Source organism: Hydrogenophaga sp., from assembly GCF_019635465.1.
Lineage (GTDB): Bacteria > Pseudomonadota > Gammaproteobacteria > Burkholderiales > Burkholderiaceae_C > Hydrogenophaga.
The window spans coordinates 164,182-220,036 of record NZ_JAHBZK010000003.1; the positions used below are offsets into that span (position 1 = coordinate 164,182).

The following is a 55,855-nucleotide window of genomic DNA, read 5'->3' on the forward strand; positions in this document are numbered from 1 at the left end:
CCATGCTTGCTGAGGCCGAGCTGGGCCGTAGGGGAGGCGGCATAGGCAAGGTGGAGGCGTGCCCCATCTAGTCGCAGAACTCCAAGAGCCAAAGTGCATGGGCCTTTATGGACCCTTCCGCTCGCGGTATCAAATTCGTCAATGCAGCTCTTGTTTCAGCGTGCAGTTCAGGTATCTCAAGCAATGCGGCAGTGAATCCGTCATTGTCGAGACCCTCGTCGAACCCTCGCTGGTACGCAGCAAGTAGCTCTGCAATGACCTGCGGGCCAAGCAATTCAGCCAGAGGCCAAGCGGCTGCTTCTCGAACAAAAAAGTTCGGATGCTTGAGCAGTTCGAGAAGGCGTGGGGCATCTTCGATCAGGGCTGCAGCGTGTAGTCGCTCGCACGCCATAACTGCGATCGGAACATCTCGACTTTGGAGCTCCGCTTCAATCTCGCACCACGTGTGCTCATCGAGCATCGCTTCTCACCCCCTATGTCCGCTTCTGGCCGAAGGCAGTCATCCTAGCCCAGCCCCCTCCGCCAGCCCATCAACCTCACCGCGGCGAACGCTCGCCCGCTTTGCGCACCCCGCTAAGGTGGGGCGGTCTGGCCCGCGGCAGGTCGGGCAGGTGCTGGTGGGGCAGGGTGGTGGGTGCATGGCCTGTGGCCAGCCACTCGTCGTAGAAGGCGATCTTGCCGTCGATGAGGGCGAGTGCCTGAACCCATTGGGCGATGGTGGCCTGGGCGCGTTCCTTGTGTGCCTGCAGCAGTGCCTTGCGTTGGCGCAGGCTGCCTTTGCCCTGCCGCACCAGCGTCGTGTACTCGCGCATGTCTGCGATGGACATGCCGGTGCAGCGCAGACGGTCCATCAGGTCCAGCCAGTCCAGGTGCATGGGGTGGTAGACGCGCCGGCCCGCTGCGTCGCGCGCCACGCCAGGCATCAGCCCTTGCGACTCGTACCAGCGGATGGTGTGCACGCTGCGCTGGCTGCGCGCTGCCAGTTCGCCGATGCGCAAACCCGCCTCGCTCATGTGCCTGTCCTTTCTGGCGGGGTCAGAACCGCTTCGGCCAGCGCGGTGTCCATGTACTCGGTCAGTTCCTTGAGTTGCCCGCCTTCCAGGCGGCAGACGTAGCAGTACTGGTTGTTGTAGGGCTGGCCGGCCTTGGTGGTCACGCGGCCCTGGCATTCGACCACCACGTGCTCGCCCTCCGCAATGAAGCGCGAGGCGGTGTTGGTGTAGCGCTCGGCGAATTGCGCCAGCAGGGGCGCGAGCAGTTCGTCGCGCACCGCGCGCTTGCCGCGGTACGTGCCCCGCCAGGGGCCGATGCTTTTGAAAGTCCAGCAGAAGTCGTCGGCCATGGCGTCCACGAATGGCCGGCCGTCGCCCTGGGCGAGCGCTGAAAGAATCGATTGCATGAGGGCTTTGTTCGCTTGCATGGTGCATCTCCAGTCGTCACAGGTTCGGGGACACCCATTGGGCAAGCTGGAGTGCACTCTATGTCAATAGGCGGCGCTGCGGTGGCCCTGCCGACCAGGGTCTCACGCCTGCGCGAGCGGGTTGAATGCCGTGGGTGCGGCCGAGGCCCGGCGCCCTTTGCGGCCCGCCAGCGGGCAATCCGCAAAACAGCTTACGGTCTTGCCGCTGTCGGCCTTGCGCGCCAGTTCGTCGGGAATCGCCTGAGCCAGCCATTGCATCAGTAGGCGCACGCGCGCGTTGCCACGCACATCGGGGTGGTGCAGCAGCCACAGGCCCATGGACTGGCCTTCGATTGGCGGGGTGATGCGCACCAGGCCCGGCTCCTGCGCGGCGGCGAACATCGGCAGCACGACCGCGCCGATGCCGGCGGCGCCGGCCTTCAGCATGGCCGGCAGCGAGTCGGCCTTCATGCGGGGACGCACCTCGGGCAGCGCCTTCACGAACCATTGCGCAATGCCGGTGTAGGCGATGCGTTCGTCAAAGCCGATCCACGGCAGGGTCTGCAGCACCGGTTGCACGTCGCTGCGGCGCGGCAGCAGCGAGCGCGCGGCGTAGATGGCGTAGCGCAGCTCCCCGACCGGTCGCCCCACCATCGAATCGGGTGGACGGGCGGTGGCCCGCAAGGCCAGGTCGGCTTCGCGCCGCGTCAGATCGACCGCGCGGTTGGACACGTCGGCTTCGATCTCCACGCCGGGGTGCGCCGCCAGAAAGCGCTGCAGCAGCGCTGGCAACAGGTAGCCCGCCAGCATCTCGCTGGTGGCCAGGCGGATCACGCCTTCCACGCGGGCGTCCGAGCCGCTGATGGCGCGTTCGGCCGACAGGGCCGCGGCTTCCATCTCGGCGGCCGCGGCCGCCACCGCCTCGCCTTGCAGGTTGGGCCGCCACCCGGCGCGCGAGCGCTCGAAGAGCTTGGCGCCGGCGCGCGCCTCGACCTCTTCGATGCGACGGAACACGGTGGAGTGACGCAGCGCGAGGTCGCGGGCTGCGCCGTTGAGGCTGCCTGCGCGGGCCACGGCCAGCACCATGCGCAGGTCGTTCCAATCCAGCGTGCTTGTGCGACTGTGCAAACTCTTTTTGCCCACTTTCGGAATTTCCTTGTTCAGATCGACAACCCATCATAGGCGCACCTCAACACACAGGACGTCGAACATGAACCGCTTCACACACAAAACCCTGCTTGTCACCGGTGGCACCAGTGGCATCGGCCTGGCCACGGCGCAACGCCTCGCGGACGAAGGCGCGCACGTCATCGTCACCGGCTCGCGGCCGTCGTCGCTGGACGCTGCCCGTGGCGTGCTGGGCGAGCGCGCCCACTACCTGCTCAACGACGCGGGCGACCCCGCCGCCGCACAGGCCCTGACCGCGGCCGTCCAGGCGATCACACCGCAGCTGGACGGCGCCTTCTTCAATGCCGGCTTTGGTCGCTTCCAGTCGCTGGAAGACGTGACGGCCGAGGAGTTCGATGCCCAGTACGCGGTCAACGTGCGTGGCCCGTTGCTGCAGGCGCGTGCCTTGTCGCCCTTGCTGGCCGACGGCGCCGCGCTGCTGCTCAACACCTCGGTGGCGCGCGAGAAGGGCTTTGGCTCGATGGCGATCTACGCCTCCACCAAGGGCGCAGTGCGCACCCTGACCCGCGTCCTGGCGCGCGAACTGGCGCCGCGCCACATCCGAGTCAATGCGGTGAGCCCCGGCCCCATCGAAACCGCCTTCTTCGACCGCACGGGCATGCCCGCCACGGCGGTGGCCGAGTTCGGTCAGGCCGTGTTGCAGCAGGTGCCGCTGGGCCGCTTCGGCAGGCCCGACGAGGTGGCGGCGGTGGCGGCCTTCCTGCTCTCGAATGACGCCTCATTCGTTACCGGTGCCGAGTACGTGGTGGACGGTGGTATCGCGCAGCTCTGAGGTGCGCGGCGGCTCAGGCCTGCGGCAACAACTTCCCCGCCATCGCCGCCGCCGCCGTGCGCGTCTCCACGCCGAGCTTTTCGAACACGTGCTCCAGGTGCTTGTTCACGGTGCGGTGGCTCATGCCGAGGATGTCGGCGATGTCGCGGTTGGTCTTGCCCTTGGCCAGCCACGACAGCACCTCGGTCTCGCGCGGGGTGAGGGCGATGTCGCGCAGGTGTTGGGCGTTGATGTTGTCGGCCGGGGCGAGGTTGAGCACCAGCATCGACTCGCCCAGACCGCCCTGGCCGAGGTTGCGCGCATGCAACCGCCCCTGGCCCAGGCCGACGCCGGCCATGCTCTCGCGACGCGCCTTGCTCAGCCACTGGGCGGCGCGTTCGCGTGCGGCGGCGTCGGTGCCGAAGGCCTGCTCCAGCCACACCATGGCCTGGGGCGAACGCCAGGCCACGCGGCCCAGCGAGTCGAGCAGCACCGTGCCCATGCCGGCCACGTCCACCGCCTCCTGGGCCAAGCGTGCCACGCGGGCGTTGCGCACGTGGGTGGCCAGGCGGGCCATCACCTCGGGGATGCGCAGCGGCTTGACCACATAGTCCACGCCGCCACTGGCAAAGCCGCGCAGGATCTGTTCGCTCTCGGACAGGCCGGTCATGAACACCACCGGCACGTGCGACCACGCAGGCGTGGCCTTGATGCGCTCGCACAGGTCGAAGCCGTCCATGCCGGGCATCACCGCGTCCAGCAGCACACCGTCGGGGATGGCCACTTCAAAGCGTTCGATGGCTTCCTGCGCGTCGCGCGCGGCCATCACCACGTAGCCCTCGGCCACCAGCGCGTCGCCCAGCATGCGCAGGGTGTCGAGCGAGTCGTCCACCACCAGGATCACCGGCTGGGCGACGCCGGTGGACGCACTGGCCGATGTTGTGCCGGTGGGGGCGGTCGGGGTCTCAGACGAGGGTGTCATCGTCGGCATGCTCTTCGGTGTCTCTCAGGTAGTCGGTCAGTGTCTGGAAGTCGAAGCGCTCGGCGCAGGCCAGCAGCATGGCCAGTGTGGCGGCGTGCGCGGGTTCGTCACCCTGGGCCTGCCACAGGCGCTGGCGCAGCGCCGCGGCCTGGCCCTGGCGCGCCAGGCGCTGCAGTTCCTCGCGCAGGGCGGCAGGCAGCGGCAGGCCGCTGCGGCGCAGGCGCCCGGTGTCGGTGGCCGGGGCGCTCAGCGCGGCCTCGGTCACCCATTCCAGCTCCAGCGCGTCGCGCACGGCATCCAGCAGCTCCGACTCGCTGATCGGTTTGGCCACGAAGCCCTGGTAGTCGAGGTTGTCGAACTCGGGCGGGCGGTTGTCGAGCAGGTTGGCCGAGACGAAGACGATCGGCAACTGCGACGACGGCAGCAGTCGGCGCACCGCCTCGGCGGTCTGCCAGCCGTCCAGGCCGTCCATGGTCAGGTCCAGCAGCAAGATGTCGGGCGGGTGCTGCTCGATGATCTCCAGGCACTCCTGGCCACTGGCGGCCTCGCGCACCAGAAAGCCCAGCGGCACCAGGATGCTGGCCAGCAGCTGCCGGTGCAGGGCCTGGTCGTCCACCACCAGCACCGTGCGGCGCTCGCCCAGGTAGCCGGTGATGGTGCGCATGGCCGAGGGCATCTCCATCGGGTGCTGGGGGTCGGTGGGGATGGCGGGCAGGTACAGCCGCAGCGAGAAGGTGCTGCCCTTGCCCGGCGCACTCTTGAGCAGCAGCTCGCCGCCCATCATGTCGGTCAGCAAATGGGTGATGGTCAGGCCCAGGCCGGTGCCCGAGTCGGCCGCGCGGCGCCCGGCGCTGCCGCGCTCGTAGGGCAGAAAGATGCGCTTCTGGTCCTGCTCGGCGATGCCGATGCCGGTGTCCACCACGTCGATGCGCGCCACCTGCTGTCGAAAGTCCAGCCGCAGCGTGACCTGACCCTCGTCGGTGAAGCGCACCGCATTGCTCAGCAGGTTGATGAGAATCTGGCGCAGCCGCTTGGCGTCGGCGCGCACCCAGGCCGGCAGCTCGCCCTTGTGCTCGACGGTGAAGCGCAGGCCCTTGGCCTCGGCCTGCGGTCGCACCATGCGCTCCACGTCCTGCAGCAGCGACTGCAGCGGCAGCGGCACCGGGTCCAGCCGCAGGCGGCCGGCCTCGATGCGCGCGAGGTCGAGCGAGCCGTCGATGAGCGCGTGCATGTGCGTGCCGCTGCGCTGCATGGTGGCGATGGTCTCGCGCACCCAGACCGAGATCTCGCTGTTTTTGAGCAGGATCTGCGCGTAACCCAGGATGCTGGTGAGCGGCGTGCGCAGCTCGTGTGTCATACCGGCCACATAGCGCGTCTTGGCCTGGCTGGCGGCCTCGGCGCGATCGCGCGCCGACTGCAGCTCGGCGTCGGTGCGCTGGTGGGCCTCGATCTCGCGCGTGAGCAGCTGCGTCTGCCGCTCGGACTCGTCCTGCGCCATGCGGCGGCTGTCGGTGGTGAGCACCACCCACCACGAGCACACCGCCGCGAACAGCACCAGAAAGGCGTAGATCTTGAGCAGCGGCAACTGCAAGGCGTGCGCGGTGCCGTGCAGGCTCTCCTGCGCGTAGACCATGCCCATGAGCAGCGCCACGATGGCGCAGATGGACAGCCACACCAGCAGGAACTGCCCGGCACGAAAGTTCACCCGCGCGGCCAGGCCCTGCGGCAACACATTGCCCAGCCAGCCGCGCAGCTGGTCGATGGCGCGCGCGTTGGTCTTGCAACGGTCGTGGCAGCGCGATTCAAGCGAGCAGCACAACGAGCAGATCGGCGCACGGTAGGCCGGGCAGCTGGCCATGTCTTCCGACTCGAACTGGTTCTCGCACACGGCGCAGCGCACCACCTGGCCGGGCGCCCAGTCCTGCGCCGGCTGGCGCGCCAGGTAGTAGCGGCCCTTGGTGGCCCAGGCCAGCAAGGGCGACAGCAGCAAGGCCAGACCCAGCGCGATGAAGGGTGAGAAGGCCTCGGCCACCTCGCCCAGCACGCCGCTGTAGGCCACGCTGGCCACGAGCGCCGCGATGATCATCGAGCCCATGCCCACCGGGTTGAAGTCGTACAGGTAGGCGCGGCGGAACTCGATGCCGCGCGGGCTCAGGCCCAGCGGCTTGTTGATGATGAGGTCGGCCACCAGCGCGCCGACCCAGGCGATGGCGACGTTGCTGTACACGCCCAGCACCTTCTCGATGCCGGCGAACACGCCCAGCAGCATCAGCAAGGTGGCGATGGCCACGTTGAACACCAGCCACACCACGCGCCCGGGGTGGCTGTGCGTCACCCGCGCGAAGAAGTTGCTCCAGGCCAGCGAGCCCGCGTAGGCGTTGGTCACGTTGATCTTGATCTGCGCCAGGATCACGAACACCACCGTCATCAGCACCGCCAGCCCGGGGTGGCCCACCGCCTGGGTGAAGCCGGCCAGAAACATCTGCGTGGGCTCGGCCGTGCGCTCGGTGGGCACCTCGAACTGCATGGCGGCAAAGGCCAGGAAGGCGCCGCCCAGCATCTTGAGCATGCCCATGACGATCCAGCCCGGCCCGGGGATCAGCACCGCCAGCCACCAGCGCACGCGGTTCTTCGCGGTGCGCTCGGGCATGAAGCGCAGAAAGTCCACCTGCTCGCCGATCTGCACCACCAGCGAGAAGATCACCGCCGCTGCGGCGCCGAACATCAGCGGCTGGAACCCGCTGCTGCCCGAGCGCAGGCCGGTCAGCGACGTGAAGTCGCGGTACAGCTGCGGCTGCGACAGCGCGATCCACACGAACGGCAGCAGCAGCAGAAACAGGTACAGCGGCTGCGTCCACACCTGCAGGCGCGAGATCAGGGTGATGCCCTTCATGGCCAGCGGGATCGCCACCACCGCCGAAACCAGGTAGCACACCGGCAATGGCCAGTCGGTGGCCAGCTGCAGGGCCAGCGCCATGATCACCGCCTCGATGGCGAAGAAGATGAAGGTGAACACCGCGTAGATCAGCGAGGTGATCGTCGAGCCGAGATAGCCAAAGCCCGCGCCCCGGGTCAGCAGGTCCATGTCCAGGCCGTGGCGCGCGGCGTAGTAGGCGATGGGCAGGCCGGTGAAAAAAATGATCAGGCCCACCACCAGGATGGCCCACATGGCGTTGGTGAAGCCGTAATTGACGGCAATGGCGCCGCCGATCGCCTCCAGCGCCAGGAACGACAGCGAGCCGAACGAGGTGTTGGCCACGCGCCACTCGCTCCATTTCCGGAAGCTGCGCGGCGCGTAACGCAGCGCGTAGTCCTCCATGGTCTCGTCGGCCACCCACGAGTTGTATTCGCGGCGGAAGCGAAAGATCTTCTGCGCGGCAATGGGTTGGGCGGAGTCGGGCAGGGCCATGCCCCTACCCCTATCAAGAACCGTACCCGGGCCGCAGCGAAGCCGGGTGCCATGCGTCGAACGGTCGTTTTGGCGGGGAGCGAATGGTGTGCGTACGCACCACCTACGTTATTTGACTTATGGGCGCTCCCGAGGGTCTTCCCTAGTCTTCGTTCCGGTCGGCACGTTGCCGGTTCTTCAGTCCCAACCGCCCCAGGAGCACCCTCATGAAGCATTCCTCCGATCCGAAAGACCTCATGCTCGAAACGCCGGAGGCCAGCCGCCGCCGCGTGCTGCAGATGCTGGGCGCGGCCTCGCTGGCCGGCCTGCCCGCCTGGAGCTTCGGTCAGCCCACCGCGCAGGTGAACACGACCAAGCTCGCCATCACCGACACCGAAGTCACCGTCGGCCAGCTGCACTCGTCCACCGGCACCATGGCCATCTCCGAGACCGGCTCCATCCAGGCCGAGCAGCTCGCCATCGACGAAATCAACGCCATGGGCGGCATCCTGGGTCGCAAGATCAAGGTCATCAAGGAAGACGGCGCCTCCGACTGGCCGACGTTTGCCGAGAAGTCCAAGAAGCTGCTCATCAACGACCGCTGCGCCGCCGTCTTCGGCTGCTGGACCTCGGCCTCGCGCAAGGCCGTGCTGCCGGTGTTCGAGAAAGAGAACGGCCTGCTGTACTACCCCACCTTCTACGAAGGCCTGGAGCAGTCCAAGAACGTGATCTACACCGGCCAGGAAGCCACCCAGCAGATCCTGTACAGCCTGGACTGGGCCAAGAAGGACAAGGGTGCCAAGACCTTCTTCCTCATCGGCTCCGACTACATCTGGCCGCGCACCTCGATGAAGATCGCGCGCAAGCACATCGAGAACTTCCAGAAGGGCAAGGTCGTCGGCGAGGAGTACTACCCGCTGGGCAGCACGAACTTCGGTTCGCTGATGAACAAGATCAAGCTGCAAAAGCCCGACTGCATCTTTGCCGCCGTGGTGGGTGGCTCCAACGTGGCGTTCTACAAGGCCCTCAAGGCCGCCGGCATCACCGGCGACAAACAGCTGCTGGTCACGCTGTCGGTCACCGAAGACGAGATGACCGGTGTGGGCGGTGAAAACTTCAAGGGCTTCTACTCGTCCATGAAGTACTTCCAGTCGCTCGAGAACGAGAACAACAAGAAGTTCGTTGCCGCCTTCAAGGCCAAGTACGGCAAGGATGCGGTGATCGGCGACGTGACCCAGGCCGGCTACCTCGGCCCCTGGCTGTGGAAGGCCGCGGTCGAGAAGGCCAAGAGCTTCGACGTCGACAAGGTGGTCGCCGCCTCCGAGACCGGCATCGAACTCAAGACCGCGCCCGAGGGCTACGTCAAGCTCGATCCGAACCACCACCTGTGGAGCAAGTCGCGCATCGCCATGGGCATGCCGGACGCCACGTTCAAGGTGGTCTCGGAGTCGCCGGAGCTGATCAAACCCGATCCGTTCCCGAAAGGCTACCAGTAAGCAGACCCCGCCGCGGCGCGTGTGCGCCGCGGCTGCGCATCCCTTTTGCCTGGAGAGATCCCCATGAGTTTCAACGACATGCTCAACATCGGCCTGATGCAAGGCTTCGCGGGCCTGAGCCTGTTCGCGGTGCTGCTGCTCATGGGCCTGGGTCTGGCCATCATCTTCGGGCAGATGGGCGTGATCAACATGGCGCACGGTGAGTTCATGACCATCGGCGCCTACACCATCTTTCTCGGCTCCACGCTGGCCGAGTCGATCAGTCCCGGCGCGGTGGCGGCGTACTTTCCGTTCGCCATCGTCGCCGCGTTCCTGTTCGCATTCATTGCCGGGTGGCTGGTGGAGTGGGCGCTGATCCGCCACCTCTACAAGCGACCCCTGGACACCCTGCTGGCCACCTGGGGCATCAGCCTGGCCATGCAGCAGTGCTTCCGCACCTTCATCGGCCCCAAGGAAGTGAGCCCGGTGCTGCCCGACTGGCTGCTGGGTTCGTGGGCACCCGCCGAGGGCCTGGACATTCCCATCAACGGCATGTTCGTGCTGGCGCTGACGGCGGTTGTCACCGGCGGCGTGCTGATCGCCCTGCACAAGAGCCGCTGGGGCCTGCGGGTGCGCGCCACGGTGAGCAACCGCGTGATGGCCAACGCCATCGGCATCGACACCAAGAAGACCGACCGCCTCACCTTCGCCATCGGTTGCGGCATCGCCGGTGTGGCCGGCGCAGCGTTCACCACCATCGGCTCCACCGGCCCCACCTCCGGCTCGCTCTACATCGTCGACGCCTTCCTGGTCGTCACCTTCGGCGGCGCCGCCAGCCTGCTGGGTACCGTGGTCTCGGCCTTCGGCATCGCCCAGACGCAGTCGATCAGCGAGTTCTTCATGGCCGGCTCCATGGCCAAGATGCTCACGCTCTCGCTCATCGTGGTGATCCTGATGATGCGTCCGCAGGGTCTGTTCGCCTCCAAGGTCCGCCGCTGAATTTCCCGCCTACCGGAGTCCTTTCATGAACGCCCTCAAAGCCTGGATCGCCCGCTACCAACTCGCCAGCCTGGTGCTGCTGACCCTGCTGCTGGCGGTGGTGCTGCCGCTGTCGATGGACATCTTCCGCCTCAACCTGGTCGGCAAGTACCTCACCTACGCCTTCGTGGCCATCGGCCTGGTGATGCTGTGGGGCTACGGCGGCGTGCTCAGCCTGGGGCAGGGCGTGTTCTTCGGTCTCGGCGGCTACGCCATGGCCATGTTCCTCAAGCTCGAGGCGTCCGACCCCGAGAGCACCAAGATCCAGTCGACCCCGGGCATCCCCGACTTCATGGACTGGAACCAGCTCACCGAGCTGCCCACCTTCTGGCTGCCGTTCAAGAGCTTCCCCTTCGCCCTGGCCGCGGTGGTGGTGGTGCCGATGCTGCTGGCCTGGATCATCAGCTTCGCCATGTTCAAGCGGCGCGTGGGTGGCGTGTACTTCGCCATCATCACGCAGGCCGTGGCGCTGATCCTGACGGTGCTCATCATCGGTCAGCAGGGCTACACCGGTGGCGTCAACGGCATGACCGACCTCAAGACGCTGATGGGCTGGGACACCCGCACCGACAGCGCCAAGTACATCCTGTACTACCTGTGCGTGGGCCTGCTGGTGCTGGCCATCGTGGCCTGCCGCTGGGTGCAGACCAGCAAGCTCGGCACCCTGCTGCTGGCCATGCGCGACAAGGAAGACCGGGTGCGCTTCTCGGGCTACGACGTCGCCGACTTCCGCATCTTCGTGTTCTGCCTGGCGGCCGCGCTTTCGGGCATCGGTGGTGCGCTGTTCACGCTGCAGGTGGGCTTCATGTCGCCCAGCTTCGTCGGCATCGTGCCCTCGATCGAGATGGTCATCTTTGCCGCCGTCGGTGGTCGCATGAGCCTGGTCGGCGCGGTCTACGGCACCTTGCTCGTCAACGCCGGCAAGACCTACTTCTCGGAGAGCTTCCCCGACGCCTGGCTGTTCCTGATGGCCGCGCTCTTCATCGGCGTGACCATGGCCTTCCCGATGGGCCTGGCCGGTGTGTGGGAGAGCCGCATCCTGCCCTGGTGGCGTGCGCTTCGCAGCGGCAAGGCCGCGGCACCGGTCACCACCACCGTGGTGCCCCAGGCCGCTGCGCCCAAGGTCGTGCCGCCCAGCACCACCGACGTGAAGTTGCCCGAAGGCACCAGCGGCCAGGGCGTCTGAGTCACCACCGGAGAGCATCCATGAGCAGCACCGACTTCGCCCTTGCGGTGGAAGACCTCACCGTCTCCTTCGACGGCTTCAAGGCCATCGACAACCTCACGCTGTACGTCGACAAGAACGAGCTGCGCGTGATCATCGGCCCCAACGGCGCCGGCAAGACCACCTTGCTCGACCTCATCTGCGGCAAGACCAAGGCCAGCGCCGGCAGCATCAAGTTCAAGGACGAAGAGATCCTGCAGATCCCCGAGCACAAGCGCGTGCGCCTGGGCATCGGCCGCAAGTTCCAGACGCCGTCGATCTACGAGAACCTCTCGGTCTGGCAGAACCTGGAGGTGTCCTACCCATCGGGCCGCTCGGTCTGGGGTGCGCTGGCCTTCTCGGCCACCGAACCCATCAAGGCGCGGGTGAAGGCCGTGGCCGAAGAGATCGGCCTCACCGACAAGCTCGAGACCGAAGCCGGCCTGCTCTCGCACGGGCAGAAGCAATGGCTGGAGATCGGCATGTTGCTGATGCAGGAGCCCGAGCTGCTGATGCTCGACGAGCCCATCGCCGGCATGAGCGCCAAGGAGCGCGACCTCACCGCCGAACTGTTGCACCGCATCTGCCAGAACCGCGCGGTGATCGTGATCGAACACGACATGGACTTCGTCAAGAAGATCGCCCACAAGGTCACCGTCATGCACCAGGGAAAGATCCTGGCGGAGGGCCCGATGGAGCAGGTGCAGGCCGATCCGAAAGTCATCGACGTTTACCTCGGCCACTGAAGGAGAGACCACCATGCTGCAAGTCAAGGACCTGTTCGTCTCCTATGGCCAGAGCGAGGCGCTGCACGGCATCTCGTTCGAGGCCCGCGAAAACGAAGCGGTGGCCATCATGGGCCGCAACGGCATGGGCAAGACCACGCTGTTCAAGTCGCTCATGGGCGTGCTGCCCACCAAGAGCGGCCACATCAGCGTGGCCGGGCAGGACCTCACGCGCGACGAGAGCTTTCGCCGCGTGGCCAAGGGCCTGGCCTACGTGCCGCAGGGCCGCATGATCTTCCCTACGCTGACGGTCGAGGAGAACATCCAGACCGGCCTGGAAAACGCGAAAGACAAGACCATCCCGCAGGAGATCTACGCACTGTTCCCGGTGCTGTGGGACATGCGCCGCCGCAAGGGCGGCAACCTCTCCGGAGGTCAGCAGCAGCAGCTCGCCATCGCGCGCGCCCTGGTCACCAACCCCAAGGTGCTGCTGCTCGACGAGCCCACCGAGGGCATCCAGCCGTCGATCATCAAAGACATCGCCAAGGCGCTCAACGAGATCCGCAAGATGCGCAAGATCACCATCGTGGTCTCCGAGCAGGTGCTCTCGTTCGCCATGGACGTCGCCGATCGCCTGTTCGTCATCGAGGGCGGGCGCCTGGTGCACGAAACCGAGCGCGCCAACACCGACCAGCAGCGCATCAAGGCCTATCTGTCGGTCTGAACCCCCTCCAACACCTTTCCCCGTCCACCCAAGGAGCACAGCCATGCCCGAAACCCTGATCAAAGTCGACCTGTCGCAACCCGCGCCGTCCAACGAGATGGTGCACAACCGCTGGCACCCGGACATTCCGATGGCCTGCTGGGTCAACCCGGGCGACGACTTCGTGCTCGAGACCTACGACTGGACCGGGGGCTTCATCAAGAACAACGACAGCGCCGACGACGTGCGCGACATCGACCTGACCACGGTGCACTACCTGAGCGGCCCGGTGGGCGTGAAGGGCGCCGAGCCCGGTGACCTGCTGGTGGTCGACCTGCTCGACATCGGCGCCAAGGAAGACAGCCTGTGGGGCTTCAACGGCTTCTTCAGCAAGAAGAACGGCGGCGGCTTCCTGACCGAGCACTTCCCGCAGGCGCAGAAGTCCATCTGGGACTTCCACGGCATGTTCACCACCTCGCGCCACGTGCCGGGCGTGAAGTACGCGGGCCTGATCCACCCCGGCCTGATCGGCTGCCTGCCCGACCCCAAGATGCTGGAGATGTGGAACACGCGCGAGCAGGCGCTGATCGATTCCGATCCCGCCACCAGCGGGCTGGCCAACCCGCCCTTCGCCGGCACGGCCCACATGGGCAAGCTCACCGGTGACGCCAAGGCCAAGGCCGCCGCCACCGGCGCGCGCACCGTGCCCCCGCGCGAACACGGCGGCAACTGCGACATCAAGGACCTCTCGCGCGGCTCGAAGATCTTCTTCCCCGTCTACGTCGAAGGCGCCGGCCTGTCGGTGGGCGACCTGCACTTCAGCCAGGGCGACGGCGAGATCACCTTCTGCGGCGCCATCGAGATGGCCGGCTGGGTGCACATGAAGGTCTCGATCATCAAGGGTGGCATGGCCAAGTACGGCATCAAGAACCCGATCTTCAAGCCCAGCCCGATCACGCCCACCTACAACGATTACGTCATCTTCGAAGGCATCAGCGTCGACGAAAGCGGCAAGCAGTACTACCTGGACGTGAACGTGGCCTACCGCCAGGCCTGCCTCAACGCCATCGAGTACCTCAAGAAGTTCGGCTACTCGGGCGCACAGGCCTACTCCATCCTCGGCACGGCGCCGGTGCAGGGCCACATCAGCGGTGTGGTCGACGTGCCCAACGCCTGCGCCACGCTGTGGCTGCCGACGCAGATCTTCGACTTCGACATCAACCCGAGCGCGGCCGGCCCGATCAAGCACCTCGACGGCTCGGTCGTGATGCCGCTGTCACCGGACCTCTGATCGCAGCGCGGAGCCGCCCATGCCGACCTACGACTACGCCTGCCCGGCCTGCGGCGGCTTCGACGCCTTTCGCAGCCTGTCCGAACGCAACGCGCCGGCCTACTGCCCGGACTGCGGCACCGCTTCACCGCGGGTGTTTGCCACCGCACCGCGCCTGGCGCTCATGAACAGCGACACGCGCACCGCCATGGGTGTCAACGAGCGCGCACGGCACGAGCCCAAGCGATCGGGCGACTACGCGCGCCTCAAGCACCCGGCGGGCTGCGGCTGCTGCAGCACCGGGCGCAGCAAGGCCACGGTGACGGCACCCAACGGGGCCAAGGCCTTCCCGTCCAAGCGGCCCTGGATGATCAGTCACTGAGTGCCGGCCGGCCGGCGCTTAGACGTGGGCCGTGGCGGGCGCAGCCGGGCCGACGTCGGGGTCACCGGCTTGCCGATCGACACGGTCTGCGCGTGGGGCGGCGCCCGGTCTTCACCGCCCACCGGCACGACGACCACCACCGTGCTGTGCTCGCGCAGCTCGCGTGGGTCACCGTGCGCTTCGATGCGCAGGCCCAACTCGCCGTGTGGGCCTTGCAGATCGGCCAGCAGGTCCGACACGGGCAAGGCGCATTCCCAGTAGCCCCGCTCGCGCGGACCGCATTGCACCGGGCTCTGCAATGGCGCGCGCTCGCCGGGCGCAGCGCGCACGAAGGGAAACACCTTCACCGCCGACAGCGACTCGGTGGCGATGAAGGCCAGCTTCAGTTGCGTGGCGTCCCGATTCAGGCGGGTGGGTGTGACGCCAAAGACCACGAAGGGTGCGTCGTTGGAGAGGTAGTCGGTCTTCGATGGCCAGCCATCGAGGGTGGACTCGGCACCGGCGGTGCCCAGGCTGAGCGCGAGCGCGGCTGCACCCGCGAGGACCACGGTCGGGTTCCCCATGCTTGTCTCCTGCCGCTGTTGTACGCCCCATTCTCACGACGCCGGCGCATACGTCAATCAACGTATCCCCCATAACAGGGCCGCTGCCCACAATGAAAGCGACACCGTTGCAACGGTCAGATCAACCGCTTTTCTGAGGGCCACCGCCATGATGCATGGGGACATTTCGAGCAGCGCCGACACCGTCGGCGTGGCCGTCGTGAACTACAAGATGCCGCGTCTGCACACCAAGGCCGAGGTGCTGGACAACGCGCGCAAGATCGCCGACATGATCGTCGGCATGAAGTCCGGCCTGCCGGGCATGGACCTGGTGATCTTCCCCGAGTACAGCACCCACGGGATCATGTACGACTCGAAGGAGATGTACGACACCGCGTCCACCGTGCCCGGCGCCGAGACCGAAATCTTTGCCGAGGCCTGCCGCAAGGCCAAGGTGTGGGGCGTGTTCTCGCTCACCGGCGAGCAGCACGAAGAGCACCCCAACAAGGCGCCCTACAACACACTGATCCTGATGAACGACCAGGGCGAGGTGGTGCAGAAGTACCGCAAGATCATGCCCTGGGTGCCCATCGAAGGCTGGTACCCCGGCAACTGCACCTACGTGAGCGAGGGCCCCAAGGGCCTGAAGATCAGCCTCATCATCTGCGACGACGGCAACTACCCCGAGATCTGGCGCGACTGCGCCATGAAGGGGGCCGAGCTCATCGTGCGCTGCCAGGGCTACATGTACCCCGCCAAGGACCAGCAGGTGCTCATGGCCAAGGCCATGGCCTGGGCCAACAACAGCTACGTCGCAGTGGCCAACGCCTCGGGCTTCGACGGCGTGTACAGCTACTTCGGGCACAGCGCGATCATCGGCTTTGACGGCCGCACGCTGGGCGAATGCGGCGAAGAGGACTACGGCGTGCAGTACGCGGCGCTGTCCAAGAGCCTGATCCGCGACTTCCGCAAGAACGCGCAGAGCGAGAACCACTTGTTCAAGCTGCTGCACCGCGGCTACACCGGCGTCATCAACTCGCGCGAAGGCGACAAGGGCGTGGCCGCCTGCCCCTACGAGTTCTACGGCAAGTGGGTCAGCGACCCCGAAGGCACGCAGAAGGCGGTCGAGGCGATCACGCGGCCCATGGTGGGCACCGAGGAATGCCCGATCGAGGGCATCCCCAACCCGGCCACGGCCGGACATCGCTGAGCCGGTGCGCGTGGACCCGCTGGCGGACTGGCGCCTCGCCGAGGAGCCCTTCTACCAGCCGGTCGGCGACGAAATCGCGGCCTTTGACGCCGCGCGCGCCGCGCGGCTGCCGTTGCTGCTCAAGGGTCCCACCGGCTGCGGCAAGACGCGCTTCGTCGAGCACATGGCCTGGCGGCTGCAGCTGCCGCTGGTGACCGTGGCCTGCCACGACGACCTGAGCGCGGGCGATCTGGCCGGGCGCTGGCTGCTCGACGCCGACGGCACGCGCTGGGTCGACGGCCCGCTGGCACTGGCGGCGCGCCACGGCGCGCTGTGCTACCTGGACGAGCTGATGGAGGCGCGCGGCGACACCACGGTGCTGCTGCACCCGCTGGCCGACACCCGCCGCGTGCTGCCGCTGGAGCGCCGTGGCGAACTGCTGCAGGCCCACCCCGACTTCCAGCTCATCGTCAGCTACAACCCGGGCTACCAGGGCCTGCAGCGCGACCTCAAGCCGTCGACGCGGCAGCGCTTCGTGGCGCTCGGCTTCGACTACCCCGCGCCCGAGGTCGAGGCCGCCATCGTGGCGCACGAAGGCGGTGTGGACGCCGCACTGGCCGAGCGGCTGGTGCAACTGGCCATCCGCACCCGCCGCCTGCGCGACGAAGGCCTGCCCGAAGGCGCTTCCACCCGCATGCTGGTGCACGCCGCGCAACTGGTGCGCGCCGGCATGGCCGAGGGCGCGGCGGCGCGGCTGGCGGTGGCCGAACCCCTGAGCGACGACCCCGACCTCGCGCCCAGCCTGCGCGCCCTGGTCAGCGCGAGCTTTGCATGACGGCGCAGGCCGCCGAGGCCTCACGCGCTGAAGGGTCAGGCACCGACACCTCACGCACCGACACCCGCGTGCGCCTGCTGGCGCGCGCCCTGTGGGGCGGCGAGTGGGCCACGCTGCGCCAATCCCCCGTGGCGGGCGACGCCACCCGCACGGCCGCGCAGCGCGCGGTGCTGGTGCGCGGCGAGGCCGACCACTGGGCGCTGCACCTGCCCACACGTACCCCGCCCGACCTGGCCCTGGCGGTGGCTGCTCACGCCGCGGCGCACCGGCAGTTCGGCGCGCCAGCACAAGCGCGCGCCGGCCTCAAGCCGGTGCAGCAGGCCTTGCTCGGCGTGCTCGAAGACGCGCGGATCGAGTGGTTCGCCATGCAGGCGATGCCCGGCCTGCGCGCGGTGTGGTGGCCGCATCACGCCGCCGCCGTGGCGCACGCGGGCAACGGCTTTGAAGACCTGCTCACGCGGCTGGCGGCCAGCCTGTTCAACCCCCACCACGCCGACCCGCACGCCTGGATCGCGCGCGTGCGGCGCAGCGTCTTCGACGCCGATGGTCACACGCTGTCTTTGCGCAGCGCCCAACAGGTGCGCGCGCTGGCCTCGGTGCTGGGCAACGACATCGGTCAGATGCGCCTGCCCTTCAACCCGCGCAGCTATGCGGTGGCCGCGCGCTACCGCGACGACAACACCCACCTCTGGCTGCCCGACGATCAACCCACCGACGACCAGCCGCTGCATGCCGATGCGCCACCCGACGCGCAGACACCGCCCGCGGCCGGGCACCAGGATGACCCGGTGCCACCCGCGGCGGTGTACCCCGAATGGGACCAGCGCATCGCGCGCTACCGCACGCGCTGGTGCCAGGTGTACGAGCACACGCCAACGTTGCAGGCCCGCGCCTCCGCCGCGCCCACGCCCGGCCGCGACCGCCTGGTACGCGCGCTGGCGCGTGCCGGGCGTGTGCCGCGCCCCGGCGCCACGCGCGAGCGCGACGGCGACGAACTGCACGCCGTGGCCCTGGTGGAGGCCGCCATCGAGCGGCGCCGCCACCAGCCACCCGATGCGCGCCTGTACCGCGCGCGCTGGCGACCCGCACCCCCCATGGCCGTGCTCTTGCTGCTCGACGCCTCGGTCTCGACAGCCGACCGCCTGCCCGGCGGCGAACCCGCCCTGGCCGCCTTGCAGCGCGGTGCGTTGACCACGGCGGCCGCCTTGCGCGCGCTGGGCCACCGCTGCGCGGTCTGGGCCTTTGCCAGCCAGGGCCGCCAGCGCATCGACCTGCACGCCGTGCTGCCCTGGCAGGCCGCGCTGGGCGATGCACAGGCGGCGCAGCCTGGCGGTTCCACCCGCATGGGCGCGGCCTTGCGCCATGCGCTGCACCTGAGCGGGCGCGACCGCCGCCAGCACCCGGGCCACCGCCGCTGCGTGGTGCTGCTCACCGATGGCGAGTTGCATGACATTGACGTGCACGAAAAGGGCTACCTGCGCGCCGACCTGCAGCGCGCCGCCCACGAGGCCGCGCAGCAAGGCATCGCGGTGCGGGCCCTGGTGCATGCGCCCGGCGATGCCCGGGCGCTGATGGTCGCGCTCGGCCGTGCCGGCGTGAGGCCCTGTGCCCAGCCGGCCCAGTGGCCGCAGGCCCTGGTGCCTTTGTTGGTCTGACCCGGGGCAGGGTGGGCTGCGCGACAATCCCACCCCCATGCAACTCACCGACCTGCGTCAACAACTGGCCGCCCTGGGCGCCGGGCCGCTGCATGCGCAGCGCGTGTTGCGGCATTGGGTGCACGCGCTGCCGGCCGACGCCGGACGGCGCAAGCCGGAACACCACTTTCCCAAGGCCTTGTTCGAGGCCCTGCCGGCGCTGCGCGAACAACTCGCCGGCCTCGCGCGCCTGCAGGCCGAGCACCCCGGCGAGGACGGTTCGGCCCGATTGCTGGTGGCGCTGCGTGATGGCCAGACCGTCGAGAGCGTGCGCCTGCCGCGCGGCGGCCTGTGCGTGTCCACGCAGGTGGGCTGCGCCGTGGGCTGCGGTTTCTGCATGACCGGCACCGGTGGCCTGATCCGCCAGCTCGGCAGTGCCGAAATCGTGGCCCAGGTGGCGCTGGCGCGCGCGGGCCGCGCGGTGAACAAGGTGGTCTTCATGGGCATGGGCGAGCCCGCGCACAACCTCGACGCGGTGCTCGAGGCCATCGAGCTGCTGGGCACCGTGGGCGGCATCGGGCACAAGCAGCTGGTGTTCTCCACCGTGGGCGACGAGCGCGCCTTCGACGCTTTGCCGCGCGGTGCGGTCAGGCCCGCGCTGGCCTTGTCGCTGCACACCACCAAGGCCGCTCTGCGCGAGCAATTGCTGCCGCGTGCGCCGCGGCTCACGCCGGCCGAGCTGGTCGAGCGCGCCGACGCCTATGCGCGCGCCACCGGCTACCCGGTGCAATACCAGTGGACGCTGCTCGACGGCGTGAACGACGGCGACGACGAAATCGAGGGCATCGTGCGCCTGCTGGGCGGGCGCTACGGCGTGCTCAACCTCATTCCCTACAACGCCGTCGACGGCCTGCCGTTCCAGCGCCCCGGCTGGGACAAGGCGGCCGACATGGCGCGGCGCCTGCACCGTCAGGGCATCCTCACCAAGCTGCGCCACTCCGCCGGGCAGGACGTGGACGCCGGCTGCGGCCAGCTGCGTGCGCGCTCGCTGACCACGGGTGAGCAGGTGGTGGCGCTGCGCCGGCGCGCACCCCTCACTGCAGCGTCATCGGCCGCGAGCTCGTCTTGACCCGCACCAGCGGTGCCCGCGGCACATAGGGCGCGGGCGTGGCGCCGCAGATGTCGGCGGCGATGGCGCGGGCCTGGCGCGCGATGGGTTCGATGTAGCGGCAGGCCTGCCCATCGATGCTGATGCAGTCGCCCAGGGCGTGGATGCGTTCGGCGCTGGTGCGCAGGTTGTGCGGGCTCACGCAGATGCCGTTGTCCCAGGCCAGGGCGGCGCTGCGCGCCAGCCGCCCGGGCGTCTGCAGGCCGGCGGCCACCACCACCTCGTCGGCCGCAAAGCGCTGGCCGTCGACGGTGCTCAGGCGCAGCTTGTCGCCCACCCGTTGCAGCGACTGCACCTGCACGCCGCCCATGAAGCGGATGCTGAGGTCGCGCCAGGCGTCAAGCAATTGGGTGCCGGCGCCTTGCTCGTGCCAGCGCGCCAGCGGCTCGACCGTGGTGTCGATCAGGGTGACATGGTGGCCGCCGATGGCCAGGTCGTTGGCCAGCTCGCTGCCGATCAGGCCGGCACCGACGATGAGCACGTCGCGCGGGGTGTCGCCCAGGCGTTCGCGCAGGCGGCGGTAGGCGCCCAGGTGGTTGATGCGCCAGCACAGCTCGGGCGGCAGCTCGTCGGGCAGGCGGGCGCGCGCGCCGTGGGCCAGCACCAGGTGGGCGTAGCGCAGGTTGCCGCGGGTGGTTCGCAGGGTGCGGGTGTCGGTGCAGATGCGCACGGCCTCGGTGTGGGCCAGCAGGCGCACGCCCAGTCGCGCCGCAGCGGCGCTGCCGCTTTCGCGCACCAGCGCACCGTCGTCGAGCCGGCGCGCCAGCGCCACCGACAGCAGCGGCTTGTCGTACACGTCACCGGCGCACTGGGTGACCAGGGTGATGGGCAGCGCCGGGTCGAGCGCGCGCAGGGCCTCGGCCGTCTGCCAGCCGGCGCGGCCGGCGCCGACGATGACCACGCCGGCGTCGCCGCCGCGGGTGGCCACCGGTGTGCTGTCGCTGGCCGCGGCGCGCGCACGCAGGGCGTCCACGCTCGGGGCTTCGTAGGGGCGGAACTCGGCCTTGGTGACGCCGCACAGCGGGCAGGCCCAGTCGTCGGGGATGTCGTCGAAGCGGGTGCCGGGGGCCAGGCCACCGTCGGGGTCGCCGAGGGCTTCGTCGTACACATAGCCGCAGGCTTCGCAGAGGTACTGGCGGTAGGGTGCCAGCGCACGCGCGGCCTGCGCCGTGGCGCTGAGCGTGGAGGGCAGCGAGGAAGGCAGCGTGTTCATGCGGGCATCACCTCGGCCGACAGGCGCGCGATCTCCTTGCGCAGGTGCTTGATGGCCGGCGTGACGATGGCCACGAAGTGCGATTCGCGCACCCGGCGCTGCACCTCGCTGCTCATCAGGTAGCCGCGCGCGCCCTGGTGCAGCAGCGCCGATTGCGCGGCGCGCAGCGACAACTCGGCGCCGTGCGCGCGCGCATCGAGCACGTCGATGAAGAAATCCACCGAGGGGTCGAACGGCGTCTCGGCGAGCTTCATCACGCGCGCGGTGAGGGTGTCCAGTTCGGCCTGCAACGCAGCCGGGCGGTCTTCGAGGAACTGGTTGACGTGGCCGAGCTGGTCTTCCACCGCCCACATGCTGTCGATCGCGCCCTGCACCACGCCCACCGCCATGCCGCACTGGAGCATGACGAAGGCGCTGCGGATGCGCGCGATGAAGGGCTTGGCGGGGTCGGCCATGATCTCGCCGGCACCGATGAAGTGGTCCTTCAGGCGCAGCGCGTAGGTGCCGGTGCCTTCCATGGCCGAGAAGCTCGGGCACTCGCGCAGCTCCACGCCATCGCCGTCGCAGCGCAGCAGGAACATCACCTCGCGCACCAGCTGTCCCTGCTCGTCCACCACGCCGGCCAGCGCGCCGCACACATGGCCGGGGCCCAGGTTGCTGACCCAGGGCAGGTTGCCGTTGATGCGGTAGCCGCCGTCCACCGGCGTGGCCTTGAGCAGCAGGCCTTCGATCTGCGCGTAGCTCTTCATCGGGTTGGACATGGCGGTGCCGCCGAGCACGTCGCCGCGGGCCAGCGCCAGCAGGGCTTCGCCCGCCAGTGCCGGGTTGCCCGAGGCCTGCATGTACAGGCCGCACACCGCCTGGCACCACATCATGAAGCCGGTGGCGCCGCAGACCTGCGAGACCTCGGCCATGGCGCGCAGCGCCAGCGCGAAGTCGCCGCGGCCGGCGGGTGCGTTCAGGTGCGCGCTCATGGCCCCCAGCGCGGCCAGTTGCTGCAGCTCCTGGCGCGGGTAGTGGCCCTCGCGGTCGATGGCCTCGACCACCTCAGCCAGCGGGCCGCGTGCGATGGCGCGCACGGCGGCCAGCACAGCGTCGGGGCTGTTGTCCACGGCCAGGTCGCGGGGCAGGTCGGCGGGGTGCATGTCGGCTCCTTGCAGCGTTGCGGGCAGGCCTCAGGCCATGGAGATTTCGAACGGGATGGGGTTGCGCATGGTGTTGGCCACGGGCGAGTAGTAGTTGGCGTGCTTGACGATCTCGTCGAGCACCTCGCGCGGGGCATCGCCCTCGACCAGCACCTTCACGCGAATCGCCTGGAAGCCCATCTCGGGCGGCGTCTTCTCCAGTGCGCCGCCGGCGCCCCAGGCGGCCGGGTTGCCGATGTCGCCTTCCAGAAAGACCTCGAGCTTGCTCAGCTTGACGCCCTTCCAGGTGGCGACGGCGGTCACACCCACGGCGATGCAGCCGCCCAGGCCCGAGAGCACAATCTCGCCGGGCGCGGGCGCGGTGTCCTGGCCGAACAGGTGCAGTGGCTCGTCAACCACCACCGGTTGGTGGTTGCCCACATAGCTGAGCGAGCGGTATTGCCCCTCCATCACGGTGTGGACCTTGTTGGTTCCCCGCGAGCCGGGATTGGCCTTGCCTTTGGCGGCGAAGGCGGCCAGGCCGGTGCTGTCGATGGGGCGCAGGTAGGCCTTGATGGTGGTGGGCTCGGCGGTGTCGGTGCTGGACATGAAAAGTCTCCGTGATGGGTGGGGAAAAGCGGGTTCAGGCGGCCAGTGCCAGGGCGGGCGCGCTGGCCTTGACGGGCAGGCCGGTCTCGATCGGCAGGGACGGGTCGCGCGACCATTCGTTCCACGAACCGAAGTACATGCGCACGTCGCTGAAGCCGGCCTGCTTGAGGGCGAGGAAGGTGTTGGAGGCGCGCGCACCCTTGAAGCAATAGAGGTAGATGGTGTCGTCGGTGCCGACGCCGGCGGTGGCCAGCTCGGCCTTCACCTCGTCGGGCGACTTGATCACCGGCCCGAGCGCGGACGGCTTCATGAAGCGGTACCACTCGACCCACTTGGCGCCGGGCAGACGGCCTTTGCGCGGTGCGAAGTCCTTGCCATAGGGGCTGGAGCTTTCGCCGATCCACTCGTCCACGTCGCGCACGTCGAGCAGCACGACGTCGGTGCCCAGGGCCTTCTGCACATCGGCCTGGGTCAGCATGACGTCGGCCGTGGGCAGGTCGGGGAAGGTGGCGGACACGGGCGTGGCCACTTCGGTCGAGACCGGCAGGCCGGCGGCCTTCCAGGCGCTGAAGCCACCGTTGAGCACCTTGATCTTGGGGTAGCCCAGCCAGGTGAGCAGGTAGTAGCCGCGGCAGGACTGGCCGTAGCCGGTGTTCATGGCGTCTTCGTAGAACACCGCGGTCTCCTTGCCCGACAGGCCGGCCGCGCCGAGCGCGCTGGCGAAGGTGCTCTTGAGCGCCTGCAGGCCCTCGGGCGACGAGGTGGCCAGGTAGGTGAAGATTTCGCGCAGGTTGACCGCGCCGGGCACATGGCCAGCGGCGTAGGTGTCGGGGTCGCGTGTGTCGATGATCACCACGGGCTCGCTGGCTTGCAGGGCCTGCAGCTGTTCAGGGGCAATCAGGGTGGCGTCGATGCTCATGAGGACCTCGCGAAAAGGGTGGATGAAGGGTTGGCCTTGCTCCTTATCGCAACGGGTGTGCCAGGTCGGCAACGTGGTACGAGCTGCTCACAAACTTCAATGAAATCAAGTGCTTGCGGCAAGTCGCCGGGGACGGCCGCTGTGCCGGGCGCAATCAGTGGCCGGCCTGGGTTCGCACTGTGTCGACAAAGTGTCGACACAGTGGCAATCACGTCGTACCGCGGTCAGCGAAGCCCGGCCTTGCGCAGCCGGTAGCTGAACTGGCGCAGCGTCAGCCCCAGGCTTTGGGCGGCGCGCGTCTGGTTGCCCTGGTGTCGTTGCAGGGCTTCCTGCAGCACCAGCGCGCTGTGCGACTGCGCGCTCTGGTAGTCGCGCACCAGTACGCCGGCGTCGGTGCTTGCCGGGGTGGGGGCGGGCAGGGCGCGTTCGTGCTCGGGCATGAAGCGGCGCAGCGTGGCGGCGTCGACCAGCGTGTCGTCGGCCAGCAGCACCACGCGTTCGATCAGGTTGCCCAGCTCGCGGATGTTGCCGGGCCAGTCGTGCGACTCGAGCAGCGCCAGCGCATCGGCGCCGAGGTAGACGTTGCGCTGGTGGGCCTGGTTGGCCCGGCTCACGAAGTGCAGCGCCAGCGCGCGCACGTCGTCGCGGCGCTCGCGCAGGCTGGGCAGGCGGATGGGCACCACGTTGAGCCGGTAGTACAGGTCCTGGCGGAAGCGCCCGGCCTGCACGTCGCGCGCGAGGTCGCGGTGCGTGGCGGCCACCAGCCGCACGTCGACCTTGAGCTCGCGCGAGCTGCCCAGGCGCACCAGCGTGCCTTCCTGCAGCGTGCGCAGCAGCTTGCTCTGCATGGCCAGCGGCAGCTCTCCGATCTCGTCGAGGAACAGCGTGCCGCCGTGTGCCTGCTCGAACCAGCCGGCGCGCGCGCCGGCTGCACCGGTGAAGGCGCCGCGCTCGTGGCCGAACAGCTCCGACTCGAACAGCGACTCGGGAATGGCCGCGCAGTTGACCTTGATGAAGGGCTGGTCGCGCCGGGGGCTGGCCAGGTGTACCGCACGGGCGAACAACTCCTTGCCCGAGCCCGACTCGCCCAGCAGCAGCACCGTGGCCTGCGACTGCGACACACGTTCGAGCTCGGCCAGCGCCTGCAGCAGGGGCGGTGAATGGCCGATCAGGCCGTAGCGCGCGCTGCGGCTGTCGAGGGCGCGCTCCAGCGCGGCGTTGCGCGCCTGCAGCTGGCGCGTTTGCTCGGCCACCAATTGCTCCAGTTGCAGCAGCTGGCCGGCCAACGTGGCCAGGATGCGCAGCACAGCCAGGTCGTCGTTGAGGTGGCGCTGGCGGCTGCGGATGCGGTGGCAGCCGAGCACGCCCACTGTGGCGCCGCGCAAGGTGATGGGCAGCGCAATGAAGGCCACGGTCTGCGGCGGCAATTGCTCGCGGTGCACCGCGCGAAACAGGAACAAGGGCTCGGCGTCCACGTCCTGCACGATGGCGGGCAGGCCGCTGGCGAGCACGCGGCCGGTGATGCCCTCGCCCCAGCGGTAGACGCCACGGCGCATTTCGGTCTGGGTGAGGCCGTAGGCGTGGCGGATGGACGCGGTGCGCGCGCCATCGGGCAGCGCCTCGTCGGCCAGCACCAGGCGACCGCGGTTGAGGCCCAGCAGCTCGCTCATCAGGTGCAGCATTTCGCGAAACACCTCGGCCGGCGCCAGGCTGCGCCCGACCAGCGCCATCACCTGCCGCATGAGCAACAGCTCTTGGCCCCGCCAGTCGGTGGGGGCTTCGCTTGTCGGGTGGCGTTCGTCGGGGGGCATGACCAGTGAGCTAGCAAGCATCGCACCACGCGCCGGGCAGCCCGTAAAATCGCCGCCTCTCAAGGAGCGTTGCAGCGCCCCACCCCGCATGGGGCCAGGGCGTCAGGCTTGGGTGGGCTGAACCGGCCCCAACGACGCTCACCAGACGGTTTTGCACACAAACCTGGTGAGCCCCATGACTTCCGCTACCTCTTCACCCGCCGTGCGCCCGATGCTGTTGTCGGGCCTGGAGCCCCTGTCCATCGGCGAGGGCAGCCTGTTCGTCAACGTCGGCGAACGTACCAACGTCACCGGCTCCAAGGCCTTCGCGCGCATGATCCTCGAAGGCCGCTTCGAGGATGCGCTGGCGGTGGCACGCCAGCAGGTCGAGAACGGCGCGCAGATCGTCGACGTGAACATGGATGAGGCCATGCTCGACAGCGAAGCCGCGATGGTGCGCTTCCTCAACCTCATGGCCGGCGAGCCCGACATCGCGCGCGTGCCGGTGATGGTGGACAGCTCCAAGTGGAGCGTGATCGAGGCCGGCCTGCGCTGCCTGCAGGGCAAGGGCGTCGTCAACTCCATCAGCATGAAAGAGGGCGTGGACGAGTTCAAGCGCCAGGCGAACCTCATCAAGCGCTACGGCGCCGCCACCGTGGTGATGGCTTTCGACGAGAAGGGCCAGGCCGACACCTACCAACGCAAGATCGAGATCTGCGAGCGCGCCTACCGCATCCTGGTCGACGAGGTGGGCTTCCCGCCCGAGGACATCGTGTTCGACCCGAACATCTTCGCCATCGCCACCGGCATCGAGGAACACAACAACTACGCGGTCGATTTCATCGAGGCCACGCGCTGGATCAAGCAGCACCTGCCGGGCGCCAAGGTTTCGGGCGGTGTGTCCAACGTGAGCTTTTCCTTCCGCGGCAACGACCCGGTGCGCGAGGCGATTCACACCGTGTTCCTGTACCACGCCATCCAGGCCGGCATGGACATGGGCATCGTCAACGCCGGCATGGTCGGCGTGTACGACGAGCTGGAGCCGCAACTGCGCGAGCGCGTGGAAGACGTGGTACTGAACCGCCGCCCCGATGCCGCCGAGCGCCTGCTGGAAATCGCCGAGACCGCCAAGGGCGCGGCCAAGGACGATTCGCAGAAGAACGCCTGGCGCGAGCTGCCGATCCGCGAGCGGCTGTCGCACGCGCTGGTGCGCGGCATCAACGACTTCATCACCGACGACACCGAGCAGATGTGGCGCGAGATCGAGGCCGGCGGTGGGCGCCCGCTCAACGTCATCGAAGGCCCGCTGATGGACGGCATGAACATCGTGGGCGACCTGTTCGGCCAGGGCAAGATGTTCCTGCCGCAGGTGGTCAAGAGCGCGCGCGTGATGAAGCAGGCCGTGGCCCACCTGCTGCCCTACATCGAGGAAGAGAAGAAGCGCCTGGAGGCCGCCGGCGGCGACGTGCGCAGCAAGGGCAAGATCGTCATCGCCACCGTCAAGGGCGACGTGCACGACATCGGCAAGAACATCGTCACCGTCGTGCTCCAGTGCAACAACTTCGAGGTGGTGAACATGGGCGTGATGGTCCCGTGCCACGAGATCCTCGCGCGCGCCAAGGTCGAAGGCGCCGACATCGTCGGCCTCTCCGGCCTCATCACCCCCAGCCTCGAAGAGATGCAGTACGTGGCCGGCGAGATGCAAAAGGACGAGCACTTCCGCGTGAAGAAGATCCCGCTGCTCATCGGCGGCGCCACCACCAGCCGCGTGCACACCGCGGTCAAGATCGCGCCGCACTACGAAGGCCCGGTGGTCTACGTGCCCGATGCCTCGCGCAGCGTGAGCGTGGCGCAGGGCCTGCTGTCCGAGCAGGCGGCGGCCTACATCGCCGAGGTCGAGGCCGACTATGAGCGCGTGCGCCAGCTGCACGCCAACAAGAAGCAGGTGCCGCTGTGGCCGCTGGAGAAGGCGCGCGCCAACCGCACGCCGATCGACTGGGCCGCCTACCAGCCCACCACGCCCCGCTTCATTGGCCGGCGCGTGTTCAAGAACGTCGATCTGGCCGAGCTGGCGAAATTCATCGACTGGGGCCCGTTCTTCCAGACCTGGGATCTGGCCGGCCCCTTCCCCGAGATCCTCAAGGACGAGGTGGTGGGCGAAGAGGCGCGCCGCGTCTTCAGCGACGGCAAGCGCATGCTGCAGCGCCTGATCGACGGCCGCTGGCTCACGGCCAACGCGGTGATCGGCCTGTACCCGGCCAACCGCGTGGGCGACGACGACATCGCGCTCTATGCCGACGAATCGCGCGAACGGCCGGTGCTGGTGTGGCACGGCCTGCGCCAGCAGACCGAGAAGCAGGCCATCGACGGCGTGATGCGGCCCAGCCGCTGCCTGGCCGACTTCGTGGCGCCGCAAGGTGTCGCCAATGACTACGTGGGCGTGTTCGCCGTGACCACCGGCATCGGCGTCGAGAAGAAGGAGCGCCAGTTCCTGGCCGACCACGACGACTACTCGGCCATCCTGTTCAAGGCGCTGGCCGACCGCCTGGCCGAGGCGCTGGCCGAGCAGATGCATCACCGCGTGCGCACCGACCTGTGGGGCTATGCGGCCGGTGAAGACCTGAGCAACGAAGAACTGATCAAGGAGCAGTACCAGGGCATCCGCCCGGCGCCCGGTTACCCGGCCTGCCCCGATCACACCGTCAAGCGCGACATGTTCGCGCTGCTGCAGGCCGACGAGATCGGCATGCAGCTCACCGACAGCCTGGCGATGTCACCGGCGGCCAGCGTGAGCGGCTTCTACCTGAGCCACCCGCAAAGCACCTACTTCAACGTCGGCAGGATCGGCGAAGACCAGCTCGCCGACCTGGCCGAACGCAGCCAGGTGGCGCGCGACGAACTGCAACGCTGGCTGGCGCCCAACCTCTGAGCCGTCAAAGCGCTTCGGGGGTGATGGCCACCGCCAGCGTGTGCGACGCCCCGGGGGCGAGGGTGATCAGCTCGTCGCCCGCGTTGGCGGTCTCCACGCACACGTAGGCGCGCGAGGCCTCGGCCCCGAGGTCGGCCATGGTGGCGGCCAGTGCGGTGCCCGGGTTCCAGACCACCGCGGTGCGGCTGCCCTGGCTGACCAGGCGCAGGCGCCGCCCGGCCCGGGGGTCTTCGATCGTGAGCGCAGCGGGCACGTTCTGATAGACCCGGTCCACCTGGCCTGCGAAGTGGAGCTCGCCGGTCTGAACGGGCAGGGGTGACGTGGGGCCCGCCACCCTGTCGTCGTAGCGGCAGCCCTCCAGTCCCAGGACCCGCACGGCGGCGACGTCGCTCACCGCGAAGTAGCTGTGCAGCGCCTGGGTCAGGGTCATGGGTGCGCTGCCCGGGTTGTGGGTGCGCAGGGCCAGGCGCAGGCCGGCGCCAATGGTGATCGCCAGCGACAGCGCGAAGGGGTGCGGCCACAGGGCACGGCTGGTCTCGTCGTCCTGCAGATCGAACACCACCGTGGCGTCGCCGTCGGGCGCCTGGGTGGCCTCGCGCAGGGTCCACAGGCGGGTGCGCGCGAAGCCATGGGCCGGGCGGCCCTGGTTGAGCGGGTCGGGCCCGAACCAGGGCCAGCACACCGGCACACCGCCGCGGATGGGGCGCCCGGGCGCGTACTGCGCCAGAGGGCTGGTGAACAAGGTGTCGACGCCGCCCAGCGGTTGGTGACCCAGCACCTGCGCCCCCTGCAGCGAGATCAAAGCCTGCGCCCGTTCGCCGTGCACCCGCACCATGGGCAGGCCGCCGGGGCCGTCGAAGCAATGGACATCGGGTTGGGTTGGCATGTGAGGCGCCGCAGTCGGGATGCGGCGATGGTGGCACAGGCCCGACGACCTCAGCGTGTGCCCAGCACGCGCCGGTATTGCACCGCCTCGGCCATGTCGCTGGCGTGCACCACGTCGCGGTCGGCCAGATCGGCCACGGTGCGGGCCACGCGCAGCGCGCGGTGCATGCCGCGCCCGCTCCAGCCCAGGCGCTGCGCAGCGGTCTGCAGGTAGCGCAGGGCGGCGGGTTCGGCGCCCATGTGTGCGTCGAGTGCGCTGCCGTGCAAGGCCTGGTTCGGCACGCCCTGGCGCTGCAGGGCCCGCGTGCGGGCCAGCGCCACACGCGCGCGCACCACCGTGCTGGACTCGCCCGGTGTGCCGCTGAGCACGGCGTCGGCGGCTTGTGCCGGTACCTCGACTTGCAAGTCGATGCGGTCGAGCAGCGGGCCACTGACGCGGCCTTGGTAGCGCGCCACCTGGTCTGGCGTGCAGCGGCAGGCGCGCACCGGGTGGCCCAGCCAGCCGCAGGGGCAGGGGTTCATGGCCGTCACCAGCTGAAAGCGGGCCGGAAACTCGCTTTGTTGGGCCGCGCGCGAGACGCGGATGCGGCCCGTCTCCAGCGGCTCACGCAGGGCCTCCAGGGCGTGGCGTGGAAATTCGGGCAGCTCGTCGAGAAACAGCACACCCTGGTGAGCCAGCGAAATCTCGCCGGGGCGCGGTGGCGACCCCCCGCCCACCAGGGCCACGGCCGAGGCGCTGTGGTGCGGCGCGCAGAACGGGCGCTCGCCCCAGTGCGCTGCGTCGAAACGGCCGACCAGCGAGGCCAGGGCAGCGGCTTCGAGCGCCTCGTGGGTGGCCAACGGCGGCAACAGGCCGGGCAGGCGCTGCGCCAGCATGGACTTGCCCGAGCCGGGCGGGCCCACCATGAGCAGGCTGTGCCCGCCAGCGGCGGCAATCTCCAGCGCGCGGCGTGCGGCGATCTGCCCGCGCACATCGGCCAGATCGGGGCCGGCCGCACGGGCGGTGGGGGGCACGGCCTGCAGCGCGGTCCAGCCCGCGTCGTCGCCCTCGCTGCGGTGTTCGCGCCGGTGGTGGGCCACCACGTCGATGAGGTGGCGCGCCCGCACCACGTTCACACCGGGCACCAGGGCGGCTTCCTCGGCACTGCCGGGCGGCAGCACCAGGGTGGTGGTGCGCTCCCCTGGCGGTGCGCTTTGGGCGACGCCGAGCGCCATCGCCAGTGCGCCGCGGATGGGGCGCAGCTCGCCACCGAGCGAGAGCTCGCCCGCAAACACGGTGTCGGCCAGGGCCTCGGCGTCGATCTGCCCGCTGGCGGCCAGGATGCCGAGCGCAATCGGCAGGTCAAAGCGCCCAGAGTCCTTGGGCAGGTCGGCTGGCGCCAGGCTGACGGTGATGCGCTGGCTGGAGGGAAATTCGAGCCCGCTGTGGGCAATGGCCGCTCGCACCCGCTCGCGCGCCTCCTTGACCTCGGTGTCGGCCAGGCCGACCAGCGTGACGCTGGGCAGGCCGTTGGCCAGATGCACCTCCACACTCACCGCCCGCGCCTGCAGCCCCTGCAGCGCGCGGCTATGCACCCGCGCCAATGCCATGTGTTCTCCCTGAGTCGGGGGCGCTGCGCTTCCCGTCACGCGCAATGCCCAGGGCGGGCGATTGTGGGTGTGGGCGGGGTTGCAAACGGGTGGGGGTGTCGGTGCCGGCACCAGCCGACCGGTCAGCGACGTTTTGGGACCGCCGTTCGGTATCACCGAATTCTGATGCGTCCCGGGAACTCGGCGATTTGCCTTGGTTACCCATGCCCGTACCAGGGAGTCGCTTTGTGCAGCGCGAGCGCGCCGCACCCACAGGGCCGCCACATGACGCCGTTTACCGTTGCTCAAAACAAGCTTGAGCGCCTTCAGTCGCAATTGCTGTCCCACGACCCTGGGATGCAGGTGTCGATGAGTGATGGATTGCTGGTGGTCCGAGACCCCCAGCGTTCTGACCGGCAGGTCGATGAACAGGAACTTCGAACGTATTTGCGCGCCCTGAGCAGCGAGCTGGCCGCATGCCTGGACGATTTTCTGTTGGTGAGCAACGCGCGCGGCCCGATGGATCTGATGGCTGGACTGGGCGACGGCCCTGTCACTGTGGACAAGTTGAGCAGGGCGTTGGACGTCGCACATTTCCGATTGGGCCAGACCGCCCACCGGCGAGCAGTCCATCCACCCACCGATGATTCCAAGGTGCTCGTCAATGAAAGCGCACCGGAGAAAATCGAGGCCAAGGCGGTGGGTACCGAGGCCATCGACAGCGTGAAGACCTTGAAAAGCGAAGTGGAAAGCGCCTGGGAGCTGAAGAAGAAGGGGCTTGGGCTTTTCGACAGTCACGAGGTTTTGTCAGCACCTTCGAGCGAGTGGGCGCTGCGTACGTTGAAGGTCAAGGCAGTACCTCGGGTTGCTGCAACGGCGTCGCAAGGACGCGTGGCCAAGCGCAAGGCACTGCAGGCAATGTTGGCCAACGTCGCCGATCTCGTTGGCCATGAGGTGCTGGCCAACAAAGCAAGGCGGAATCACCCGATGCACATGGGTTTGGTGGACGCGCTTCAAGCGTTTGCAAAGCTGGGGCACGATGGAAAACCCGTCAGCCCTGCGAAGTTCATTCTTGCTGCCCAAGAAGTGCTGGAACAGGCGGGTCGACCCACCGACCCACGGACGCTCCGTATCGCAGCGGAAGGCGCCGGCCCGGACTCAGTGGGTGGATACCAGAAGGTACAAGTTACCCACCTGTACCGTGTGCTGTTCGAGACCGAATGCGATGAGCCCCCACCTGCTCACCATGCGTTCATTGCCTTGATGAAGCGGTTGTTGCCCGACCTGAAAGGCCTTTTCAGAAGGCGTCTGGTTCAAGAGGCCATCAAGACGTGGGGCCTCACTCCAGAAGAGGTGCTGGCCGTCTGGGTTTACAGCAGTGAGTACGAGGCGTTGAACCGCTCTTGCCGCACTGGAGAGTTCGTTGTTGGCGCCAAAGAGACCATAGACCAACTGGTCCTTGCCCTGCCCAAGCTTCGCGAACCCATCACCAAAGAGCTGTACAGAGGGGTGGGTCTCAAAAACATGCCTACCTCGGTGATACGGCAACTGACCACCATTGGCAGTGTGTTTGCGGATCCTGCCCCCATGTCCACCAGCTATGACCCCGAACGCGCCTATCGGGACGACCTGAGAATTTTCATTCGTCCATGCGAATCGTCGCGAGGCAGTTCGATCGTGCCGCTGGCGCATTTCGTTGGGGAGAGCGAGATCCTCTTTCCCCCCTACACCCGATTCCTGGTTGTGGATGCCCGCAAGAATGCCAACGACCAATGGGAGAGCGTGACCTTGGTTGAACTGCCGGACAAGTAGGTTGCCATGGACGCCTCCACGATGAGCCTTGTGATCGATGACTTGCGCGGCGTCGCCGAGGGTGGCATCGACATTCGCAACGATGGGGATGGCGGCTTCTCGCTGTTGTTCGACGGTATGGAGATTCTCAGGGCCGACTGGGCAGATGCCCCGGCGCGCCTGGTGACCACCTTCGAGCTCGGGAAGGTGGTGCCCAGCCGAAAGATCCTGGTGTACGAAGCGATGCTGACCTACAACCTGCTGTGGCAAGAAACCGGCGGTGCGCGCCTGGCCATGGCAGGGCCCGATGGCCAGGTCATGCTTGTCCACGAGATGCCCGCTGAGCAGATGACGGCGAGCGATCTGAGTGCCGCGCTGGCCCGGCTGTGCCAGGTGGGCGGCGCGTGGCGGAGGTTTGTGATTGACGCTGCGCCGCCAGAGCCTGTGCAGGCGCTGAGCTGGCCACCATCGGACAAGGCCTGACTTCACGCAACCGAAGCCTTGGCGATGGGCCTGAATTGGCGTCGGCTTGCCGAATGGCCGGTCCGGGTCAGTGTCAGTGCGGGCCTGCCAGCGCGCGCACCGCATCGCTCAGGTGATCGCTCCACCCCAGCAATTCCGCCAGACGGCCCACCACCCAGCCGGCTTCCTGCGGGTTGGGCAGGACATCTGCCGCGCCACCTTCGGCCACCGCCTGCAGGCTGACCAGCATCTTGTCGAGCACGTCGGCTTCGGTGATGCCCAGCTGAAACTGCACCTGCTGCGCGCGTTCCACCAGGCTCTGGGCCAGGTCCTCGCAGACTTCGTGACGCCGGGCGATGTCGGCGGCCTCGTGGGCGCGCGGGTGTCTGCCGGGGGCCACGTGCAGGGCAATGAAGGCGGCGGGAACGTGGATCTGGCTGTCGTCGGACATGGCGTGAACGGGGTTGAGCGCGGGTGTCTGGCCGGTGCGTGGCGCGCAACGCCGATTGCACCACGGCGAACAAGGACCCACTGGGCGCCATGCTGGTGCAGCCTGATGACACGGGCTTGTCCATGTTCGGCGACCGTTCGTCGCCATTCGCACCGACACGATGCGTTGAAGCACAAAGTTGGTGCAGCGTTTTGCGATCCAGCCCCGATTCGGACCGCCGGGCCTCGATCTGGTGCCATCGCGGCGTCCGTCGGGAATGACACAACTTGGCACACAAGCTGCTAATCCCGTTGCCGGATCAACCAACCCCTGGAGGGATCGTCGTGAAAATGGTTTCAGCCGTCATCAAGCCGTTCAAGCTGGACGAAGTGCGCGAGGCACTGTCTGGCGTGGGCGTGCAGGGCATCACCGTCACCGAGGTCAAGGGCTTCGGTCGCCAGAAGGGCCACACCGAGCTCTATCGCGGCGCCGAGTACGTCGTCGACTTCCTGCCCAAGGTCAAGATCGAAGCCGCCGTGGCCGACGACCTGGTCGAGCGCGTCATCGAAGCCATTGAGGGCGCAGCCCGCACCGGCAAGATCGGCGACGGCAAGATCTTCGTGTCGCCCCTGGAGCAGGTGGTTCGCATTCGCACCGGCGAGACCGGCAACGAAGCGATCTGAGCCGCCACCCCCGAACCTCAACCGAGACCTAAGAAATGAAGAAATTCCTGGCTTCCCTGTTGCTGGGCCTGGGCCTGGCGATCGGCGGTGGCGCAGCCATCGCACAGACGACCACCGAAGCGCCTGCAGCGGCCACCGCGCCCGCTGCCGAAGCGCCCGCTGCCGCGGCTGCCGAAGCACCTGCTGCCGCTGAAGCGGCCGTTCCCGCACCCACCGTCGACAAGGGCGACGTCACCTGGATGATGATCTCCACCATCCTGGTGCTGCTCATGGTCGTGCCCGGCCTGGCGCTGTTCTACGGCGGTCTGGTCCGCAGCAAGAACATGCTGTCCGTGCTGATGCAGGTGATGGTGGTGTTCTCGCTGATCACCGTGCTGTGGGCCATCTATGGCTACAGCCTGGCGTTCGGCGGCGAAGGCCTGATCATCGGCGGTCTGGACAAGGTGTTCCTGCTGGGCGTCACGCCCGACTCGCTGGCCGACACCTTCACCGACAACGTGAAGATCCCCGAGTACATCTTCATTGCCTTCCAGTGCACCTTCGCGGGCATCACCTGCGCGCTGATCGTGGGCTCGTTCGCCGAGCGCATCAAGTTCGGCGCCGTGCTGCTGTTCTGCGCCCTGTGGTTCACCTTCAGCTACATCCCGATCGCTCACATGGTGTGGGGTGCCGGCGGCTACCTGCTCGACAAGGGCGCGCTGGACTTCGCGGGCGGTACCGTGGTGCACATCAACGCCGGTGTGGCCGGTCTGGTGGGTGCTTACGTCATCGGCAAGCGCATTGGCTACGGCAAGGAATCGATGGCACCGCACAGCCTGACGCTGACCATGGTCGGTGCCTCGCTGCTGTGGGTGGGCTGGTTCGGCTTCAACGCCGGCTCCAACCTGGAAGCCAACGGCTTCGTGGGTCTGCCCTTCATCAACACGCTGCTGGCCACCGCCGCTGCCGTGCTGGCCTGGTGCATCGGTGAAGCGCTGGGCAAGGGCAAAGCTTCCATGCTGGGTGGCGCCTCGGGTGCCGTGGCTGGCCTGGTGGCCATCACCCCGGCTTGCGGCTCGGTCGGCCCCATGGGCGCCATCGTGCTGGGTCTGATCGCCGGCTTCCTCTGCCTGTGGGGCGTGAGCGGCCTGAAGAAGATCCTGGGCGCGGACGACTCGCTCGACGTGTTCGGCGTGCATGGCATCGGCGGTATCGTCGGCGCCATCCTGGTGGGCGTGTTCGGTGCTCCCAGCCTGGGCGGCACCGGTGGCGAAGACTTCTCCATCGCCAGCCAGGTCGTGATCCAGGCCGAAGGCGTGCTGATCACCCTGGTGTGGTCCGGCGTCGTGGCCTTCATTTGCTACAAGATCGTCGACATGATCATGGGTCTGCGTGTGACCGAGGAAGCCGAGCGCGAAGGCCTCGACATCACCTCGCACGGCGAGACCGCCTACAACCGCTGATCTCCTCCAGGGTTGCATCCCGTCTGCAGGCGGGATGGCACACAGCCCCCTGGCCCGCGGCCCGCAAGGACCGCGGGCTTTTTTGTGCCTGAACACCCCCCGGGGCTTGGGTCGAAGGGGCTGCCTAGGATCGTGGCCCTGTCACACCTGGGAGCTCCCGATGCAACGCACCGCCGCCCTGTCCACTCTGGCCGCCCTGTCCATGCTGATCGCTACGTCCTCGCTCGCCGCCGGCGCGGCCCCGCCCGCCGATGGTGCGCCCACGCGCAAGCTGCCGAGCAAGGTCACCTTCCACAAGGCGCCATCGGAAGAGTCGCCCGCGGCGCGCGAGAAGCGCCTCAAGCGCGAGTGCAAAGGCCGGCCCAATGCCGGTGCCTGCCTGGGCTTTGCCTCGCCCTGAGCGGACACTGGCACTGTTTCGGCCAAGGGGTTTGCACGCCCGCGTGCAAAAAATTCAAGGGCAGCCGCCAGGGTGGCGACTACCATCGCCGCCATGTCAGCCGCGACCCCCATCCCCGAGACCGATCAGCCCGACCACCTCATCGAGCAGGTTCGCGCGGCCGCCGCCGATCACCGCCGCCTGCGCATCCGGGGCGGTGGCAGCAAGGATTTCCTGGCCGGTGAGGCCGACGCGGTGGGCGTCGCGCCGCTGTCCACGCAGGATTGGCGCGGCATTCTCAGCCACGAGCCCAGCGAGCTGGTGATTACTGCGCGCGCCGGCACACCGCTGGCCGAGCTCGAAGCGGCCCTGGCCGCCCATGGCCAGTGCCTGCCGTTCGAGCCGCCGCACTTTGGCGCAGGTGCCACCGTGGGCGGCATGGTGGCCGCGGGCCTTGCCGGGCCGGCGCGCGCCAGCGTCGGCGGCGTGCGCGACTACGTGCTCGGTGCGCGCCTGGTCAATGGCCGCGGCGAGCTGCTCACCTTTGGCGGCCAGGTCATGAAGAACGTGGCCGGCTACGACGTCAGCCGCGCCCTGGCGGGCAGCTGGGGTCTGCTGGGCATCGTGGCCGAGGTGAGCCTGAAGGTGCTGCCCACGGCACCGGCCGAGGCCACGTTGCACTTTCCGCTGGGCCAGCGCGATGCGCTGGAACTGCTGCACCAATGGGGCGGTCAGCCGCTGCCCTTGAACGCGTCGTGCTGGGTGCGCGACACCACGCAGCCCGGCGAGCCCGAACTGCTGTTTGTTCGCCTGCGCGGCGCCATCGCCGCTGTCGAGGCCGCTTGCGAGCGCATGCAGCGCGAAGCCGGCGGCACCCGCATGGACAACGCCCAGGCCGGCCCCGACTGGGTGGACGCCGGCGAGCAGCGGCTGCCTTTCTTCACCCAGGCGCCATCGGCCGGGCACGGCTTGTGGCGCCTGTCGCTGCCACAGACATCCGCACCGTTGTTGCCTGCCTGGCCGCAACTCATCGAATGGCACGGCGCGCAGCGCTGGCTCTGGGCGCCACTGAGCGCCGCCGACGAGATTCGCGCGGCCGTGCGCAGCGCAGGCGGGCACGCCCAACTGTTTCGTGCACCTGCGGCGGGTGCTGGCGGCGTGCGCCGCTTCGACGTCCCCGAGCCCGCTGTGGCGACCATCATGCGGCACCTGCGCGAAGCCTTCGATCCGCACGGCGTCTTTGTCGGCCCCGACCTCTTCTGACATGCAGACCCAGCTCGCCTCCGAATACCAGCACAGTGCCGAAGGCCGCGAGGCCGAGGCCATCCTGCGCAAATGCGTGCACTGCGGCTTCTGCACCGCAACCTGCCCGACCTACCAGCTGCTGGGCGACGAGCTCGATGGCCCGCGCGGGCGCATTTACCTCATCAAACAGGTGCTGGAAGGCGCCACGCCCACGCGCAAGACGCAGCAACACCTGGACCGCTGCCTCACCTGCCGCAATTGCGAGAGCACCTGCCCCAGTGGTGTGCAGTACGGCCATCTGGTCGACATCGGCCGCGCGGTGGTCGACGCCAAGGTGCCACGGCCCGCACCCGAGCGGGCTGTGCGCTGGCTGCTCAAGGAGGGCCTGAACTCGCCACTGTTCGCGCCCGCGATGAAGCTGGGTCAGACCATGCGGGGTTGGCTGCCCGCCACTCTCAAGGCCAAGGTGCCCGAGGCGCGGCCGGCGGGTGCCTGGCCCACGCGAAGCCACGCACGCAAGGTGCTGATGCTGGCCGGCTGCGTGCAGCCCGCCATGGCGCCGAACATCAATAGCGCCACCGCGCGCGTGCTCGACGCGGCCGGCATCCAGACCGTTGTGGCCCCCGAGGCCGGCTGCTGTGGCGCGGTCAAGTTCCACCTCAACGACCAAGCCGGTGGCCTGGCGCAGATGCGCGCCAACATCGATGCCTGGTGGCCCCATGTGCAGCAGGGCGCCGAGGCCATCGTCATGAACGCCTCGGGCTGCGGTGTCAGCGTCAAGGAGTACGGCCACCTGCTGCGCGACGACCCGGCTTACGCAGAGAAGGCCGCGCGCATCAGTGCACTCACGCGCGACCTGTCCGAGCTGCTGCCCGAGCTGGTGCCGCTGCTCAAGCCCAGGCTTGCGCACGCACCTGATGAGCAACGCGTGGTGGCGTTTCACCCGCCGTGCACCTTGCAGCACGGCCAGCAGCTCAAGGGCGGGGTCGAGCGTTGGCTGGGTGAACTCGGCTTCACGCTGCAGGTGGCCCGCAACGAATCGCACCTGTGCTGCGGATCGGCCGGCACTTACTCGGTGCTCAACCCCGAACTGGCCACCACGCTGCGTGACCGCAAGCTCGACCGCCTGGGCGAGCTGCAACCGGCCGTGATTGCCAGCGCCAACATCGGTTGCATCACGCATTTGCAGAGCGGTACCGACACACCGGTGCGGCACTGGGTCGAGCTGCTCGACGACGCTCTGCGCGCCTGAGCCATGGTGCCCGCGCTGGCCACGCTGCTGCTGTTCCAGTTGCTGGGCGAAGTGGCGGTGCGCCTCAGCGGCGCGCCGCTCCCAGGTCCGGTCGTCGGCCTGGCCCTGCTCTTGTTGCTGCTGGCGGTGCGGCCCGGGGCATTGGGCGCCATCAAACCCACGGCCCAGGGCCTGCTGCAACACCTCTCGCTGCTGTTCGTGCCAGCCGGTGTGGGCGTGATGCAGCACCTGCAGCGCCTGGGCGAAGAGGCCCTGGCCATTGGCGTGGCGCTGGTGGTGAGCACCCTGGTCGGGCTGGCGGTGGCGGCCTGGACCATGCTGGCCCTCATGCGTTGGCAGGGACGACGCGATGGCCGCTGACGCACCCCAGCGCCTCGCCGACATCTGGGTCTACCTGGCGGCCACGCCGCTGCTGGGGCTGACCATCACACTGCTGGTCTACCACGGCGCCTTCCTGATCTACCGCCGCAGCGGCTTTCACCCCCTGGCCAACCCGGTGCCCATCGCGGTGGCGGTGCTGGCCACGCTGCTGTGGGCCACCGGCACGCCGTACCCTGTGTACTTCGAAGGCGCGCAGTTCGTGCACTTTCTGCTGGGGCCGGCCACGGTGGCGCTGGCGGTGCCGCTGTTCGAGCAACTGCACCGCTTGCGCCAACTGGCCTTGCCGCTGCTGGGTGCGCTGGCCGCGGGCATCGTGGCCACCACCGTGTGTGCCATCGGCCTGGGTTGGGCGCTGGGCGCGTCCAGGGCCACGCTGGCCTCGCTCGCGCCCAAGTCGGTGACCATGCCGGTCGCCATGGGCATCGCCGAAAAAATCCAGGGCCTGCCCTCGCTGACGGCGGTGCTGGTCATGGCCACCGGCGTGTTCGGTGCGGTCAGTGCGCGCTACCTGTTCAATGCGCTGCGCATCACCGACCCGGCGGTGCGTGGCTTTGCGCTCGGCACCATCGCGCACGGCATCGGCACCGCGCGCGCGTTTCAGGTGAGCGAAGAGATGGGCGCCTTCGCCGGTCTGGCCATGGGCCTGAGCGCGCTGTTCAGCGCGCTGGTGCTGCCGGCGCTGGCGGGGTGGCTGCTGTCCTTGGGCTGAAGTTCAAGCCGCCAGCGCCGCCTCGATGTCGCCCTTGAGCTTCTCAGGTGCGTCCTGCGGCGCGTAGCGCATGATCACCTGTCCGTCCTTGCCGACCAGAAACTTGGTGAAGTTCCACTTGATGGCCTTGCTGCCGAGCAGGCCCGGCGCTTCGGCGGTGAGCCAGCGATAGAGCGGGTGGGCGTCACCGCCGTTGACGTCGATCTTGGCCATCATCGGGAAGCTCACCCCGTAGTTGAGCTGGCAGAAGCTGGCGATCTCTTCGTTGCTGCCCGGGTCCTGGGCGCCGAACTGGTTGCAGGGGAAACCCAGCACCGCGAGGCCTTTGGCGCCATAGGTCTCGTGCAGCTTCTCCAGCCCGGCGAACTGGGGCGTGAAGCCGCAGGCGCTGGCGGTGTTGACGATCAGCAGCACCTGGCCGCGGTAGTCGGCCAGGGGCACGGTCTTGCCCTGGGTGTTCAGGGCGTCGAAGTCGTAGACGCTGGGTGTGGGGCTGGGCATGGGGTTTCCTCGGGGGATGAATGGGGCGCATATGTCCGGTAAGCGACAAAATCTTCACACAAGCCAGACTGCGCCGCGCCGATATCCCCCAAAAGCGGCGGCGCACGCGATACTGCGCGTCGTTTCATAAGGTAACTACCAACAAACCGACGGGCGGGCAGGCGATGGGGGCTGCGTACACCGTGGCGCTCGTGGGTTTTTCCCAGAGCGAGAGCGCCACTTTCGAATCATTTTTCAGGCTGGCCGCGCGCCGACCTCCGGCCTATCAGGTGCAGGAGGAGGTGCTCGACGCCCAGGTCCTGATCGTCAACGCGGACAACGCGCAAGCCATGCTGCTGGTGCGCGGCGCGCGCCTGCCTGGGCGCATCCTGCTGGTGGGCGGACACGACGGCGGCACCGGCTGGCCGCTGCAGCCCAAGCCGATCCGCCTGGTCTCCTTGCTGGGCGCACTGGATTCGGTGGTCGGTCTGCGCACCGCGCGCGCCACCGCGGCGGCGCCGTCGCCGGCCTTTGCACCGACCGAACCTTTCAAGGCCTCGCAGCTGCACGGGCTGGACGCAAGCATGCGCCTGGCCAGTGGCAAAGCGCGCGCACCGGCGGCCACGCCCATGGCGCCCGCCGGTGGCAAACGGCGCCGTTTTGCCGACACCGATTTCCCGCCCACCCGGCCCATGACGCGCGAAGAGGCGCAGGCGCTGGATGCGGCGGCCGCACGCCGCGCCGAAGCGACCAAGGCACCCGCTGCGCTCACGCCGGCTGTGGCCAGACCCAAGACGGTCAGCATCCCCCTGCGCGGTGGCGCCACCGACTTCGCCGACCTGGAAGACCTGCTCAACGTGGCGCCGCCGGCCCCACGCGCGCGCAACACGCGTGCGCCCAACACCCGCACCGCCAAGGGCGGCACGGTGCCCGACGCCCCGCGTGGCGACGCCTTGCTGGTGGGCCAAAGCCTGGTCGAGGGCCGCATCCTGCTCAAGCGCTTTCGCAAGTACGAACTCGCCATCGACTGGTGCCGCGACCCCTCACAGGCGCAGGCCATGCTGGACGCGCACCCCTACCGCCTGGTGGTGATCGATCGTCTGGGCGGCGCGCCCGATGCGTTCAGCATCTGCCGCAGCGCCAAGCAGAGCAAGAACGGTACGCGTGCGCCAGTGGTCATTCTGTTCGCGCCGAGCGCGGGCAGCATGGACCGCATGAAGGCCGGCCTGGCCGGCGCCGACGCCTACCTGTCGCGCTCGGTGAGCGAGGCCGACCTCTACAAGGTGCTGGCGCACCACCACCTGGTCAACCTCAACGGCTTTGCGCCGACCGACGTCGGCAGCTTCTGAGCGCGTCGATCGCCTGCGCGATCAGCCGTGCAGGTCGTCGCGGCGGGCGATCTCCAGCAGCCGCTCCAGCTCGTGTGGGTGATCGCGCAGGTTGCGCTTGTGCCAGGCGCCGATGGCCATCATGCAGGCGGCCACCAGCAGACCGAAGATGGTGATCGCCGCAAAGGCCGACAAGCCCATGCCGGTGCTGAAACTGTAGAGCGCACCCAGCGCCAGGATGCAGGCCTGCTCGTTGAAGTTCTGCACGGCGATGGAGCGACCGGCGCCCATCAGGTTGTGACCGCGGTGCTGCAGCAAGGCGTTCATCGGCACCACCAGAAACCCGCCCAACGCGCCCAGCAGCACCAGGAAGGGCGCGGCCACCCAGACGTTGGTGATGAAGTTCATCAGCACCACGAGCACGCCCATGGCCACGCCCAGCGGAATGACGCGTGTGGCCTGGTCCAGCCGCATGCGCATGGACGCCACCACCGCGCCCACGGCGGTGCCCAGGGCCACCACGCCCACCAGGGCAGAGGCCTGCGTGGTCGTGTAGCCCAGCGCGGCCGAGGCCCAGGCCAGCACGATGTAGCGCAGGTTGCCGCTCACGCCCCAGAACAGCGTGGTGGTGGACAGCGAGATCTCACCCAGACGGTCGCGCCACAGGCGCAGGTTGCAGGTCCAGAAGTCGGGCAGCAGCACCAGCGGGTTGCGCGGCATGGGCCGCGGCGTCACGCCGGTGTGGGGAATGCGCAGGTTGAAGCCCGCCGCCAGCGCGTACACCAGCACCAGCATGCCGATGGCGACCTCGGCCGCGGTGTCGATGCCGGGCAGGTGCAGGCCCATCAGCCACGGCGCGATCACCGGTCCCACCAGCTGACCCCCCAGCAGCACGCCCAGAATGATCGACGCGATGGTGAGGCCTTCGATCCAGCCATTGGCCTTGACCAGTTGGGACGGTGGCAGCAGCTCGGTAAGGATGCCGTACTTGGCCGGCGAATACGCCGCCGCACCCAGGCCCACCAGGGTGTAGGCCAGCAGCGGGTGCACGCCCACCAGCATCAGCACGCAGCCGACCACCTTGATGGCGTTGCTGATGAACATGACATTGCCCTTGGGCCGGGCGTCGGCGAAGGCGCCCACAAACGGCGCCAGCAGCACGTAGAACAGCGCGAACATGGGCACCAATGCAGCGGCCTGCCAGCTCGGGGCGTGGTGCTGGCGCAGCAGCTCGATCGCGGCGACAAACAGGGCGTTGTCGGCCAGCGAGCTGAAGAACTGCGCCGTCATGATGGTGTAGAAGCCGCGCTTCATGGCGATGAATCCTCTTGCCAGGCGGCCTGGGCGTGGCGCCGTGACGGCTGGTGCCACTCCCCTTTTGTGCGACAGTGCTGGCTTGCCTCCAGTCGGGTGGCGCGGGTTATAGCACGGGCGTTCGACACCATCGGGTGTATGCCGGCCCGTTGCTCGGTCACCGCGCCCCGGGTTGACATATCTCACGCCATGCCCCGTCCCATCCTTGCCACCGTGCACACCGGCGCCTTGCGCCACAACCTGCAGATCGCGCGCGAGCGCGCACCCGATTCGAGAGTGTGGGTGGTGGTCAAGGCCAACGCCTACGGCCATGGCATCGAGCGCGCCTTCGAGGGCCTGCGTGCGGCCGACGGCTTCGCCTTGCTCGATCTCAACGAGGCCGAGCGTGTGCGCGCGCTGGGTTGGCGCGGGCCCATCCTGCTGCTCGAGGGTGTGTTCGAGCCGCGCGATCTGGAGCTGTGCTCGCGCCTGGGCCTGTGGCACGTCGTGCATTGCAGCGAGCAGATCGACTGGTTGGCCGCGCACAAGACGCAGCCGCCGCACAAGGTCTTTCTCAAGCTCAACAGCGGCATGAACCGCCTGGGCTTCAAACCGCAGGCCTATCGTGCCGCCTGGGCCAGGCTCGACGCCCTGACGCAGGTCGACGAGATCGGGCTCGTCACCCACTTCAGCGACGCCGACGGCGCGCGCGGCATTGCGCACCAGGTCGCGGCCTTCGAGCTGGCCTGCGCCGACCTGCCGGGCGAGCGCACCCTGTGCAACAGTGCCGCTATCCTGCGCCACGCGAGCAAGCCACTGCAGGGCGCGAGCAACCTCGCTGCCGACTGGGTGCGCGAGGGCATTGCGCTCTACGGTGGCGCGCCCGACCATCCCGAGCACCGGGCGGAGCACTGGGGCCTGCAACCCGCCATGAGCCTGCGAACGAAGGTCATTGGCACCCAGGACCTGCACGCCGGCGACACCGTGGGCTATGGCTCCACCTTCACCGCCGACGCGCCGATGCGGGTTGGCGTGATCGCCTGCGGCTACGCCGACGGCTACCCGCGCCACGCCCCCACTGGCACACCGGTGCTGGTGGACGGTGTGCGCACGCGCACCGTGGGGCGCGTCAGCATGGACATGATCACCGTCGATCTCACGCCACTGCCGCAGGCCGGCATCGGCAGCGAAGTCGTGTTGTGGGGACGCTCAAACCATGGTGCTGTGCTGACCGCCGATGAGGTGGCGCAGTCGGCCGGCACCATTTCCTATGAGCTGCTGTGCGCGGTGGCACCCCGCGTGCCTTTCGAGGTGAGCGAATGAATACGAACAATGCGGCCGCGCTGCGCCACCTGGGGCCGGCCTGGTTCTCCATCGTCATGGGCTTGTGTGGTTTGTCCCTGGCCTGGCACCGCGCTGCGCAGCAGCTGGGCGAATGGGCGCACGCACTGGCCTGGGTCAGTGGGGGCCTGGCGCTGCTGGTCTTCGTGCTGCTGGCGCTTGGCAGCGTGTGGCGCTGGATGGCCTTTCGCGACGCGGTGCGCGAGGACCTGCAGCACCCGGTGCGCCACGCCTTCTTTGCGGCGGTGCCAGTGTCGGTGCTGTTGCTGGCCACGGTGGGGCTTGCCATGGGTGGTCCGCGCGATGCCTGGCACGCCCTGTGGTGGGTCGGCAGCGTGGCACAGGTGGGTGTCACGGCCTGGGTGCTGGGCCGCTGGCTGTCGGCTGGCAAGGGTGGGGCCGGTGCGTTGTGGCCTGGCGTGACGCCGGTGCTGCTCATTCCCATCGTGGGCAACGTGGTGGTGCCGTTGGCCGGTGTGGCGCTGGGCCACCCGCTGTGGTCGGCCGCGCAACTGGGTATCGGCCTGTTCTTCTGGCCGATCGTGGTCGCGCTGGTGCTGGCGCGCCGCATCGCGCATTCGCCCTTGCCCGATCGTTTGCTGCCGGCCTGGGTGATCCTGCTGGCGCCGCCGTCGGTGATCGCGCTGGCGGGCATGCAGTTGCAACTGCCACCGGCGATGGGCGTGATGCTGTGGGGCGTGGCCGCTTTCAGCGCGCTGTGGTTGCTGCCGCTGGTGCCCCGCATGCGCTCGCAGGCCTTTGGTCTGCCGTGGTGGGCGTTTTCCTTCCCGCTGGCGGCATTCGCCACGCTCACCGGCCGACTCGCCGAGCGCGCACCCGACGCGCCGGTGCTTCAGTGGCTGGCCTGGCTGCTGCTGGCCGTCGCCACGCTGGTCATCGCGGGCTTGTCGCTGGCCACGCTGCGGGGCCTGTGGCGTGGCGAGTTGCTGGTGCCCGAGCCCGTGCCGGGCGCGCCCGCTCAGGGCCTGCCCGGCGAGCAGGCGGCAAAGCCGTAGCGTTCGCAGAACGGGTTGCCCAGGATGGGCAGCCAGCGCGGGATGGCGTGAAAGTCGCGAGCGATGGCGGCCAACACCTGCTCGCGGTAAGGCGCGTACTTGAAGCCCTCGCCATCCACCAGCCAGAACTGCGCGCCATCGACCTCGAAAGGGTGCTTGCTCACGTGCTCGAAAAAGGGCGCGTAGGCCGCCAGGTCGGGCTCGTCGTAGTGAAAGATCCGGATCGGTCGACCGTCGTAGGTGCGGAAGTCGATGATCTGGTCGTCCTGTCGCGCGTGGTGACGGCCCGGGCCAAACACCGGGATGTAGGTGCCGGCGCGAAACGCCAGCATGGCGGCCGGGTTGTAGGCCTGCGCCATCAAGGTGGCGCCTTCGGGCAGGCTGTCGCGCAGGCCGGCCACCACGGCTGCGTTTTCGCGCAGGAACACCACGCGCTCATGCAGACGCGTGTGGGCCCACCAGCTCATGGGGGCAATGGCCAGCATCAGCACCCCCACCAGATGCGGCAGCGACAAGGCCGTGGTGTAGACCAGCAGGCGGCGCAGCGGTCGCACGTCGGTGCGCAAACCCGCCCACACCACGAACACCGGCACGAAACCCAGCACCCAGTGCAGGCCGATCGTGCGGCGCGTGGCGATGAGGGCGAAGACCAGCAGCGGGAACAGCCACAGCACCGCCAGCGTGAGCCGGGTGCTGGCGCTGACCTCGGCGGGTGGGCGCGAGCGCGCCGCCCGCCACACCCACCAGGGCGTGAGCAGGTACAGCGCCATGCCGACGTAGGTGGCAAAGGTCTTGAACGACCAGGCTGCGGTCTCGTTGCGGTTGAAGACGTTGAACATCACGTGGCTCCAGCCGTGCGTGGCGTTCAGGTACAGGTTGCCCAGGATGGCCGGCAGCGCCGTGGCAAAGATCAGCAACGGCGCCTGCCAACGCTCGCGCCGCCAGCCCCAGGCGTGGGCCGCGTAGGCAAAGCCCAGCAGCGCCGCGAAGTACTTGCCGAAGAAGGCGGCGCCCAGCAGCGCGCCGCACAGCAGGTACCAGCCGGTGCCTCTTTCGCTGGTGTCGGCGCGCACATAGGCCCAGAACGACAAGGCCATGAAGAGGATCAGCGGCGTGTCGGTGGTCACCAGCACGAACATCCAGCTCCAGGGCATGGCCAGGTAGATGGCGCCGGCCAGCCAGGCCTGGGCCTCGCGCTCGGGCGGCAGCAGGCGGCTGAGCAAGTCGACCACCAAGAGCGCGATGGTGCTGGTGACCAGCAGGGTCACGCTGCGCAGCACGATGGGCGCGTCGCTGATGCTGTGCAGCAGCGCCAGCAGCCAGCCCACCAGCGGCGGGTGATCGGAGTAATGCCAGGCGAGGTGAACGCCCCACTGGAAGAAGAAGGCCTCATCGCCACTGAACGGGAACACCCACGCCAGCACCAGCTTGATGACCAGCGTGAGCGCGAACGCGAGCCAGAACAGCCCGCGCGCGGCCGCAATCGAGGTGGGGTCGGCTTTCATGTGCGCGCGTCGAGCGCCAGCAGCGTCACGCCGATCACGATGAGCGTGCAGCCTGCCACGCGCGCCCAGGAGAAGGGCTCACCGAGCCAGAGCACGCCCAGCAGCATGGTGACCACAAAGCCCAGGCTGACCAGCGGATAGGCCAGCGACACATCCAGTCGCGACAGCACCCACAACCAGAGCACGGCGCTGGCGCCGTAGCAGAACAGGCCCAGCCACACCATGGGGCTGGTGAAGGCGTGCACGTAGGTGCCGGCCACGTCGGCGCCGCCCGCGCCAAGGCCGCGCTTCATGGCCAGTTGCGCCGCCGACGACAGCAACACACACACCAGCGCCAGGGACAGGGCAACGGCTTTCATGGCAATCAGACTCCGATGGTGGCCAACAGGCCGATGCCGATCATGACGGCCACGGTGACCCAGCTGAACGGGTCCTTGAGGGCGAAGGCCAGCGGGTCGTCACCGTGCAACTCGCGCCGCCCCGTCTTGAGCCAGATGCGCATGACCCACAGCAGCAGCACCGGCGAGGCCGCCCACAGCAGGTCGGGCTGCGCGTACAGCGAGCGGCTGTTGGGCGAGTCGATGTAGAGCGCGAGCACCAGCACCGCCATGAAGCCGCTGGACATGCCCATGGCGCGCAGCGAGGGCAGGTCGCTGGGTTGGTAACCGCGCCCGGGCGCCAGACCCTGATCGGCGGCCACGGCTTCTTCGAGCTCCGCGCAGCGCTTGACCAGCGCCAGGCTGAGGAACAGGAAGATCGAGATCGCCAGCAGCCAGTTGGACAGATCGACCCCGGTTGCCAGGGCGCCTGCGCCAATGCGCAGGGTGTACAGCGTGGCCAGCAGCAACACGTCGAACAGTGCGATGCGCTTCCAGCGCAACGAGTAGCCCAGCGTGAGCACGGTGTAGAGCAGCAGCATGGCGGCAAACGGCCAGCCCACCCAGACCGCCAGTGCGAAGGCGACCACGATCATCGCCACGCCCAGCGGCACCGCGGTGGCAATCGACACCGTGCCCGCGGCCAGCGGCCGAAAGCGCTTGGTGCGGTGCACGCGGTCGCTGGGCAGGTCGATCAGGTCGTTGACCAGGTAGGTGGCCGAGGCGCACAGCCCGAACGCCAGAAACGCCAGGATGGCCTGCAGCCACAACTGCGGGCTGAGCGAATGGGCGGCCAGCAGCGGCAGAAAGATCAGCCCGTTCTTGGACCATTGCTTGATGCGGATGGCGCGCAGCAGCGTCTTGAGCGACAGCGGTGCCTGCTCGAAGTGCTTCGCCACCGCTTGCGACGCGCTCAGACGCTGCAGCACGCTGCGGGGCGCGTTGACGGCAATCGCTTCGTGGCAACCCGCCCACACCGCCAGATCGTCGGCGCTGTTGCCCGCATAGGCCCACTCGGCGTGACCGTTGGCCCGGGCGTGGGCGGCAATCGCTTCGCGCTTGGCTTCGCGGCTGAGGTTGTGTTCGCCGTCGTGGGTGCCGATGACGTCACTGAAAACGCCCAGGTGGTCGGCCACGCGCTGGCCAATGCGCGCATCGGCCGCGCTGGCCAGCACCAGGGTGCGCCCGCGCGCGTGCTCGGCGCGCAGAAAGTCGATGAAGTCCGTGCGCCAGGGCAGGGCGGCCGGGTCGGGTGTCACGGCGTCGGCCAGTGCGCGCTTGAAGCCGGCCTTGCCTCGCGGCAGCCAGCCAATCATGCGCAGCAGGTTCACCGGATGCTGCCGGATGAACAGCATCACCGATTCGTGCAAGGTGTCCGATGGCGTCAACGTGCCGTCGAGGTCCACGTAGAGGGGGCGATCGTCCTGGGCGTGTGGCGTCATGGGGCGATGGGGCGTGAGGGCTCGGGTGATTCTAGGTGCCCCCCGTGACGCGCCGCGCCCGCGCGCTGTTCAGCCCGTCATCCAGGCCCACCCCCGCATGCCCAGATCGATCGCCAGATGACCGAAGGCCACGGTGTACGCCAGTGCGCCGGCGCCGCTGGCGCCCGCGGCAAGCAAGGCCAGGCCATCGCGGAACATCCACCCCAGACCCAGCAGCACCAGGCTCATGGCTGGCAGCACGTTGCCAAAGGGCAGCGGCAGAAAAATGATGGCCGCCATCAGCGCGATCCATGCGCCCCACCAGATGCGCGTTCGCTCGTGCCGCCACACCGTCCAGCGCGGGCGCAGCCAGCGGTTGGCGCGGCGGTAGATCCAGGCCAGACCATGCAGGCTGCGCGCCGTCCAGCGCGAATTGAGGCTCAGACGGCCAAGTGCGCCGGGCAGCTCGACCGCCTCGCGCCCGCGTGCCCACGACCAGCCCAGCGCTGCAATGAAGAAGCTCACGAACCAACCGGCCCCGCCCACCGGGATGAGCGTGAACAGCGACAACAGCATCACCAGCACCGGCAGCGAGCCATCGCCGTGCAGACGCAGCAAATCCGCCAGCGACAGGCGCAACGCGCGGGTGTCGGTGCCGGTGTCGTTGTCGGTGATGGGCGCACGCGCCTGCCGCTCGAAATGGATGGCGGCGCGGCGCAGGCGGCGGGCGATGCTCAGGCTCATGGCGGCGACATGGTGTGACCTGTACATGACCCTTTGACGACAGTCGCGGTTCCCGGGCGGCCTGTTGCCGTGCGGGCAGATTGGCCCCACGGCCAGACCCCCTTCGCCCGACGATGCGCCCATGGAGGTACTCACGCCCGCCGCCGACATGCCCTGGACCGTGGCCAGCCCGTTTCGCATGCAGCCGGGCCTGGGGCGCCTGCCCGACACGCCGACGCTGTTTCGTCGTGACGCCATGGCACACGGCTATGCGCAGGCCAAACGCGAGGTGCTGGCGCAAGCCGATCACGGCCCGGTGGGGCAAACCGACGACGCGGTGCTGCAGGCTATCGCCGACGCCTACCACCGCGAAACCGACGTGACCCTGGCCGCCACCGTGGCGGGCCTCACGCAAGGCATGCAGGAGGACTTCGTGGTGCTGGCCGATGGCCCCGACGGGTTTCGCACACGCTTGCTGTCGGTATGCTTTCCGTCCAGCTGGGTGCCGGCCGACAAGCTCGGCCTGGACTTTGCGGCCATCCACGCGCCGGTGGCCGACAACACACTGTTGTTGTCGGCCGCGCGCGGCATCATGGACATGGCGTTTCGCCAGGCGCCCATGGTGCGCCACGTGTGGCTGCTCTCGCCCGATGCGCAGCTGTCGCAGCACCCGGCGCGCGCGCGCCGCCCGTGGTCCTCGTTGGTGGCGGACGCTGGCGAGCATGGCCGACTCATCGACCTGTGCTGCCTGCGGGTTGAGCGCCAGACCACCTTGCCACTGCCTGCGTTGGGCGTGGGCGTGTTCTTCATCCGCGTGATGGTGGCGCCGCTGGCGGCGGTGTTGGCGCTGGATGCAGGGCGCGCTGCGCAGTTGCACGCGGCGATCGCGTCCATGAGCGATGCGGTGCTGAACTACCGCGGCATGGCGGGGGTGCGGGAGCGTCTGCTGTGCGAACTGGCGCAACTGGCGCTTATGCAGGGCTGAGGCGGTCCGAGGCGGTAGTGGTCAGGACGCGGTGGTGCTGTCGTCGATGGGGAGCCATCGTTGATTCATTCAGGCAAGCCGGCCTTGGGCGCTCATTGGGGTTGCGCAGGCAGCACATACCTGCAGATGTCCCACTCATCTGACGTCACTTCGCGATCGAGCGTGTCGCACAGCTTGATCGAACTCTCAAGCCGATCCGCCTGCCGGCGCAGGCTTTTGGAGTCGACGGGCTCACCTTGCTGTTTGAGCCCATCCAGCGCCGCATTCGCGGAGTGGCGGGCCGCTTGCAACTGTTCACGCAGCGCCTTCTGGGTCGTCGGCTTCGGATCGGGAAGTCGCGCGATGAACTCGCGCAGCATGCCGATCAGGCCGTTGGCCCTTTGTCGCCCGTCGGTTTGTCGGTTGAGCCACGCCAATGCGCGCTCTGGTGTGGCCAAGGTGTTGGGCGAGCGCTTGACCACATGGTTCACGGCCGCCCGCGACTTGGTGCGCAAGAAGGTGGCGCCGCTTTCGCTCAGTTGGCGCACCAGGCTCTTCGATCGCGGGCGACTGCCCGGTGCCGGCGCATCGTCGGCGGGTGACTGGGTGCGCTTGCCCCATTTGGCGCCCTCGGCCTTGATGCCGGCGTTAAGGGCCGCCAGTGCCTTGGCGCCCTTGGCCGCGGCATCAAGGTCCGTTTGATTCATGGAGGTCGCCGCCTGAGCGGCCGGCGGCCCAAGCCATGCGGGTTCGGCCAGCAGCTCCAGCAGGTAGGGCGCGACTTGCGGCGCCAGCAGTCCGTCTCTGGAATTGGGATCCAGTCGAACCTGGCCATCGCCTTCGGCCACCACCGCTGCCTGCAGCGCGTACAGCTCGGCGCTGCCGATGCCGCTGGCGCCAAGGGTGCCTCGCAGGTCGTTTAGAACCTCGCGCAGCGCTTGCCAGTCCTCCGCACTGATCGATTCGATCAGTGATGAATCCTGGCGGATTGCGCTGCGCAACACCGTGGTCAAGGTGTGCCAACGATGATGGTCGTTCTGGGGAATGGTCTGGTCCAGCGCCGTTGTCACTTGCAAGGCCGTCTGCATCACATCCTTGCCATCCACGTACTGCAGCCGATCCTCGTCGTAGTACTTGCCGCCATAGATGCCCACCAGGTCGGTGCGCAGACGCTGGTGGTACTCACCCAGCGACGCAAAGCCGGTTGTTTTGAGCAAATTGGGGTCGGGCTTGCCGGCTTGCGCCGCAAGCGCCTTGGCCACCTGCGCTTCGGTTTGGTAGACCGACGTGCCCGGATGCTGCTGGCGGTAAAGCAGGGCACGGCCGAGGTGCTCGGCAGCGAGAAACTCGTTGTCCTTGAGCTTGTCGAGCGTGAGGTAGCGGGCCACGGCGGCGGCCTGACCGCCTTCTTTGTTGAGCTTCGTCCGCAGATCCGCCAATTTTTGCGCCCAGGCATCGGCCTTGCCATTGGCCAGGGCGTCGTACAGAGCCTCGATGCCTTCGGCCCCGAAGCTTTGGACGAAGGCCAGACCGGCGGCCTGGCGGGCCTTGACGGGGTCTTTGAAGGCAAATTTGTTCTTGGCCACGCGCGCCGCCACCGTGGCCAGAAAGCCGCCGAAGAGCGTGGCACCGACCACCGCGGCCGGTGCGGCGATGGCCCCGGTGACGGTGACCGCCGCCGCAATGCCCAGCACCGTGCCCACGCCCGCGTTGACCAGGCCGGCCGACCCCTTGCCCATGCGCACCTGGGCCTGGTTGGTGGCGCCGTGCTGCAGCCGCTGCGCGCGCGCCATGGCTTTTTGCTGAGCGCCGGCCAGGTACTGACAGCGCTGCACCTCTGGGGCGTGGTGCTCTCGAAGTGCCTGGCGCAGCGCGCCGGCGTGTGCGCCCAGGTCGATGGCGCGGATCTTGGCGGCGGAGGCGGCCGCCAGCTCGCCCTTGGCGTCCTTGATGTCGACGCCCGAGATGTACAGCGTCAAGGCGGAAGACACCACACCCAGGCCGAGCGAAGTGGCGGCCAGGTTGGCCACCTCCAGCGTGGTGGCCAGAGCGGTCGCGCCCGAGGCCATGCCCACGGCCGTCCACGGCGCCAGCAAGGCGACGTCGCGGTCCCACTTGAGGGCCTTGCCCATCTCGTCGGTGAACGGGTTGGCGATGCGCTCGAGCACCTTGGGCTCGAAGGCGCGAACATTGGCCTTGCATTGGTCGAAATGTTGCTGGGCCGCATCCAGGGCTTCTTCGCTGATGCCTTCGGTGCTTTGCGCCTTCTGCAGCGCATGCTGCGCATCCAGGGCTTTCTGTTCGAGCCGCACCTTGACCTGCTTGCGGCTGATGCCTTCGTCCATGTACCCCTCGAGGTCCTTCACACGGGATCGCAGTGCCTGGGCCGCTTCTTGGTGCCCGGGCGCATCGCCCAAGGCATCGATCTCGACCTGCAGCTTGACGATTTCCTCGGCGTAGCTGCGCAGACCTTCACGCGCCTGGGCCATCAGGGGGCGCTGGGCCGGGGGGTAGAAAGCGGTCTCGAACGCGCCCACGAAGCCCTGCAGCGCCTTGATGTTGGCACTGGCCAGCGCGGTGAGTTCCGCGTCGGGCTCGGTGCCAGCGGCCGTCGCATCGGACCTCAGTTGGGCAAGCAACTGCTCCTGCTGGCACACCAGTCGAAACGCCAGCAGGTAGTCGGCCTTGGACTTGTTCTTGTCCACCTGGGTGGCGTACATGTGAAAGAGGCTGCTCACCGTGATGGCCACCGCCGAACCAAAGGCCAGAAAACCGCCGATGTGCGGGTCCATGCCGCCCAGGCGGGTGAACATGGCCGCGCTCCAGCCGCCATACAGGGCGGATTTGGTGGGCGCGGTGAGGCCATTGAAATGACGCATCGCTGCGTGCAAGGCCAGCTCCTGGGCTGTGGCATCTTTGGGCAAGCCAATTCCGCCCAGGGGTGCATGCCGGGGTTGGATGCGCAGCTCCAGCGGCGGCGCAACGGGGTCGGCGATCACCTCGGGATCAAGGTCGCGCCAATGAATGGATGCACTGGGCGGGACGTCCGGCCGGGGGTCGTGCGGGCTCAGGCGGATGGCTTCAGGTGACGACTCGCTGGACGACGTGTCGATATGCGCCGAGGGGGGCCACTTCGGGTCGGGGCTCGCCGACAAGGGAAGGTGAAACGAATCGCCGAAGTCCGCCTTCGGCATCTTTGAGAAGGGTTGCGGCTTCTTGCCGGTCGCCGCCGACAAGGGCTTGCGCCCCAGCCTTTGCCTGGGCTCTCCTGGCTTGGACCTTTCGGCGTCATTGGCTGTTGGTGCCTTGTCGCCTGGCCCACCGTCGGGTCGGACGTTCTTGCGGGCAAGGGGTCGCCCGGTGTGGCCCGTACCGGTGGGCGATGACGGGAGGGCGTTGCGGAGGGTGGACTTTTCCATGGTGCTTGGTCCGTGAAAACTGCGTCAAGCGCGCAGGGGCGTCTCGGCAAATGGCGAACGCAGATGGGTCGAAGCGGCCTGTTGCCGGTTCTGTTGTTGCGGCTTGGCTTGTGCCTGCAGCTGCGCGCACACCTCCAGCCAGGCGAGCTCGGCGATGTCCTGCACCTCGCTCAGCGCCAGCAGCAGCGCATCGGGGCCGTTGATGGCATCGGGGTCCAGGGTGGCCATGCCGACCACCTCGGCCAGGCCGGGCACCACACCGAAGCTCACGCCCTCGTCGTTGCCGCTGTAGCGCCAGTGGCGCTCCAGCAGCAGTTGGCAGAGGGCGGGCGACAAGGCGGGCTCGCCATCGCTGTACTCGTCGCCATCGGCGTTGCCTCCGGAATTGGCATCGGGCGCTGGTGGCAGTGGCAGCGTGACTTCGATGGTCTGCAGCGCGTCGTGCCAACGCAGGTAGATTACGGTGTCGCCAACCGCCACCTCGTGGTGGTCTTCGAGCAGCTCGCTGGCCTGGACCTCGCATTGCGCGACGAGCGCGTCGAGCAGGTCGAGAAAATCGGTATGCGTCATGGAACCCCTTTGCCCGCCTGAGCGGGGACGTGTGGTGGGCTCCCTGTGCCTGTTGATGACCAACGCCCTGTTGTGTGGGCGCGCGTGGCGGCGGGGTTCCGCCGGGTCGGTGGCCGTTGGGGCAAGCCCGATCGGTCGGGCGGCTTAGGGTGGGGGTGCGATCAGGCCCAGACCGCGTCGAGCGCCGACCAGGCGGCGGCGATCACCGGTTCGCCGCTGCGCTCGGCGCGGCAGACGAAGCTGAGCTCGCAGGCCAGCGCCACCCGTTCGGCGATGGCCAGGCCGCGCGCCTGGGCTTCGCGCATGGCGATGGCGTCGCGCGCCAGGCTCAGGCCTACGCCGCTGCGCACCAGGTCGAGCATGGACGCCTCCTGGTCGACCAGGGCCACGCGGCGCGGCTGCACGCCGGTGATGGAGCCGGGGCCGAACACGGATTGCTGCAGGCGGTGGTGCACGCTGGCCGGCGGCGTGTCCAGCCAGGGCAGGCTGGCCAGGGCCTTCCAGTCCATGTCGCGCACCTGCGGACCCCACCCGGCCGGGGCCAGCACGCGGTAGTTGAAGCGCGCCAGCGGCTTGCGTGCCCAGGGCGCACCAATCGGCGCATCGGGCAGGTCCAGGTAAAAACCGACGTCGAGCTCGTCGGCGTCGATGCGGCCCAGCACCTCGCCGCTCATGCCCTGGCGCAGCGCGGTGTCGATCTGCGGGCTGGTCTCGACCAGCTGACGCAAAAAGGCGCCCAGGCGGGTGAACTCGGGGTCGAGGATGGTGCCGATGCGCAGCCGCCCGCGCACCGTGGAGTGCAGCGCGGCCGCAGCGCTGCCGAACTCGGCCAGCGCGCCCAGGGCCTTGTCGGCCAGCGGCAGCAGGGCGGCGCCATCGGGCGTGAGGGCCATGCCCTGCGGCGTGCGGGTGAACAGCTGTACCCCGGTGGCCTCGGCCAGCGCCTTGAGCTGCAGGCTCACGGCGGGTTGGCTCAGGTGCAGCCGCTCGGCCGCGCGCGACACATTGCCTTCGCGCGCCACGGCGGCAAAGGCGCGCAGGGCCTGGGGGTCGATGGGCAGGGCGGAGGATTTGCGCACCGGCCGATTATTTGCGTTTCTTATGGCGGGTGGGGCGCCATTTCATTGGATTTCATTGCCGGCAGTGGCCACACTGCGCGATTCACACGGAGATTCGCCATGAGCGCCAGCAATATCGACCACTTCATCGGCGGCCAGGTGTCGCCCGCCACCTCGACCCGCCGCCAGGACGTGACCAACCCCGCCACCGGCGCGGTCACCGGCCGTGTGGCCCTGGCCAATGCGGCCGACGTGGGCAGCGCCGTGGCCGCGGCGCAGGCCGCCTTCCCCGCCTGGGCCGACACGCCGCCGATCCGCCGCGCGCGCGTGATGCTCAAGTTCCTCGAGCTGGTGAACCAGCACAAGGACACGCTGGCGAAGATGATCACCGCCGAGCACGGCAAGGTGTTCACCGATGCGCAGGGCGAGGTCTCGCGCGGCATCGACATCATCGAGTTCGCCTGTGGCATTCCGCAGCTTCTCAAGGGCGACTTCACCGACCAGGTCTCCACCGGCATGGACAACTGGACGCTGCGCCAGCCGCTGGGCGTGGTGGCCGGCATCACGCCGTTCAACTTCCCGGTCATGGTGCCCATGTGGATGTTCCCGGTGGCCATCGCGGCGGGCAACTGCTTCGTGCTCAAGCCCAGCCCGATCGACCCCACGCCTTCGCTG

The 55,855-nt window shown here is 68.4% G+C and carries 51 protein-coding genes and 1 riboswitch (1 of these 52 cut by a window edge); of the genes, 27 read left to right on the top strand and 24 right to left on the bottom strand.

What is annotated here, in order from left to right; genetic code table 11:
* Positions 1-67: 67 nt before the first annotated feature.
* From KF871_RS03715 to KF871_RS03730, 4 genes are all read right to left on the bottom strand, one after another.
* Entirely contained in the window at positions 68-460 is a 393-nt protein-coding gene (locus KF871_RS03715) for a hypothetical protein (protein WP_291138514.1), read from the bottom strand.
* A gap of 76 nt (positions 461-536) precedes the next feature.
* Positions 537-1,013, bottom strand: a complete 477-nt coding sequence (locus tag KF871_RS03720; protein WP_291138518.1) for a MerR family transcriptional regulator — start codon at positions 1,011-1,013, stop codon at positions 537-539.
* Complete coding sequence (locus KF871_RS03725) at positions 1,010-1,420, bottom strand: nuclear transport factor 2 family protein (RefSeq protein ID WP_291138521.1); 411 nt, start codon at positions 1,418-1,420, stop codon at positions 1,010-1,012. The genes KF871_RS03720 and KF871_RS03725 overlap by 4 nt, the downstream gene beginning before the upstream one ends.
* Positions 1,421-1,522: 102 nt before the next feature.
* The gene (locus tag KF871_RS03730) at positions 1,523-2,527 is read right to left on the bottom strand and encodes a LysR family transcriptional regulator (RefSeq protein WP_291138524.1); all 1,005 of its coding nucleotides are present in this window, start codon (positions 2,525-2,527) and stop codon (positions 1,523-1,525) included.
* Positions 2,528-2,609: 82 nt separating this feature from the next.
* On the opposite strand from KF871_RS03730, the gene KF871_RS03735 reads away from it, so the two are divergent.
* The gene (locus KF871_RS03735) at positions 2,610-3,359 is read left to right on the top strand and encodes an SDR family oxidoreductase (RefSeq protein ID WP_291138527.1); all 750 of its coding nucleotides are present in this window, start codon (positions 2,610-2,612) and stop codon (positions 3,357-3,359) included.
* Positions 3,360-3,372: 13 nt separating this feature from the next.
* Here KF871_RS03735 and KF871_RS03740 read toward each other — a convergent pair whose 3' ends face one another.
* Together KF871_RS03740 and KF871_RS03745 are read right to left on the bottom strand one after the other, a co-directional pair.
* The gene (locus tag KF871_RS03740) at positions 3,373-4,320 is read right to left on the bottom strand and encodes a DNA-binding response regulator (RefSeq protein ID WP_291138530.1); all 948 of its coding nucleotides are present in this window, start codon (positions 4,318-4,320) and stop codon (positions 3,373-3,375) included.
* Entirely contained in the window at positions 4,304-7,729 is a 3,426-nt protein-coding gene (locus KF871_RS03745; protein ID WP_291138533.1) for an ATP-binding protein, read from the bottom strand. Before KF871_RS03745 ends, KF871_RS03740 begins: the two co-directional genes overlap by 17 nt.
* A gap of 206 nt (positions 7,730-7,935) precedes the next feature.
* On the opposite strand from KF871_RS03745, the gene urtA reads away from it, so the two are divergent.
* The 7 genes from urtA (at position 7,936) to KF871_RS03780 (ending at position 14,505) form a co-directional block, all read left to right on the top strand.
* Positions 7,936-9,204 (top strand): urea ABC transporter substrate-binding protein, encoded by a 1,269-nt coding sequence (gene urtA, locus KF871_RS03750; protein ID WP_291138535.1) that lies wholly within the window; start codon positions 7,936-7,938, stop codon positions 9,202-9,204.
* A 63-nt stretch (positions 9,205-9,267) separates the two neighbouring features.
* The gene (gene urtB / locus KF871_RS03755) at positions 9,268-10,182 is read left to right on the top strand and encodes an urea ABC transporter permease subunit UrtB (RefSeq protein WP_291138538.1); all 915 of its coding nucleotides are present in this window, start codon (positions 9,268-9,270) and stop codon (positions 10,180-10,182) included.
* 25 nt (positions 10,183-10,207) lie between these two features.
* Positions 10,208-11,407 carry an urea ABC transporter permease subunit UrtC gene (gene urtC / locus KF871_RS03760; RefSeq protein WP_291138541.1) on the top strand — a complete coding sequence of 400 codons (1,200 nt, stop codon included), beginning with the start codon at positions 10,208-10,210 and terminating at the stop codon, positions 11,405-11,407.
* A 20-nt stretch (positions 11,408-11,427) separates the two neighbouring features.
* Entirely contained in the window at positions 11,428-12,171 is a 744-nt protein-coding gene (gene urtD, locus KF871_RS03765) for an urea ABC transporter ATP-binding protein UrtD (protein ID WP_291138544.1), read from the top strand.
* Positions 12,172-12,184: 13 nt separating this feature from the next.
* A complete protein-coding gene (urtE, locus tag KF871_RS03770; protein WP_291138547.1) occupies positions 12,185-12,874 on the top strand; it encodes an urea ABC transporter ATP-binding subunit UrtE in 690 nt (229 codons plus the stop codon).
* 43 nt (positions 12,875-12,917) lie between these two features.
* The gene (gene fmdA / locus KF871_RS03775) at positions 12,918-14,144 is read left to right on the top strand and encodes a formamidase (RefSeq protein WP_291138550.1); all 1,227 of its coding nucleotides are present in this window, start codon (positions 12,918-12,920) and stop codon (positions 14,142-14,144) included.
* A gap of 19 nt (positions 14,145-14,163) precedes the next feature.
* Positions 14,164-14,505 carry a zinc ribbon domain-containing protein gene (locus KF871_RS03780; protein WP_291138552.1) on the top strand — a complete coding sequence of 114 codons (342 nt, stop codon included), beginning with the start codon at positions 14,164-14,166 and terminating at the stop codon, positions 14,503-14,505.
* Here the strand turns inward: KF871_RS03780 and KF871_RS03785 are convergent.
* On the bottom strand, positions 14,499-15,068 hold the full coding sequence (locus KF871_RS03785) for a hypothetical protein (protein WP_291138556.1): 570 nt from the start codon (positions 15,066-15,068) through the stop codon (positions 14,499-14,501). The genes KF871_RS03780 and KF871_RS03785 overlap by 7 nt on opposite strands.
* A gap of 148 nt (positions 15,069-15,216) precedes the next feature.
* On the opposite strand from KF871_RS03785, the gene KF871_RS03790 reads away from it, so the two are divergent.
* The 4 genes from KF871_RS03790 to KF871_RS03805 are packed head-to-tail and all read left to right on the top strand — an operon-like array spanning position 15,217 to position 19,834.
* Positions 15,217-16,257, top strand: coding sequence for an aliphatic amidase (locus KF871_RS03790; protein ID WP_291138559.1), 1,041 nt, complete (start codon positions 15,217-15,219; stop codon positions 16,255-16,257).
* 10 nt (positions 16,258-16,267) lie between these two features.
* On the top strand, positions 16,268-17,071 hold the full coding sequence (locus KF871_RS03795; RefSeq protein ID WP_291138560.1) for a CbbQ/NirQ/NorQ/GpvN family protein: 804 nt from the start codon (positions 16,268-16,270) through the stop codon (positions 17,069-17,071).
* The gene (locus KF871_RS03800) at positions 17,068-18,726 is read left to right on the top strand and encodes a VWA domain-containing protein (protein ID WP_291138561.1); all 1,659 of its coding nucleotides are present in this window, start codon (positions 17,068-17,070) and stop codon (positions 18,724-18,726) included. Before KF871_RS03795 ends, KF871_RS03800 begins: the two co-directional genes overlap by 4 nt.
* Before the next feature lie 37 nt (positions 18,727-18,763).
* On the top strand, positions 18,764-19,834 hold the full coding sequence (locus KF871_RS03805) for an RNA methyltransferase (RefSeq protein ID WP_291138563.1): 1,071 nt from the start codon (positions 18,764-18,766) through the stop codon (positions 19,832-19,834).
* Here the strand turns inward: KF871_RS03805 and KF871_RS03810 are convergent.
* The 5 genes from KF871_RS03810 to KF871_RS03830 form a co-directional block, all read right to left on the bottom strand.
* The gene (locus KF871_RS03810) at positions 19,800-21,086 is read right to left on the bottom strand and encodes an FAD-dependent oxidoreductase (RefSeq protein WP_291138565.1); all 1,287 of its coding nucleotides are present in this window, start codon (positions 21,084-21,086) and stop codon (positions 19,800-19,802) included. The two genes, KF871_RS03805 and KF871_RS03810, sit on opposite strands and share 35 nt — an antisense overlap.
* Entirely contained in the window at positions 21,083-22,231 is a 1,149-nt protein-coding gene (locus KF871_RS03815; protein WP_291138568.1) for an acyl-CoA dehydrogenase family protein, read from the bottom strand. Before KF871_RS03815 ends, KF871_RS03810 begins: the two co-directional genes overlap by 4 nt.
* A gap of 30 nt (positions 22,232-22,261) precedes the next feature.
* On the bottom strand, positions 22,262-22,819 hold the full coding sequence (locus tag KF871_RS03820) for an OsmC family protein (RefSeq protein ID WP_291138570.1): 558 nt from the start codon (positions 22,817-22,819) through the stop codon (positions 22,262-22,264).
* Between the two features lie 34 nt (positions 22,820-22,853).
* Entirely contained in the window at positions 22,854-23,738 is an 885-nt protein-coding gene (locus tag KF871_RS03825) for a sulfurtransferase (RefSeq protein ID WP_291138572.1), read from the bottom strand.
* Positions 23,739-23,962: 224 nt separating this feature from the next.
* A complete protein-coding gene (locus KF871_RS03830) occupies positions 23,963-25,549 on the bottom strand; it encodes a sigma 54-interacting transcriptional regulator (protein ID WP_291138574.1) in 1,587 nt (528 codons plus the stop codon).
* A 55-nt stretch (positions 25,550-25,604) separates the two neighbouring features.
* Positions 25,605-25,696: riboswitch (S-adenosyl-L-homocysteine riboswitch) on the top strand.
* A gap of 28 nt (positions 25,697-25,724) precedes the next feature.
* Between KF871_RS03830 and metH the strand changes: the two genes are divergently transcribed.
* On the top strand, positions 25,725-28,457 hold the full coding sequence (metH, locus tag KF871_RS03835; RefSeq protein WP_291138575.1) for a methionine synthase: 2,733 nt from the start codon (positions 25,725-25,727) through the stop codon (positions 28,455-28,457).
* A gap of 4 nt (positions 28,458-28,461) precedes the next feature.
* Here metH and KF871_RS03840 read toward each other — a convergent pair whose 3' ends face one another.
* Both KF871_RS03840 and KF871_RS03845 read right to left on the bottom strand, forming a co-directional pair.
* The gene (locus tag KF871_RS03840) at positions 28,462-29,343 is read right to left on the bottom strand and encodes a D-hexose-6-phosphate mutarotase (protein WP_291138576.1); all 882 of its coding nucleotides are present in this window, start codon (positions 29,341-29,343) and stop codon (positions 28,462-28,464) included.
* Positions 29,344-29,393: 50 nt separating this feature from the next.
* A complete protein-coding gene (locus tag KF871_RS03845) occupies positions 29,394-30,932 on the bottom strand; it encodes a YifB family Mg chelatase-like AAA ATPase (RefSeq protein ID WP_291138577.1) in 1,539 nt (512 codons plus the stop codon).
* A gap of 264 nt (positions 30,933-31,196) precedes the next feature.
* Here KF871_RS03845 and KF871_RS03850 point away from each other — a divergent pair, with 264 nt between their 5' ends.
* Positions 31,197-32,723, top strand: coding sequence for an ADP-ribosyltransferase domain-containing protein (locus KF871_RS03850; protein WP_291138579.1), 1,527 nt, complete (start codon positions 31,197-31,199; stop codon positions 32,721-32,723).
* A 6-nt stretch (positions 32,724-32,729) separates the two neighbouring features.
* Complete coding sequence (locus KF871_RS03855; RefSeq protein ID WP_291138581.1) at positions 32,730-33,185, top strand: type III secretion system chaperone; 456 nt, start codon at positions 32,730-32,732, stop codon at positions 33,183-33,185.
* Between the two features lie 73 nt (positions 33,186-33,258).
* Here KF871_RS03855 and KF871_RS03860 read toward each other — a convergent pair whose 3' ends face one another.
* Positions 33,259-33,615: an ATPase with chaperone activity gene (locus KF871_RS03860; protein WP_291138583.1), complete on the bottom strand. Its 357-nt coding sequence runs from the start codon at positions 33,613-33,615 to the stop codon at positions 33,259-33,261.
* 323 nt (positions 33,616-33,938) lie between these two features.
* Here KF871_RS03860 and KF871_RS03865 point away from each other — a divergent pair, with 323 nt between their 5' ends.
* The 7 genes from KF871_RS03865 to KF871_RS03895 all read left to right on the top strand — a co-directional run bounded on the left by KF871_RS03865 (position 33,939) and on the right by KF871_RS03895 (position 39,685).
* Positions 33,939-34,277 (top strand): P-II family nitrogen regulator, encoded by a 339-nt coding sequence (locus KF871_RS03865; RefSeq protein ID WP_070400158.1) that lies wholly within the window; start codon positions 33,939-33,941, stop codon positions 34,275-34,277.
* Between the two features lie 35 nt (positions 34,278-34,312).
* Positions 34,313-35,719, top strand: a complete 1,407-nt coding sequence (locus KF871_RS03870) for an ammonium transporter (RefSeq protein ID WP_291138586.1) — start codon at positions 34,313-34,315, stop codon at positions 35,717-35,719.
* 160 nt (positions 35,720-35,879) lie between these two features.
* Positions 35,880-36,119, top strand: coding sequence for a hypothetical protein (locus KF871_RS03875; protein ID WP_291138588.1), 240 nt, complete (start codon positions 35,880-35,882; stop codon positions 36,117-36,119).
* Positions 36,120-36,212: 93 nt separating this feature from the next.
* Positions 36,213-37,361, top strand: coding sequence for a glycolate oxidase subunit GlcE (gene glcE / locus KF871_RS03880; RefSeq protein WP_291138590.1), 1,149 nt, complete (start codon positions 36,213-36,215; stop codon positions 37,359-37,361).
* A gap of 1 nt (position 37,362) precedes the next feature.
* A complete protein-coding gene (gene glcF / locus KF871_RS03885; RefSeq protein WP_291138593.1) occupies positions 37,363-38,595 on the top strand; it encodes a glycolate oxidase subunit GlcF in 1,233 nt (410 codons plus the stop codon).
* A 3-nt stretch (positions 38,596-38,598) separates the two neighbouring features.
* Complete coding sequence (locus KF871_RS03890; protein ID WP_291138595.1) at positions 38,599-38,955, top strand: CidA/LrgA family protein; 357 nt, start codon at positions 38,599-38,601, stop codon at positions 38,953-38,955.
* Positions 38,945-39,685: an LrgB family protein gene (locus KF871_RS03895; protein ID WP_291138597.1), complete on the top strand. Its 741-nt coding sequence runs from the start codon at positions 38,945-38,947 to the stop codon at positions 39,683-39,685. The genes KF871_RS03890 and KF871_RS03895 overlap by 11 nt, the downstream gene beginning before the upstream one ends.
* A 3-nt stretch (positions 39,686-39,688) precedes the next feature.
* Here the strand turns inward: KF871_RS03895 and KF871_RS03900 are convergent, their stop codons facing one another.
* The gene (locus KF871_RS03900) at positions 39,689-40,186 is read right to left on the bottom strand and encodes a glutathione peroxidase (RefSeq protein WP_291138599.1); all 498 of its coding nucleotides are present in this window, start codon (positions 40,184-40,186) and stop codon (positions 39,689-39,691) included.
* 164 nt (positions 40,187-40,350) lie between these two features.
* Between KF871_RS03900 and KF871_RS03905 the strand changes: the two genes are divergently transcribed.
* Positions 40,351-41,514 (top strand): hypothetical protein, encoded by a 1,164-nt coding sequence (locus KF871_RS03905; protein WP_291138601.1) that lies wholly within the window; start codon positions 40,351-40,353, stop codon positions 41,512-41,514.
* Between the two features lie 21 nt (positions 41,515-41,535).
* Here the strand turns inward: KF871_RS03905 and lplT are convergent, their stop codons facing one another.
* Complete coding sequence (lplT, locus tag KF871_RS03910; protein WP_291138602.1) at positions 41,536-42,807, bottom strand: lysophospholipid transporter LplT; 1,272 nt, start codon at positions 42,805-42,807, stop codon at positions 41,536-41,538.
* 189 nt (positions 42,808-42,996) lie between these two features.
* On the opposite strand from lplT, the gene alr reads away from it, so the two are divergent.
* Both alr and KF871_RS03920 read left to right on the top strand, forming a co-directional pair.
* Complete coding sequence (gene alr, locus KF871_RS03915) at positions 42,997-44,109, top strand: alanine racemase (protein WP_291138604.1); 1,113 nt, start codon at positions 42,997-42,999, stop codon at positions 44,107-44,109.
* Entirely contained in the window at positions 44,106-45,143 is a 1,038-nt protein-coding gene (locus KF871_RS03920) for an SLAC1 anion channel family protein (RefSeq protein ID WP_291138606.1), read from the top strand. Before alr ends, KF871_RS03920 begins: the two co-directional genes overlap by 4 nt.
* On the opposite strand, the gene KF871_RS03925 is transcribed toward KF871_RS03920, so the two are convergent.
* The 4 genes from KF871_RS03925 to KF871_RS03940 all read right to left on the bottom strand — a co-directional run bounded on the left by KF871_RS03925 (position 45,107) and on the right by KF871_RS03940 (position 49,190).
* Complete coding sequence (locus KF871_RS03925; protein ID WP_291138608.1) at positions 45,107-46,648, bottom strand: glycosyltransferase family 39 protein; 1,542 nt, start codon at positions 46,646-46,648, stop codon at positions 45,107-45,109. The genes KF871_RS03920 and KF871_RS03925 overlap by 37 nt on opposite strands.
* A complete protein-coding gene (locus KF871_RS03930) occupies positions 46,645-47,007 on the bottom strand; it encodes an SMR family transporter (RefSeq protein ID WP_291138610.1) in 363 nt (120 codons plus the stop codon). The genes KF871_RS03925 and KF871_RS03930 overlap by 4 nt, the downstream gene beginning before the upstream one ends.
* A gap of 5 nt (positions 47,008-47,012) precedes the next feature.
* Positions 47,013-48,467: a UbiA family prenyltransferase gene (locus tag KF871_RS03935; protein WP_291138612.1), complete on the bottom strand. Its 1,455-nt coding sequence runs from the start codon at positions 48,465-48,467 to the stop codon at positions 47,013-47,015.
* 69 nt (positions 48,468-48,536) lie between these two features.
* A complete protein-coding gene (locus tag KF871_RS03940) occupies positions 48,537-49,190 on the bottom strand; it encodes an exopolysaccharide biosynthesis protein (protein WP_291138614.1) in 654 nt (217 codons plus the stop codon).
* Positions 49,191-49,311: 121 nt separating this feature from the next.
* Between KF871_RS03940 and KF871_RS03945 the strand changes: the two genes are divergently transcribed.
* A complete protein-coding gene (locus KF871_RS03945; protein ID WP_291138616.1) occupies positions 49,312-50,154 on the top strand; it encodes a heme-dependent oxidative N-demethylase subunit alpha family protein in 843 nt (280 codons plus the stop codon).
* A gap of 92 nt (positions 50,155-50,246) precedes the next feature.
* Here KF871_RS03945 and KF871_RS03950 read toward each other — a convergent pair whose 3' ends face one another.
* The 3 genes from KF871_RS03950 to KF871_RS03960 all read right to left on the bottom strand — a co-directional run bounded on the left by KF871_RS03950 (position 50,247) and on the right by KF871_RS03960 (position 55,177).
* A complete protein-coding gene (locus tag KF871_RS03950) occupies positions 50,247-53,132 on the bottom strand; it encodes a hypothetical protein (protein ID WP_291138618.1) in 2,886 nt (961 codons plus the stop codon).
* 444 nt (positions 53,133-53,576) lie between these two features.
* Positions 53,577-54,122, bottom strand: coding sequence for a hypothetical protein (locus KF871_RS03955; RefSeq protein WP_291138620.1), 546 nt, complete (start codon positions 54,120-54,122; stop codon positions 53,577-53,579).
* Positions 54,123-54,283: 161 nt separating this feature from the next.
* The gene (locus tag KF871_RS03960; RefSeq protein WP_367172035.1) at positions 54,284-55,177 is read right to left on the bottom strand and encodes a LysR family transcriptional regulator; all 894 of its coding nucleotides are present in this window, start codon (positions 55,175-55,177) and stop codon (positions 54,284-54,286) included.
* Positions 55,178-55,300: 123 nt separating this feature from the next.
* Here KF871_RS03960 and KF871_RS03965 point away from each other — a divergent pair, with 123 nt between their 5' ends.
* Positions 55,301-55,855, top strand: partial view of a CoA-acylating methylmalonate-semialdehyde dehydrogenase gene (locus tag KF871_RS03965; RefSeq protein ID WP_291138624.1) — the start only. The gene runs 957 nt beyond the window's last position; only the first 555 of its 1,512 coding nucleotides appear in the window; its start codon is at positions 55,301-55,303; the stop codon falls past the right edge of the window.

Bases quoted from the DNA above. Each gene is read 5' to 3' on its own strand.
- KF871_RS03715 (WP_291138514.1), bottom strand. From the start codon at position 460: ATGCTCGATGAGCACACGTGGTGCGAGATTGAAGCGGAGCTCCAAAGT.
- KF871_RS03720 (WP_291138518.1), bottom strand. From the start codon at position 1,013: ATGAGCGAGGCGGGTTTGCGCATCGGCGAACTGGCAGCGCGCAGCCAG.
- KF871_RS03725 (WP_291138521.1), bottom strand. From the start codon at position 1,420: ATGCAAGCGAACAAAGCCCTCATGCAATCGATTCTTTCAGCGCTCGCC.
- KF871_RS03735 (WP_291138527.1), top strand. From the start codon at position 2,610: ATGAACCGCTTCACACACAAAACCCTGCTTGTCACCGGTGGCACCAGT.
- KF871_RS03740 (WP_291138530.1), bottom strand. From the start codon at position 4,320: ATGACACCCTCGTCTGAGACCCCGACCGCCCCCACCGGCACAACATCG.
- KF871_RS03745 (WP_291138533.1), bottom strand. From the start codon at position 7,729: ATGGCCCTGCCCGACTCCGCCCAACCCATTGCCGCGCAGAAGATCTTT.
- urtA (WP_291138535.1), top strand. From the start codon at position 7,936: ATGAAGCATTCCTCCGATCCGAAAGACCTCATGCTCGAAACGCCGGAG.
- urtB (WP_291138538.1), top strand. From the start codon at position 9,268: ATGAGTTTCAACGACATGCTCAACATCGGCCTGATGCAAGGCTTCGCG.
- urtC (WP_291138541.1), top strand. From the start codon at position 10,208: ATGAACGCCCTCAAAGCCTGGATCGCCCGCTACCAACTCGCCAGCCTG.
- urtD (WP_291138544.1), top strand. From the start codon at position 11,428: ATGAGCAGCACCGACTTCGCCCTTGCGGTGGAAGACCTCACCGTCTCC.
- urtE (WP_291138547.1), top strand. From the start codon at position 12,185: ATGCTGCAAGTCAAGGACCTGTTCGTCTCCTATGGCCAGAGCGAGGCG.
- fmdA (WP_291138550.1), top strand. From the start codon at position 12,918: ATGCCCGAAACCCTGATCAAAGTCGACCTGTCGCAACCCGCGCCGTCC.
- KF871_RS03780 (WP_291138552.1), top strand. From the start codon at position 14,164: ATGCCGACCTACGACTACGCCTGCCCGGCCTGCGGCGGCTTCGACGCC.
- KF871_RS03785 (WP_291138556.1), bottom strand. From the start codon at position 15,068: ATGGGGAACCCGACCGTGGTCCTCGCGGGTGCAGCCGCGCTCGCGCTC.
- KF871_RS03790 (WP_291138559.1), top strand. From the start codon at position 15,217: ATGATGCATGGGGACATTTCGAGCAGCGCCGACACCGTCGGCGTGGCC.
- KF871_RS03800 (WP_291138561.1), top strand. From the start codon at position 17,068: ATGACGGCGCAGGCCGCCGAGGCCTCACGCGCTGAAGGGTCAGGCACC.
- KF871_RS03805 (WP_291138563.1), top strand. From the start codon at position 18,764: ATGCAACTCACCGACCTGCGTCAACAACTGGCCGCCCTGGGCGCCGGG.
- KF871_RS03810 (WP_291138565.1), bottom strand. From the start codon at position 21,086: ATGAACACGCTGCCTTCCTCGCTGCCCTCCACGCTCAGCGCCACGGCG.
- KF871_RS03815 (WP_291138568.1), bottom strand. From the start codon at position 22,231: ATGCACCCCGCCGACCTGCCCCGCGACCTGGCCGTGGACAACAGCCCC.
- KF871_RS03820 (WP_291138570.1), bottom strand. From the start codon at position 22,819: ATGTCCAGCACCGACACCGCCGAGCCCACCACCATCAAGGCCTACCTG.
- KF871_RS03825 (WP_291138572.1), bottom strand. From the start codon at position 23,738: ATGAGCATCGACGCCACCCTGATTGCCCCTGAACAGCTGCAGGCCCTG.
- KF871_RS03830 (WP_291138574.1), bottom strand. From the start codon at position 25,549: ATGCCCCCCGACGAACGCCACCCGACAAGCGAAGCCCCCACCGACTGG.
- metH (WP_291138575.1), top strand. From the start codon at position 25,725: ATGACTTCCGCTACCTCTTCACCCGCCGTGCGCCCGATGCTGTTGTCG.
- KF871_RS03840 (WP_291138576.1), bottom strand. From the start codon at position 29,343: ATGCCAACCCAACCCGATGTCCATTGCTTCGACGGCCCCGGCGGCCTG.
- KF871_RS03845 (WP_291138577.1), bottom strand. From the start codon at position 30,932: ATGGCATTGGCGCGGGTGCATAGCCGCGCGCTGCAGGGGCTGCAGGCG.
- KF871_RS03850 (WP_291138579.1), top strand. From the start codon at position 31,197: ATGACGCCGTTTACCGTTGCTCAAAACAAGCTTGAGCGCCTTCAGTCG.
- KF871_RS03855 (WP_291138581.1), top strand. From the start codon at position 32,730: ATGGACGCCTCCACGATGAGCCTTGTGATCGATGACTTGCGCGGCGTC.
- KF871_RS03860 (WP_291138583.1), bottom strand. From the start codon at position 33,615: ATGTCCGACGACAGCCAGATCCACGTTCCCGCCGCCTTCATTGCCCTG.
- KF871_RS03870 (WP_291138586.1), top strand. From the start codon at position 34,313: ATGAAGAAATTCCTGGCTTCCCTGTTGCTGGGCCTGGGCCTGGCGATC.
- KF871_RS03875 (WP_291138588.1), top strand. From the start codon at position 35,880: ATGCAACGCACCGCCGCCCTGTCCACTCTGGCCGCCCTGTCCATGCTG.
- glcE (WP_291138590.1), top strand. From the start codon at position 36,213: ATGTCAGCCGCGACCCCCATCCCCGAGACCGATCAGCCCGACCACCTC.
- glcF (WP_291138593.1), top strand. From the start codon at position 37,363: ATGCAGACCCAGCTCGCCTCCGAATACCAGCACAGTGCCGAAGGCCGC.
- KF871_RS03890 (WP_291138595.1), top strand. From the start codon at position 38,599: ATGGTGCCCGCGCTGGCCACGCTGCTGCTGTTCCAGTTGCTGGGCGAA.
- KF871_RS03895 (WP_291138597.1), top strand. From the start codon at position 38,945: ATGGCCGCTGACGCACCCCAGCGCCTCGCCGACATCTGGGTCTACCTG.
- KF871_RS03900 (WP_291138599.1), bottom strand. From the start codon at position 40,186: ATGCCCAGCCCCACACCCAGCGTCTACGACTTCGACGCCCTGAACACC.
- KF871_RS03905 (WP_291138601.1), top strand. From the start codon at position 40,351: ATGGGGGCTGCGTACACCGTGGCGCTCGTGGGTTTTTCCCAGAGCGAG.
- lplT (WP_291138602.1), bottom strand. From the start codon at position 42,807: ATGAAGCGCGGCTTCTACACCATCATGACGGCGCAGTTCTTCAGCTCG.
- alr (WP_291138604.1), top strand. From the start codon at position 42,997: ATGCCCCGTCCCATCCTTGCCACCGTGCACACCGGCGCCTTGCGCCAC.
- KF871_RS03920 (WP_291138606.1), top strand. From the start codon at position 44,106: ATGAATACGAACAATGCGGCCGCGCTGCGCCACCTGGGGCCGGCCTGG.
- KF871_RS03925 (WP_291138608.1), bottom strand. From the start codon at position 46,648: ATGAAAGCCGACCCCACCTCGATTGCGGCCGCGCGCGGGCTGTTCTGG.
- KF871_RS03930 (WP_291138610.1), bottom strand. From the start codon at position 47,007: ATGAAAGCCGTTGCCCTGTCCCTGGCGCTGGTGTGTGTGTTGCTGTCG.
- KF871_RS03935 (WP_291138612.1), bottom strand. From the start codon at position 48,467: ATGACGCCACACGCCCAGGACGATCGCCCCCTCTACGTGGACCTCGAC.
- KF871_RS03940 (WP_291138614.1), bottom strand. From the start codon at position 49,190: ATGAGCCTGAGCATCGCCCGCCGCCTGCGCCGCGCCGCCATCCATTTC.
- KF871_RS03945 (WP_291138616.1), top strand. From the start codon at position 49,312: ATGGAGGTACTCACGCCCGCCGCCGACATGCCCTGGACCGTGGCCAGC.
- KF871_RS03955 (WP_291138620.1), bottom strand. From the start codon at position 54,122: ATGACGCATACCGATTTTCTCGACCTGCTCGACGCGCTCGTCGCGCAA.